Raw genomic sequence first — 56878 nt, 5'->3', positions numbered from 1 at the left:
GCTGGTCACCTGCTCCAGGTCGAAACCCGGCGGCAGTCCCACGCCATCGTCGCCGATCGTCAGCAGCAACCGCTCGCCCGCCCTGCACAAGGTGATCGTGATCAGCCCGCCGGGGCGGTCGGCAAAGCCATGTTCGATCGCATTGGCCACCGCCTCCGCCATGATCAACGCGAGCGGAATGGCCGCCTGTGGCGCGAGGAACAGTTCGGACTCGACCGCCATGACATGGCGAAGGCCCGGCTTGCCGCTTGCCTCGATCAGGCCGGCGGTCAGATCGGTCAGGAAGGAGTCGAGCGGCACCTGTTCGCCACTCGTCGCGTAGAGCTTTCGCTGGATGCGGCCGATCGTCTGCACGCGCGTACCTGCATCGGCCAGCGCCTGGCGCGCCGCCGGGTCGGCGACCTTGGACTGTTGCAGCGATAGCATCGCCCCGACCATCTGCAGATTGTTCGATACCCGGTGCTGCAATTCATGGAACAGCATCTCGGTCCGTTCGGCGAGTTCGCTACATTCCCGCGCGATGCGGGCGGAGCGTTCGCGTTCATCGGCCAAGCGGATGTTGGCGCGCTTCATCGAATCGATCAGCATCACGTCGACCGTTACCACCACCCCGTAAAAGCCCATCGCCAGGGCGGTCGGGCCATTTAGGGTGAAGGTGTGGAACGGCGGCACGAATGCATACCAGGCCGTCACGCCGCAGATGATCGCGGCCAGTGTCCCCGGACCACGTCCGAACAGGAATGCGCTGACGATGATCGCAGGGAAGAAGGTCAGGAACGGATAGCCCGGCGGCAGCGCCCAGTTGAGGCCGGCCCGCATCCAGGCCGCGATCAGGCATAGCAGCAACGCCGCAGCGTAGCTCAGAACGGTACGCCATCCACTTGAGATCGCACCAAAGCTTTTATCGCCAATCACGGCATGCGTCATGGCGGAACGATCGAAAAAAAACTATACCAGTTTATCGCATCCGGCAGCGGGATCGTCCGGACCGCGCCTTCGCGACCAGTCGGGGGCGAATGGCGCGACCTGCCGGATCAGCGGTCAGGCGAAACGCCGGCGAACGTCCAAAAAAGGGAGGTTGTCCAGACTTGGGCTGCTGCGGACGCAGGAACCCTGGGCGGACGAGACCAACGCCTTCATGGTGTGCAGCCCCGCGCTCCCGCGCTGCCGCGCAGGCGGCAGCGGCTTTTCGCTGGAATGTCGTCAGGCCGGGGTCAGCAACTTCTCGCGCGCGATCTTCTCGCGCCATACCAGCGGGGCGAGATGGTGGACATTCTGCCCCTCGGCATCGACCGCGACGGTCACCGGGAAATCGCTGACCTCGAATTCGTAGATCGCCTCCATCCCCAGATCCTCGAAGCCGACGACCTTGCTGCCCTTGATCGCCCGCGCGACCAGATAGGCCGCGCCGCCGACCGCCATCAAATAGGCGCTCCGGTGATCGCGGATCGCTTCCACCGCCGCCGGACCGCGCTCGGCCTTGCCGACCATCGCGAGCAGGCCCTGCTCCAGCATCATCCGCGTGAACTTGTCCATGCGCGTCGCGGTGGTCGGGCCGGCGGGGCCGACCACTTCCTCGCCGACCGGATCGACCGGCCCGACATAATAGATCACCCGCCCCCGGAACTCGACCGGCAGTTCCTCGCCGCGCGCCAACATGTCGGCGATCCGCTTGTGCGCGGCGTCGCGACCGGTCAGCATCTTGCCGTTGAGCAGCAGCCGATCGCCATGCTTCCAGCTCTGCACCACCTCCGGCGTCAGCGTGTCGAGATCGACGCGCTTGGCGGCGGCGTCGGGCTTCCAGTCGACCTGCGGCCAGTCGGCGAGGTTCGGCGTCTCCAGATAGGCCGGGCCGCTGCCATCGAGCGTGAAATGCGCATGGCGGGTCGCGGCGCAATTGGGGATCATCGCCACCGGCTTGGACGCGGCATGGGTCGGCCAGTCGAGGATCTTCACGTCGAGGATGGTCGACAGGCCGCCCAGCCCCTGCGCGCCGATGCCCAGCGCGTTGACCTTGTCCATGATCTCGATGCGCAGCGCCTCGATATCGTTGCGGGGACCGCGCGCGCGCAGCTGGCCCATGTCGATCGCGCCCATCAGCGATTCCTTGGCGAGCAGCATCGCCTTCTCCGCGGTGCCGCCGATGCCGATGCCCAGCATCCCCGGCGGGCACCAGCCGGCACCCATTTGCGGGATCATCTCCAGCACCCAGTCGACGATCGAGTCGCTGGGGTTCATCATCTTGAACTTGGACTTGTTCTCCGACCCGCCGCCCTTGGCCGCGACATCGACCGAGACCGTGTTGCCCGGCACCATCTCGACATGCAGGACGCTGGGCGTGTTGTCGCGCGTGTTGCGGCGCGTGAAGGCCGGGTCGGCCAGGATCGAGGCGCGCAGCTTGTTCTCGGGATGGAGATAGGCGCGGCGGACACCCTCGTCGACGACCTCCTGCAGGCTGCGGTCGCCGGACAGGCGGCAGTCCTGCCCCCATTTGACGAAGACGGTGACGATCCCGGTATCCTGGCAGATCGGACGATGGCCCTCCGCGCACATGCGGCTGTTGGTCAGGATTTGCGCGATCGCATCCTTGGCGGCGGGCGACTGCTCGGCCTCATAGGCTTCGCCCAGCGCGCGGATATAATCCATCGGGTGATAATAGCTGATGAACTGGAGCGCGTCGGCCACGCTCTCGATCAGGTCGGTGTCGCGGATGATGGTCGTCATGGCCGCGCTTGTGCGACAAGGCGCGGCATAACGCAACGCGCCGCCGTCCTATCCCACGTGTTCGGAACGACAGTGGAATAATTTCCCGTCAACCATCCCCGTTGCGCGGGTGATAACCAGCATCGGCCTAGCGCCGGTCCATGCGGAATCGCGCCAATGCCATCGTCCCCGATGACGACCGTCCGTCATTGGCGGTCCTGCTCGGGCTGGCCGAGGACGAGATGGAACATGGCGGCCGTCAGGTCCGGCGGCTGGCGCAGGTCGCCGCGCTCTGGCCGCTGGCGATGGCGTTCCAGGGGCTGTCGGCCGTCATGGCCAGCGTCGCGCTGATGGGATCGCTGGCGGTGCTCGGCCTGTCGGCGCTGCTGATCGTCACTTCGCTATACGCCTTCGCCATCGTCCAGATGCCTGCCTCCGCCTGGCGCTCGCATCTGCGGGCGCGCGGCGCGACGCTGCTGGCGGCGGTGATCGGCGCGGCGCTGGTGACGCTGCAATGGATGGTGGTGCACGACAGCGACGGCACGATTTCGCAGACTGCGATCGTGATGGTCACCGGCGCGCTCGCCCTGTCGGCGCTGGCCCTCTACCCGATCCGGCCGGCGATGATCGGCTATGCGGGCGGCATGGTGCTGGCGATGGCCCCGCATATGGGGCTGATGAGCACGCTGGCTGGCGTCGCGACCGTGCTGCTGATCCTGTTCACCGGCACGCTGCGCCTCGTCCGGCTCGACCGGGCGACGACGCGGGCGGACACGGTGCGCGCGATGGAGGGGGCCTTCGCCGCCAAGATGATCGCCGAGTTCGAGGACCAGGGCACCGGCTGGTTCTGGGAAGTCGATCGTGACGGGCGGATCGTCTATATCTCGGCGCGGGTGGCGGAGGCGATCGCCGGCTTCGGCCCCGCACCGCTTGGCCGGCCGCTGACCGAGGTTTTCCAGATGGACAGCGCCACGCCCGCGACCGAGCGGACCCTGGCCTTCCACCTGTCGTCGCGCACCTCCTTTTCCGACTATTCGGTCCGCGCGGCGGAGGATGACGCGGGCGAGCGCTGGTGGTCGATGTCCGGCCGGCCGGTGATCGACGAACTGGGCCGGTTCCAGGGGTTCATCGGCTCGGGCACCGACCTGACCGAGCGGCGGCGATCGGAGGCGGAGATCACCCGGCTCGCGCTGTTCGACGGGCTGACCGGCCTCGCCAACCGCCAGCGGATGCGGCTGTCGATCGACAAGACGCTGGCGCAGGCGCAGGGCGGCGGCCGTCCCAACGCGCTGTTCCTGATGGATCTCGACCGGTTCAAGGCGGTCAACGACACGCTCGGCCATCAGGCCGGCGACGATTTGTTGAAGCAGGTGGCGCAACGCCTGTCGCGCGGCGTCGGCGATGCCGGGCTGGTCGGGCGACTGGGCGGCGACGAGTTCCAGGTGCTGCTGCCCGGCACGCAATGCCGCGACACGCTGGCGACGCTGGCGACCGAACTGATCGACGCCCTGTCCATGCCCTATCGCCTAGGCGGCACCTCGATCACCATCGGCTGTTCGATCGGCATCGCCATCGCCCCCTATGACGGTGGCGATTCGGAGACGCTGATCCGCAATGCCGATCTCGCCCTCTATGCCGCCAAGGCGGACGGCCGCGGCGTCCACCGCTTCTATGCCGAACAGATGCTCGAAGGCGCGCGCAACCGCCAGGCGCTGGAGGAGGATCTGCGCCAGGCCCTGGCCAGCGGCGCGTTCCACCTCTGCTACCAGCCGGTGGTCTCGACGGTGGACGAGCGGATCGTCGGCTATGAAGCGCTGGTCCGTTGGGACCATCCGACGCGCGGGGCGGTCTCGCCGGCCGACTTCATCCCGGTCGCCGAGGAATGCGGACTGATCGAGGCGCTGGGCGAATGGGTGCTGCGGACCGCCTGCCTGGAGGCGGCGACCTGGCCCGAGGATGTCTGTGTCGCGGTCAACGTCTCGCCGGTGCAGTTCGCCAATCCGCAGCTGCCGACCATCGTCACCAGCGCGCTGGCCCGATCCGGGCTCATCCCCGGCCGGCTGGAGCTGGAGATCACCGAGGGCGTGTTCCTGGACGACAGCCGATCGTCGGACGCGATGTTCCGTTCGCTCAAGGCGCTGGGCGTGCGGCTGTCGCTCGACGATTTCGGCACCGGCTATTCGTCGCTCGGCTATCTGCGCAACGCGCCGTTCGACAAGATCAAGATCGATCAGAGCTTCGTGCGCGGCGCGGCGCAGCCCGGCAGTCGCAACATCGCGATCATCCGCGCCATCGTCACGCTGGCGGAGACGCTGGGGATGGAGACCACGGCCGAGGGGGTGGAGGCGCAGGACGAGGTGCTGATGATCCGCGACCTGGGATGCAGCCATATCCAGGGCTATGTCTATGGCCGGCCGATGCGCTGCGCCGAGGCGGTGGCGATGATGACCGCCCGCGCCGGTCAGGCGGTGGCGACCGGCGTGCGCATCACCCGGGCGGAGCGGACCAAGGTGTTCCGTCCGTCGCGAGTCGCGCTGAACGGGATCGAGCGCGACGTCCGCATCCGCGACATCTCCTCCGGCGGCGCGATGATCGACGGGCTGACGATCGACCAGGCCGCGGTCGGCGTCGAGTTGCTGATCGAGCTGGTCGAGAACCAGATGTTCGCGGCGCGCATCCGCTGGGCGGCGGACGGCCGCGCCGGGCTCCAGTTCGCGCAGCCGCTCGACCTGCAACGCCTGTTGTCGACGCCGGCCCGCCCGCTGCGCCGCGCGATCTGACTGAGCCGCGACAGGTCACGGCCGTCATCGCGGACCGTGGTCGACGCGACCCCGCCGGTCCGATGGCGCAGTCGTCGATAGGCGCGCCGCGTGCGGGCCGGACCGCATCACCGATCGACGTCCGCCCCGCCGCGATCACTTCGTAATCGGCTGACGAGTCGGAGGTCATGCCCGTCGGCAGCCGGCATCCCGACCGCCCCGCTGACGAAAAATATTTCCTTTTGCGACTTCTCCCCTTGCACTTGAGGGAAGTGGCGGAGAAGCACGCGTCGCGGGGGATTGGGCCGTTTGGAGGGTTTCCGGGCGGCCGCTGTCAAGACGATTATACGCTTGCCTCCCACGCGGCTTTGCCACAATCAGTGGGGGCGCAGACGATGGACGGACCCTAGAGATGGTGTCCGCGTTGTCCACGCAAACCGGATCAGCAGGTAGCTTCGCTACCTATGGACTTCTTTTGTTCTCCCCGCGACTTAGCGGTGGTGGTAGACGAATGGCGTGCGCCGATTCGAACGGACCGGGAACAGGAAGCGGAAGAGGCGTGCGATGGATTATAGGGATGGCCGGGACAGCGATATGACCACCGACACCATGGATTTGCTCGAAGCCGTCGCCCTGGCGACGGCCAAGGACGCCGCCGCTTCCGCTCCCGCCACGGCCGAGCCGGCGACCGAAGCCAAGGTCCCGACCGCGCTCGACAGCAAGTCGATCGCGCCCCAGCCCTATGCGCTGGACGTCGACCATAGCCGCGACTCGCTCCTGACCGATTTCGGCAAGGAGACGCTGAACGACCGCTATCTGCTGCCGGGCGAAAGCTATCAGGACCTGTTCGTCCGCGTCGCCTCCGCCTATGCCGATGATGCGGCGCATGCGCAGCGCATCTACGACTATATCTCGCGCCTGTGGTTCATGCCGGCGACGCCGGTGCTCTCCAATGGCGGCACCGGGCGCGGCCTGCCCATCTCCTGCTATCTCAACTCGGTGCCCGACAGCCTCAACGGCATCGTCGACACCTGGAACGAGAATGTCTGGCTCGCCTCGCGCGGCGGCGGCATCGGCACCTATTGGGGCCAGGTACGCGGCATCGGCGAGCCGGTCGGCCTGAACGGCAAGACCAGCGGCATCATCCCCTTCGTCCGCGTGATGGATTCGCTGACGCTGGCGATCAGCCAGGGCTCGCTGCGGCGCGGCTCGGCCGCCTGCTATCTCGACGTCTCGCACCCGGAGATCGAGGAGTTCCTGGAAATCCGGAAGCCCTCGGGCGACTTCAACCGCAAGGCGTTGAACCTGCACCACGGCGTGCTGATCCCGGACGCCTTCATGGAAGCCGTGCGCGACGGGAGCGAATGGCATCTGAAGAGCCCCAAGACCGGCGAGGTCCGCGCCACCGTCGATGCGCGTTCGCTGTTCCAGAAGCTGGTCGAGACCCGGCTCCAGACCGGCGAGCCCTATATCGTCTTCGCCGACCATGTGAACTCGACGATGCCCAAGCATCATCGTGACCTGGGCCTGAAGGTGTCGACCTCGAACCTCTGTTCGGAAATTACGCTGCCCACCGGGCGCGACCATCTGGGCAATGACCGGACGGCGGTCTGCTGCCTGTCGTCGCTCAACCTGGAAACCTGGGACCAGTGGAAGGACGACAAGCAGTTCATCGAGGACGTGATGCGCTTCCTCGACAATGTCCTGCAGGACTATATCGACCGGCACGAGCCGGGCATGGAGCGCGCCGCCTATTCCGCGGGCCGCGAGCGGTCGGTGGGCCTGGGCGTGATGGGCTTCCACTCCTTCCTACAGGCACGCGGCCTGCCCTTTGAAGGGGCGATGGCCAAGTCGTGGAACCTGAAGATCTTCAAGCATATCAACGCACAAGTGAACCAGGCGTCGATGACGCTGGCGGCCGAGCGCGGGCCCTGCCCCGATGCGGCGGACATGGGCGTGATGGAGCGCTTCTCGTGCAAGATGGCGATCGCGCCGACCGCGTCGATCTCGATCATCTGTGGGGGCACGAGCGCCTGCATTGAGCCGATCCCGGCCAATATCTATACGCACAAGACGCTGTCGGGCAGCTTCTCGATCAAGAATCCCTATCTGGAGAAGCTGTTCAACGAGAAGTCGAAGAACACCGACGCGGTATGGAACTCGATCCTGGAACATGGTGGCTCGGTCCAGCATCTCGACTTCCTCTCGCCGGAGGAGAAGGACTGCTACAAGACCAGCTTCGAGATCGATCAGCGCTGGCTGCTCGAACTGGCCGGTGACCGCACCCCCTATATCGACCAGGCGCAGTCGCTGAACCTGTTCATCCCGGCGGATGTCGAGAAGTGGGACCTGCTGATGCTCCACTTCCGCGCCTGGGAGCTGGGCATCAAGTCGCTCTACTATCTCCGTTCCAAGTCGGTGCAGCGCGCCGGGTTCGCCGGGTCGGAGGGCCAGGGCGGCGTCGAGGCGGACAATACCATCGCCACGCCGAAATTCTCGCTCGGCGAGACGACGGATTATGACGAGTGCCTCGCCTGCCAGTAATGGCGGGGGCAGAGACACTTTGGTCGGAGCGCGGAGGGAAGCCCCGCGCTCCGGTCTCGGGCGACGGACAGGGCAGCAACATGGGCTATGACCAGCAGCATGATGATCGCGCCGTCCCTGCCGCGCCGGGTGGGACGGGCCATATACGCTCCGATCGGGCAATGCCCATGCGGAAAGGGCGACACCGGTTCCCCGGTATCGCCCCAGTTGCGTCCGTCGCTCGCCCCGACGCCCTGCGCCGGGACGGCGCCACCTCACTCGGCGGTTTCGAACATGTCCTGCGCGTTCTGCGCGGTGGCCGACAAGCGGACCGTGTCGCCCTCCACTTCGGCGACCAGGCCGATGGGCAGGTAATGGTGCTTCGCGCCCTGCCCGTCCTCGGTCGAGGGCGAGTCGTTCTTGGTCAGCTTGATCCGGTCGCCCTCGACATGGTCGACCGTGCCGATATGCACGCCGTCCGCGCCGATGACTTCGGCATGTTCCTTGATCTGGGTGGCATCGACCATCTGCAATCTCCTGTGTGGGGTTCGGTGGCCAAACGCACTGAAGGCGAGATGGTGGCATGAGCGGTGATATTCCTGGTGCCGCGGTGCCCGGCTCGACCCTGGACGTGCTGAATCCCGCCCGCGCGGCTGCGGGCAATCCGGAAGCGCGCAAAGTCGATCAATATCCGGCATTCGACTGGCTGCGCTTCCTGCTGGCGTCGATCGTGCTGCTCGATCATTCGGGCGTCCACTTCCCCGGCCCCCTGGGCGGCGGGCTGGCCGTCGACGTGTTCCTGGCGCTGTCGGGATGGCTGATCGGTGGCATCCTGCTCAAGACGCAGCGCTCCGACCTGCCCCGCTTCTTCTACAACCGGTCCACGCGGATCTGGGCCCCCTATTTCGCCTGCGTGGCGCTGCTCTACGGGCTTGCGCTGGCGAAGCACGGCCTGTCCCTCGACTGGCTGAAATATCTTTTCTACGACACCACCTTCACCCATTATACCTTCACGCGCTTCCCGCAGGCGCTGACCGAAATGCCGCTGGGCGGCACCGGCAACCATTTCTGGAGCATCTCCGTCGAGGAGCAGTTCTATCTGGTCGCGCCGCTGCTGATGATCCTGCTGCCGTTCGGGCGGAAGATCTGGCCCTGGGTGGTCGTCGCCGCCGTGCTGATGGCCCTGCCGTCCCGCTTTGCGCCGATCGCGCTGGGCGTATTGGCGGCCGTGATCCACCAACGCCAGCCACTCGTGACCGGCACCTGGCCACGGCATCTGGCGCTCGGCCTCGGCGCCTGCATCACCGTGGCCCTGATGTGGCGGTGGGACGTCACGGCCCTGCATGCGATCTTCGCCGTGCTGGTCGTCCTGGCCCTCGCCATGCCCGGCCGGCGGATGCGGTTGGCGGTGTTCGCCGGCGCCATCTCCTATCCGCTCTATCTCAACCAATGGGTGGGCGGATTTGCGGTGAGTCTCCTCCTGCATCACATGGCGGACCCGGGGCCGGGGCCGACCGTCCTGCTCACCTTCCTCGCCTCGCTCGCGGTCGCGATCGCCAGCTGGTACGTCATCGACCGGCAGGTGATGGCGCGGCGCAACGATTGGTACACGCCCGCCCGGGGCCGGACGGCGATGATCGTCGCCTATTCGCTGCTGATCATCGGCCTGATCGGTGGTGGGACGATCCGGGTGATGGGCGGATGACGTGGCCCGTCGCCATCATGTACCTGGTCGCCACCCTGTTGGGCCTGCTCGGCGCGGGGCTGTTGCTGCGGCTGCGCACGCCGCTGTCCCAGCCGAAACTCTACGCCTTCCGGATGACCGGCATCATGGCGGTTGCCGCTGCGATCACGCTCGGCGCGTCCGCCACCGCCATGTGGCGGTGGACGGTCGTGCCATGACCTATGCGCGGGCCTGGGCGACGAAGTCGCGGATATATGTGCTCCACCGCGAGCGGTCGTACAGCGTCGCCGCCTCGGCATGGTCGATCGCCGCGGCCGCGCGCGCCGCGTCGGGATCGGCGATGACGGTGCGGATCGCCTCCACCCACCCCTCGACCGAGCCGGCGGGCACCAGCGTCGTGCCGGCGAAGTCTTGCGTATATTCGTCGGTGCCGCGCGAGCGGGTGGTGACGATCGGCAGGCCCAGCATCCGCGCGCTGACCAGCGTGATATGTCCGCAGCACGTCTCGGCATCGCGCAGCGGCACCAGCAATGCCGCGGCCCGCGCGGCGATGCCCCAGCAGGTCGCATATGGCAGGTTGAAGTGCACCGTCATGTTCGCGGGCGGGTCCATCAGCAGTGGCGTCTGCCGCGCGATCACGACGAACGGCACCTGGGGCAGCGCCCGCGCCGCCGCGATCAGCATCGCGAAGTCCCGGCCCTCGCCGCCCACCGCCGCCACGAACGGACCGGACGGCAGCAGCATCGGGTGCACCGCGCCCGGCACCGGCGCCTCCTGCGTCCAGCATAGCGGCCGGAACCGGTCGCGCGGGATCGCGAACACTTCGGCATACAGATCGGCTTCGAATCCGGTATATGTGCAGAATTGGTCGACGCTCGCCAGGCTGCGGCGGAAGCGCGTCCGTGCCGCCGGCGCCGGCAGCTGGGTGAAGTTGAAGGAGAAGGCCAAATGTGGGGTGTCGATCCCGCGCAGCCGGGCGGCATCGGCCACGGCGGCGGTCATCCGGGGCAGGTGCGACACCAGCGCCGTCGCGCCGCGTGCCGCATTCGCCGCCTGCCAGGCGGCGCGGTATCGCGACACGCGCGGACGGGGCACCGCCCGCTCCAGCGCGTTCGCGGGCAGCCCAGAATATCGCGCCCATTCCAACGGGCGGTCGTCGATCGACAACAGCTCGACGAACGGCTCCCCCACCGGCGACAGATCCGCGACGTTGACGACGCGGAGGCCCGGCTTCTCCCCCCAATACATGTCCATGAAGCAACTCTATAAGCTACGTCCGGTTTTCAGCAAGAGCACCTGGCGTAGCGCCTCCATTTCCATTTCATACATCTGATTTCATTAAGGAACTCTCCATGTCCCTTCTCGCCGCGTCAAAGCAGTACAAGCCGTTCGAATACCCTTGGGCGTTCGATTTCTGGAAGCGCCAGCAGCAGCTCCACTGGCTGCCCGAAGAGGTGCCGCTGGGCGAGGATTGCCGCGATTGGGCACAGAAGCTGTCCGATCACGAGCGCAACCTGCTGACCCAGATCTTCCGATTCTTCACCCAGGCGGATGTCGAGGTGCAGGACTGCTATCACGAGAAATATGGCCGGGTGTTCAAGCCGACCGAGATCAAGATGATGCTGACCGCCTTCAGCAACATGGAGACGGTGCACATCGCCGCCTACAGCCATCTGCTCGACACGATCGGCATGCCCGAGAGCGAATATGGCGCCTTCCTCGAATATGCGGAGATGAAGGACAAGCACGACTATCTCCAGCGCTTCGGCGTCGACAATGACGAGGATATCGCCCGCACGCTGGCGATGTTCGGCGGCTTCACCGAGGGCGTGCAGCTCTTCGCCTCCTTTGCGATGCTGATGAACTTCCCGCGCTTCAACAAGATGAAGGGCATGGGCCAGATCGTCACCTGGTCGGTGCGCGACGAGAGCCTCCATTGCGAGGGGATCATCCAGCTCTTCCATGCCTTCACCAAGGAGCGCCAGTGCCTGACGCGCGCGGTGAAGGACGACATCGCCGATGTCTGCCAGACGACGATCCGGCTGGAGGATAACTTCATCGACCTGGCGTTCGAGATGGGCCCGGTGAACGGCATGACGCCCAAGGAGATCAAGAAGTATATCCGCTACATCGCCGACTGGCGTCTGGGCCAGCTCGGCCTGAAGCCGATCTACATGATCGACGAGCATCCCCTGCCCTGGCTGACGCCGCTGCTGAACGGCGTCGAGCACGCCAATTTCTTCGAGACGCGGGCGACCGAATATTCCAAGGCGGCGACGCGCGGCCAGTGGAACGACGTGTGGGATGCCTTCGACACGCGCCAGAAGGCCAAGAGCAGCAAGCCCGCCAATGAGGATGCCTCGGCCGGCGAGATGACTGACATGTTCGGCTCGTCCGGCGTCGCGGCGGAGTAATATCCGGCGGATTAAGCGCGTGGCGAGGTGATCGCCGCGCGCCCGTTCCCGGCTTCGTCAAGACCTTGGCAAGGATCGCCGGCGCATAGCGGGGGTCATGCTCCCCTCGCCCCGCATCTTCCGCAGCCGCTGGTTCGCCTTGCTATGGGCGGCGGGGATCATCTGGATGGCGGTGGATGTCGCCGGCTTCGCCTCCGGTGACGGGGCGACGCCGGCCCATGCGGGCGTGACGGACGCGGTGGGGCAGCCGGTCAACGCCGCCGACCTGGCGGCGCTGGCCAATGCCTTGCCGTAACATGGGCTGAAGCCGACCGAACGCGCCAGCTAGAGCGGGTCGCCCCAAGCCGTCATTGCGAGCGCAGCGATGCAATCCATGCCCGCGCGCGTGACGCCCTGGATTGCTTCGCTGCGCTCGCAATGACGATCCTACATCAAGGTCGTGTCATCGGGCTCCAGAAGCCTACCGCCCCGGCAGGCGGTCCAGCGCGATACCCGCCAGGTTCTGCGCACGCTTGACCTGCCGCAGCGCCGGCCTCGGTCCATCCGCCACCAGCGCCCGCCATTCCGCCAGATGCGCCGCGTGATCGCCTCGCGCCGGCACCCGGCCACGCGCCTGGGCGATCACCGCCGCCGAGTCGCCGACCAACACCGCCGGCTCGCCAAGCGCCAGCGCCCAGTGCGTGGCGGCGAGCAGGGCCAGCCATTCGGCGGTCATGCTGGTGCCCGGCCCCAGGCCCTGCCGCACGCGACGCTCGCCGCGACAGACCAACGCATATTCCATGCCCTCCGGGCGCAGGCCGCCGTCGAAGAAGATCTTCACCCGCTCGCCCGGTCGCGTCACTCGGATCGGCCGAGCGCCGCCACAAAGGCGCGCGCAGCCGCCCCGACCTCGGCCGCCGTCATGCCGGGTTTGTACAGGGCCGATCCCAGTCCGAAGCCGTCCGCCCCCACCGCGCGCCACGGCGCCATGGTGTCGGGCGCGACGCCGCCGACCACCAGCACCGGCACGGATCGCGGCAGCACCGCGCGCTGCGCCTTCAGCACGGCCGGCGAGGCGGCCTCGGCGGGGAAGAGCTTGAGCGCGCTAGCCCCCGCCTTGAGCGCGGCAAAGGCCTCGGACGGGGTGAAATAGCCGGGCAGCGACGCCATGCCCGCCGCCGCCGTCGCCGCGATCACATCGACATCGGTATTGGGCGAGATGATCATCCGGCCCCCCGCATCACGCACCTGGGTGACCGTCTCGACATCCAGCACGGTGCCCGCGCCGATCATCGCCCCATCACCAAAACGCCGGGCCAGGCGTGCGACGCTGTCGAGCGGCTCGGGCGAGTTCATCGGCACCTCGATCAGCGTGAAGCCGGCGGCGACCAGTTCCTCGCCGATCGGCTCGACCTCATCGGGGCGGACGCCGCGCAGGATCGCCACCAGGGGGCAACGCGCGAAAGCGGAGGCGAAGTCGGTCATGGCAGGAAACTCCCGAGGCGGGTGATCCCCGCGATGAAGGCGGCATGGCTGTCGACCACCACCGCCGTGCCGCCGCATATCCGGATCGCGGAGGCATAGAGGCCGCCCATTACCGGGTCGGCCAGAACATGGACGATCGCGCCCGGCGTCTCGGCCAGGTGCGCGGCGACATCCGCGCCGATCAGCAGCCCGCTGGCATAGGAGGGTGCATCGTGATCGTCGCGCAGGCCGAGCAGCTTGGCCGTGCGGATGCCGAACAGGGCGGCGGGCAGGTCGCGCCTGCGTCCCTCCGCCACGCCCGCCTCGAACGCCGCGCCGGCCACCACCTCGCCCGTCAGCTGCGCGGCGAGGATGCCACCGCCGCGCAACAGGGCGAACAGCTCGCCGGTCATCGCGGTGACGAAGCCATCGACCCGGCCGTCCCGCATCGTCGCCCATTTGCAATGCGTACCCGGCTGGCAAAGCACAGCGTCGCCCGGCGTCAGCCCGGCCGCGACCGCGCCCAGCAATTGCACCTCCTCGCCGCGCATCACATCGCCACGGCCGCCGGCCACCGTCGACAGGCCCGGCACGATCACCGTGCGGGCGTCGACCGCCAGCCAATGGGTGGCGAGGTCCTCCAGTCCGGCGGGAGCAGGCACATAGGCCGCCTCGCGCCAGCCGATGGTCGAGCCAACCATGCCCGCCAGCAGCATCGGATGATCGCCCAGCCGCGCACGCAGTCCCGCCACTTCCGCGTCCCAGCCATCGGCCGGCACCGAGGTGACGCCCCTCCCGTCGCGCTCCCGCGCGGTGACGACGCCGTCCTCGATCCGCCAGGCACGCCGGTTGGTCGTCCCCCAATCGACGGCGATGAACGGTCCGCTGGCCATGGTCCGGGTGCTTTCCTCTCTTACCTAGAGGCCGTCTAGACCGCGACGACGGCGAGCGCCATGGCCAGCGGACAGATTTATACGATCAATGGCCGCATGCCAGCGGCTAGCCGTCTTGCGCGATCAGGGCCGCATCCTGGCCGGGCGCGTGTCGAGATGACGCCATCGGCACCTTCCCGGGAAGGTGTCCGTCGGAACATGTTAACCCAACGCATTCACCTGCTATAGGATAATTCAATACTATAGACGATCGTCCGATGGCGGAGAGATGGAAGTGCGCGCAATCCTGCGGTTGGACGAACCCGAGCCGGTCTATCGGGAGCTTGTCGAGGGGCTGTCGGCCAACCTCACGCCGATGATTATCCTGTGTGGGCTGATCCTGTCGACGGGCTCCTATATCCTGTCGCTCGTCCCCGACCCGTTCATGCTGGCCGCCACCGTCACCGGCGTGAGCGCGTCCCTCATCAGGATCGCGACGATCCTGCATCACCAGCGCCATCATAAAGCCTATCGCAATGCATCCCTCCGCATCGTGCGCCGGGTCGAAGCACTTCATGCGGTGACGGCGGTCGCCGTGGGCCTTTCGCTAGGTTTCTATTCGGCGGTCATCTTCGGCCTACCGAAGGTCGCGCTCGACTTGGTGCCGGTCTGCATCGCCTATGGTTATGCGGCGGGCGTGATCTCCCGCGTGTCGATCCGGCCCTTCATCGCGGTCGCCACCATCATGAGCGCCGGCATTCCGAGCGCCGCGGCCTTGGCGCTTCTGGACACGGAGCACCGTATCGTCGCAGCGGTCTATATCATCTTTCTTTTCGCAGGGCTTCAGAGCATCGCCTACGTCTATGAAACGGCGCGTCGGGCGGTCACCTTGCGGCTCGAGATGGAAACGCTCGCCCGCAGGGACCCACTGACCGGCCTGTTCAACCGCTTCGGCCTGCGCGAGGCGTTCGAAACGATGCTCGCGCTAGAGGACGCTCAGGGGCATCGCACGATCACTGTCCATGCCTTCGATCTCGATGGGTTCAAGGCGGTCAACGACGCGTTCGGGCATCTGGCGGGCGACCGACTGCTCGCGCTCCTGGCGAAGCGCATCCAGGCCACTGTCCCGGCGGGCACGGTCGCCGCCCGCATCGGCGGCGACGAGTTCGTCCTGCTTCAACCGGCAGGCGGCGACGCGACCACGCACCTGGCCCAGGCCATCCATCATGCCCTGACCCGGCCCTGCGACATCGATTGCGGCGCCCCGGTCAGCGTCGGCCTCAGTCTCGGCTATGCGACCGGCCGTCTGACGGCTACCGCGCTCGACGAACTGAGCCAGCGCGCCGATACCCAGTCCTATGGGGTCAAGCGGGCGGGTGGTGGCATCCGCGCCCATGTCGCGCGTACCGAACCGACACCGCCCCAGCCCATCAGTGACATGGCAGCGATAGCCCGCCCTTCCCCGATCGCCGCCAAAGCCGAACTGGTCCCGCCGTCCGGCCTGACGGAGGCGATTTGACCCGATCACCGGCGGGCGCATGAGCTTAGGAAGACTTGAGCTCTCGCGCATGCAAGAGCCAAGGGCCAAACGCGACAACGACTTATGAAGCACATAACCCTGGGCTCCTGCCTCCGCAGGAGCACCGCCAACGCGGGAGGGGCGGTTCGCAATCGCGATTGACGACACCGCCCCCTGGATCAGCCCTCGATCCTAGCAAGCGGCAGGACGCGGCCCGGCACGTCCACGTCGAAGGCGAACAGGCTGCCGGCCTCGGGCTGGGCGGCGCGATCCTCGTCGGACAGGCCCTTGCTCGCGCTGGTCGCGAAACCGGTGCGCAGGTCGTCGCCGCCGAACGCCACCTTGGTGATGTTGGCGACCGGGAAACGCACGATCCGGTCCAGCGTCCCATCCGGCGCATAGCGGCGCGCCGACCAGCCACCCCATAGGCCGACCCAGACGCCCCCCTCCGCATCGACGGTCACGCCATCGGGATAGCCGTCCGCCGCATCGATCGTCGCGAACGGGCGCGGCGTGCCGGTGGTCGCGCCATCGACCGGGACCGCATGGATCGTGTGGCCGAGCGTATCGACATGATAGAGCGTGCCGCCATCCGGCGACACCGCCGGACCGTTGGTGATGACCACCGGCGGGATGGTGCTGGTCGTCAGCGTGCCGGCATGGAAGCGATAGACCTGCCCGGTCACGTCGGTCTCGCCATCGTCCATCGAGCCGAACCACACCGCGCCGTCCGCCGCGACGGTGGCGTCGTTCAGGCGGTTGCCCGGCCGGTCCGGCTCAACCGCCGTCAGCAGCGTGAACGCACCGCTCTTAGGATCGAAGCGGTGCAGGCCGGTCTGCAAACCCGCCAGGAAGCCGCCATCCGCCGCCGGCAACACCCAGCCGACCTGGCCCGGCGCGTCGAAGCTGCGCGTCTCGCCGCCGGCGGGATCGAAGCGATGGACCCGGTGCTGCTTGATATCGACGAACCATAGCGCGGCGTCGCGCGCATCCCAGACCGGCCCCTCGCCCAGCGTCGCACCCAGCGACCAGACATTGCGCACCGTCATCCTGCCCTCATCCTCTCGACCGCCTTGCATGTCGCGGCCTGTACAGCTTCTTCCGTGATCCCGCGAGAGACGGAGCCCCGGATTGCGGACGGCGGCGCTCGCGATGCGAGCCGCCACCGTCCGTTTGCGCCTTAATGGTTGTCGCGGGGCAGACCCATGGTCTGGGCGATGCGCTGGTACTTCTCCGCACCCTCCAGGATCGCGCCGGTGTTCATCTGGCCGACCACCGATCGCTGGATCTCCTGCCACGGGGTCTGGGAGGCCGGATAGGCATAGCCGCCCGCCGCCTCCAGCGCCGCCCGGCGCTCGGCCAGCTCCGCGTCGGGGATCAGGACGTTGGCGGTGCCGGCGCGCAGGTCGATGCGCACCCGGTCGCCGGTCTTGAGCAGCGCCAGGCCACCCATCGCCGCCGCTTCCGGGCTCGCGTTCAGGATCGACGGCGAGCCGCTGGTGCCCGACTGGCGGCCGTCGCCGATGCAGGGCAGCGCATGGATGCCCTCGGTGATGAGGTACGCCGGCGGCCGCATGTTCACGACCTCCGCCGCCCCCGGATAACCGATCGGTCCGGCGCCGCGCATGAACAGCAGCGTCTCCGGCGTGATGCCGACCGACGGATCGTCGATCCGCGCATGATAGTCCTCCGGCCCGTCGAACACGACCGCCGGCCCCTCGAACGCTTCGGGGTCGTTGGGGTCGCTCAGATAGCGGTCGCGGAACTCGGGACCGATCACGCTGGTCTTCATCACCGCCGCGTCGAACAGATTGCCCGACAGCACGATGAAGCCGGCATCCTCCTTCAGCGGCGTGTCATAGGGACGGATGACCTTCTCGTCCTCGATGTCGACGTCGCGACAATTGTCGCCCATGGTGCGGCCGTTGACGGTCAGCGCATCCTCATGGATCAGGCCATGCTGCATCAACTGGCTGACCACCGCCGGCACGCCGCCCGCACGGTAGAAATCCTCGCCCAGATATTCGCCGGCCGGCTGCAGGTTGACGAGCAGCGGCACCTTGTGCCCCTCGGTCTCCCAATCCTTGATCGGCAGGTCGACGCCGATATGGCGCGCGATCGCCGCGAGGTGGATCGGCGCGTTGGTCGAACCGCCGATCGCGGAGTTGACGCGGATCGCGTTGTGGAAGGCCGGCTTGGTCAGGATGTCGGACGGCTTCAGATCCTCCGCCACCATCTCGACGATGCGCTTGCCGGTCAGGTAGGAAATCTCCTGGCGGTCTCGATAGGGTGCCGGGATCGCCGCCGAACCGGGCAACTGCATCCCCAGCGCCTCGGCCAGCGAGTTCATCGTCGTCGCCGTGCCCATGGTGTTGCAATAGCCGGTCGACGGCGCGGAGCTGGCGACCAGGCGGATGAACTCCGCATCGTCGATCTCGCCCGCCGCCAGCATCTGGCGCGCCTTCCACACGATGGTGCCCGAGCCGGTCCGCTCGCCCTTGTGCCAGCCGTTCAGCATCGGCCCGACCGACAGGGCGATCGTCGGGATATTGACCGTCGCCGCCGCCATCAGACAGGCCGGGGTCGTCTTGTCGCAACCGATCGTCAGCACCACGCCGTCGAGCGGATAGCCGTAAAGCGTCTCGACCAGGCCCAGATAGGCCAGGTTGCGGTCCAGGCCGGCGGTCGGGCGCTTGCCGGTCTCCTGGATCGGATGGACCGGGAATTCCAGCACGATGCCGCCCGCTTCACGCACGCCCTCGCGCACCCGCTCGGCCAGCACCAGATGGTGGCGGTTGCAGGGGCTGAGGTCGCTGCCGGTCTGGGCGATGCCGATGATCGGCTTGCCCGACCGCAGCTCGTCCAGCGACAGGCCGAAGTTCAGGTACCGCTCCAGGTACAGCGCCGTCATGTCGATATTGGCGGGATTGTCGAACCACGCACGGGAACGAAGCCGGGGAGCGGGCGTGTCGGTCATAAGCCTGTCAGGTCCAATAAGCGCCGAGGGCGTGGAAGATGGTGTAATCTATAGTCCGACAATTATATGACAGACAAGCCGGTTTACGGTCGTATCCCGGTTTCGTAGAGCCAGCCGGTTCCGAGACGACATGCCTGTCGCCCCGGCCCCGGACGCCCGGCATCAGTCGGAGTTATTGGAGATTCCCATGAGCGATTCCGCCACCCCCTTCCATTCGATCGATGCCGTCAGCGGCGCGACCATCGGCGATCCGATCGCGGTCCATGGCCTGGCCGATGTTGAATCGGCCGCCGCCGCCGCCGAAGCGGCGTTCGACGCCTATCGCGCCACCAGCCGCGAGGCGCGCGCCGCCTTCCTCGACCGGATCGGCGAGGAGATCGTCGCGATCGGCGACACGCTGATCGAGACGGCGATGCGCGAGAGCGGCCTGCCCCGCGCCCGGCTGGAGGGCGAGCGGGGCCGCACGGTCGGCCAGCTCAAGCTGTTCGCGACCGTGTTGCGCGACGGCGCCTATCTCGACCTGCGCGTCGATCCGGCGCTGCCCGATCGCCAGCCCCTGCCGCGCCCCGACCTGCGCCTGCGCAAGGTGCCGGTCGGTCCGGTCGCGGTGTTCGGCGCGTCCAACTTCCCGCTCGCCTTCTCGACCGCCGGCGGCGACACGGCATCGGCGCTCGCCGCCGGCTGCCCGGTGGTGGTGAAGGGCCATCCCGCGCATCCGCAGACCGGCGCCCTGGTCGCCGGTGCGATCGCCCGCGCGGTCGAGGCGTCCGGCCTGCCGGCCGGCGTGTTCGGCCATCTGGTCGGTCCCGGCAACGATCTGGGCGCGGCGCTGGTCCGCGATCCGCGCATCCAGGCGGTCGGCTTCACCGGCTCGCGCGCCGGGGGCCTCGCGCTCGTCACCCTGGCGCAGGCGCGCGAGGTGCCGATCCCCGTCTATGCCGAGATGTCGAGTATCAACCCGGTCGTGCTGCTGCCCCATGCGCTGGCGGCCCGCGGCGCCGCATTGGGCACCGCATTCGTCGGCTCGCTGACCATGGGCGCGGGCCAGTTCTGCACCAATCCCGGCCTGCTCCTCGCGATCGAGGGCGAAGGGCTCGATGCGTTCGTCGAGGCGGCGCGCACCGCGCTGACCGACGCACCGGCCGCGACCATGCTGACCCAGGGCATCCACGCCGCCTATTCGCGCGGCGCCGAGGCGCTGGCCGGCCATAATGCGGTCGAGACGATCGCGCGCGGCAAGGTCGGCGAAGGCGTGGCCCAGGGCCAGGCCAGTTTCTTCGCCACCACGGCCGAGGCGTTCCTGGCCGATGCGGCGCTGGGTCACGAGGTGTTTGGTGCATCCTCGCTGCTGGTCCGCTGCCGCGACGAGGACGAGGTGATGGCGGTGCTGCGGGCAGCCGAGGGCCAGTTGACCGCCACGCTCCACATGGACGAGGCGGATATGGACCTCGCCGCCAAGCTGGTGCCGCTGCTGGAGCGCAAGGCCGGCCGCATCCTGGCCAATGGTTGGCCGACCGGTGTCGAGGTCGCGCATGCGATGGTGCATGGCGGTCCCTTCCCCGCCACGTCGGACGGTCGCACCACTTCGGTCGGCAGCATGGCCATCGACCGCTTCGTGCGGCCGGTCAGCTACCAGAACCTCGCGCCGGCCCTGCTGCCCGAGGATCTGCGCGACGGTGCGACCGGCGCCCCGCGCCTGCTCGACGGCAAGCGCGCCTGATCGAAGCACGCCGCCCCGGTCGCCCGGCATTCCCGCCGTGGCGATCGGGGTGGTCATACAGCCCGATGCCTGTTCAGCCGCGCGGTTGCAGCGGCGGCTGGCCTCCCGATGCGGGCGTCTGCTGCGAAGGAATGGCATGTTCCTTCAGCTTGGTGCGGCCACTGATCACCTCGGCCGTGATGGCCACCACCCAGGCGAAAGCGAACACCGCCGCGGCGATGAGGAAGACGCGCAACAAGCGGCGCTGGCGGTCGGGCGGGACATTCTCGGTCATCCCACCCATACGCATGGGCGGTGGCTTATGTGCCTCGACCGGTAGCCGTATTCATCCAGATCAGTGAACCGCCAGATCAGCTAACCGATCGAGTTCAGACCGTGAAACTCTCGCCGCACCCGCACGCGCCCTTGGCGTTGGGATTGTTGAACACGAAGCCGGCGGTGAAATCATCCTCCACCCAGTCCATGGTCGATCCGATCAGATAGAGGATCGATCCGCCATCGACGAACAGCGTGCCGCCCGGCGTATCGATGCGCTCGTCGAACGGCTTGGCCTCGGTGACATAGTCGACCGAATAGGCCAGGCCCGAACAGCCGCGACGCGGGGTCGACAGCTTGACGCCGACCGCGCCCTCCGGCGCCTTGGCCATCAGCGCGGCGATGCGCGCCTCGGCGGTGGCAGTCAGGAGGAGCGCGGCGGGGCGCGGACGCAGGGTGGTGGCCATCACAGCATCCCCAGTTCGAGCTTGGCATCGTCCGACATCTTCTGCGGGTCCCAGGGCGGGTCCCAGACCAGATTGACATCGGCCGTAGCGATCCCCGGCACGGCGGAGACGCGAAGCTCCACCTCGGCCGGCATCGACTCCGCGACCGGACAATGCGGCGTGGTCAGCGTCATCGTGACCACGGCATGGCCGCCATCCGTCACCTCGACGCCGTAGATCAGGCCCAGGTCATAGATGTTGACGGGGATTTCCGGGTCGAAAATCTCCTTCAACGCCGTGATCACGCCCTCATAGAGCGCGCCGCCCGGTTCGCCCAGGGCGTCGCCCTGCGGCTTCTGCGCCAGGAACCCGGCGAGATAATCGCGCTCGCGCGGCGCATCCTCGACCCGCGCCCTGGGCGGGGAAGCCACGCCCTCCACCTCTTCGACCGAAAAGTCGCTCATGCTCATATCCTAGCCAAAAATCCGCGCGACGCGGGCGATGCCGGCGACCAACGCCTCGACATCGCGCGGACCGTTATACACTCCGAAGCTGGCCCGCGCCGTCGCCTCCACGCCCAGCACCTCCATCAGCGGCTGCGCGCAGTGATGGCCGGCGCGGATCGCCACCTGTGCCTCGTCCAAGATGGTGCCAATGTCGTGCGGATGCACCCCCTGCATCGCGAAGCTGACGATTCCGGCGCTGTCCTCCGGCCCGAACAAGCGGATGCCGGGGATCGCCGCCAGGGCCGTGCGCGCCTGGGTCACCAGCGCCGTCTCATGCGCGTGGATGCGCATCAGGCCGATCGACTCGACATAGTCGATCGCGGCGTGCAGCCCCAGCGCGCCGACGATATGCGGCGTCCCCGCCTCGAACCGTCCGGGCGGGGCGGCATAGGTGGTGCGCTGGAAGCTGACCTTGTCGATCATCGACCCGCCGCCCTGCCAGGGCGGCATGGCATCCAGCAACTCCGGCTTGCCCCACAACACGCCGATCCCGGTCGGGCCATAGAGCTTGTGACCGGAAAAGACATAGAAGTCGCAGCCGAGCGCGGTCACGTCGACCGGCAGGCGCGGCACCGCCTGGCAACCGTCGACCAGGATCTTCGCACCGACGCCGTGCGCCAGCGCGACCGCCCGCTTCACGTCCGTCACCGAGCCGAGCACGTTCGAGACATGGGCGAACGCGACCAGCTTGTGCGCGGGGGTCAGCATCGCCGCCGCCGCGTCCAGATCGATGCGACCGTCCGCCGTCAGCGGCACCACGTCGATGGCCGCGCCGATCCGCTCCGCGACCATCTGCCACGGCACGATGTTGCTGTGATGCTCCAGCATCGACAGGAGGATGCGGTCGCCGGCCTTGAGCTGCGTTCCCGCCCAGCATTGCGCGACCAGGTTGATCCCCTCGGTCGCGCCGCGCACGAACACGCATTCGTCCGCCGAACCCGCACCGATAAAGTCGGCCACGCGTCGCCGCGCCGCCTCATAGGCCAGTGTCATGTCCGCCGAGCGCTGATAGACGCCGCGATGCACGGTGGCATAGGTCTCGCCATAGGCGGCGGTGATCGCATCGACCACGGCTTGCGGCTTCTGCGCCGTGGCGGCGGTGTCGAGATAGGCCCAGCCGTCTGGGATCGCCGGGAAGTCGGCGACCGTGTCGAGCGGCGCACTAGACGCGGGGGCGGTCAGAACCCTCACAGCGCCGCCGCCAGCCAGGCATCGGCATCAGACGCGAATGCCTCGCGCACCACCGCATTGCCGATCCGGTCGAGCGCGTCGGCGACGAAGGCGCGGGTCAGCAACGCCTGCGCGCGTGCACGCGGGATGCCCCGGCTCTGCATGTAGAACAGCGCGCGCGCGTCCAGCTCGCCGACCGTCGCGCCGTGCGCGCATTTCACGTCGTCGGCGAAGATCTCCAGCTCGGGCTTGAGGTTGACGGTGGCGGTACGCTTGAGCAGCAGGCCGCGCAGCGATTGCTCGCCATCGGTCTTCTGCGCATGACGCGCCACCTCGACCCGCGCCGCCAGGCTGGCGGTCGAGCGATCGGCCGCGACCGCGCGCCACAACTGGTGCGACTGGCCGTTCGGCTCGGCATGGCGAACGGCGACGGCGCATTCCTGCCGCTGCTCGCCGGCGGTCAGCAACGCGCCGCCATATTCGGCGAACGCCCCCTCCCCGGCCACGATCGTCGCGTCGATGCGGGTGCCCGCCGCGCCCGCGCCCAGGAAGCTGGTGACGAGGCTCGCGCCCTGGCCCAGCGTCGCATCCTCGCGCAACGAGGTGAAGCCGCCCGCTTGGAGCAGGCGCACCGCGCGCATCAGCCGCGCCGCCTTGCCCAGCGTCACCGACAGGCCGCGATTGGCCCAGCCGGCGCCGACATAGGTTTCCACCACCTGCGCGGTGGCGTCATCGGCCAGCCGGATCGCGCCGGCAAAATGGTTGCTGCCACCGGTCGAGACATGGACGATCTGCACCGGATGCGCGGCGCCATCCTCGGCCAGGTCCAGCACCCAGCCGGGGCCGGCGGTGCGGCGGCCGAGCGCATGTTCCGCCGCCTCGACATGACCCAGCGTCACGCGGTGCAGGTCGCTCGCCGCCTGGTCGACCACGCCGTCGCGCACCACGATGCGCGCGCCGGGCAGGTCGAGGAAATAGACGGCCGCATCGACCGGCGCATCGGACCAGGGCATCGCGGCCGCCGCCGCGATCGCCTCAGGATCCGACCAGCGCCACGATTCCTCGCGGACCGAAGGCAGTTCGAGCACGCTCACGCCGCCACCTGACCATAGCCCTCGCGCTCCAGCTCATGCGCGAGTTCGGGGCCGCCGGTGCGGACGATGCGTCCGTCGGCCAGCACATGCACCACGTCGGGCCGGACATAGTCGAGCAGCCGCTGGTAATGGGTGATCAGCAGCACCGCCTTGGTCGGCTGGCGCATGATGCGGTTGATGCCGTCGCCGACGATGCGCAGCGCATCGATGTCGAGGCCGCTGTCCGTCTCGTCGAGGATCGCGAACTTGGGGTCGATGATGCCCATCTGCACCATCTCGTTGCGCTTCTTCTCGCCGCCCGAAAAGCCGACATTGACCGGACGCTTGAGCATGTCGTGGTCGAGGCCGAGCGCATCGGCCTGCGCCCGCGCGACCTTCAGGAACTCCGCGCCCGACAAGGGCGCCTCGCCCCGCGTCGCGCGCTGCGCGTTCAGGCTTTCGCGCAGGAACTGCACGTTCGACACGCCGGGGATCTCGACCGGATATTGGAAGCCCAGGAACACGCCGGCGGCGGCGCGCTCATGCGGCTCCATGTCCAGCAGGTTCTCGCCGTCGAAGCTGATCGAGCCCTGGGTCACCTCGTAACCGGGCCGGCCGCCCAGCACATAGCCGAGTGTCGACTTGCCCGCGCCGTTCGGTCCCATGATCGCATGGACTTCGCCCGCGTTCACCGACAGCGTCAGGCCCTTGAGGATCGGCTTGCCGTCGATTTCGGCGTGGAGGTTTTCAATCTTCAGCATCATTCATCCTTCAGGCACCTCCCCGCCGGGGAGGTGCGAATATCAACCGACCGAACCTTCGAGCGAAATCCCGAGCAGCTTCTGCGCCTCGACCGCGAACTCCATCGGCAGCTGCTTCAGCACCTCGCGGGCGAAGCCGTTGACGATCAGCGCGACCGCCGCCTCTTGGTCCAGCCCGCGCGACATGGCGTAGAAGAGCTGGTCCTCGCTGATCTTGCTGGTCGTCGCCTCATGCTCGATCTGCGCGCTGGGGTTCTTCACCTCGATATAGGGCACGGTATGCGCGCCGCACTGGTCCGACAGCAACAGGCTGTCGCACTGGGTGAAGTTGCGGACATTCTCGGCGGTCGGCCCGACCCGGACCAGCCCGCGATAGGTATTGTCGGAACGCCCCGCGCTGATCCCCTTCGACACGATGGTCGAGCGGGTGTTCTTGCCCAGATGGATCATCTTGGTGCCGGTATCGGCCTGCTGGCGATTGTTGGTCACCGCCACCGAGTAGAACTCGCCGACCGAACCGTCGCCCGCCAGCACGCAGGACGGATATTTCCAGGTGATCGCCGAACCGGTCTCCACCTGAGTCCACGACACCTTGCTGTTCCGGCCCTGGCACAGAGCGCGCTTGGTCACGAAATTATAGATGCCGCCGACGCCGTTCTCGTCGCCCGGATACCAGTTCTGCACGGTCGAATATTTGATCTCGGCATCGTCCAGCGCGACCAGCTCGACGACCGCCGCGTGCAGCTGGTTCTCGTCGCGCATCGGTGCGGTGCAGCCCTCCAGATAGGAGACGTACGAGCCCTTGTCGGCGACGATCAGCGTGCGCTCGAACTGCCCCGTATTCTCCGCATTGATGCGGAAATAGGTCGACAGCTCCATCGGACAGCGCACGCCCTCCGGCACATAGACGAAGGTGCCGTCGGAGAAGACCGCGCTGTTCAGCGTCGCGAAGTAGTTGTCGCGCTGCGGCACGACCTTGCCCAGCCACTTGCGGACCAGATCGGGATATTCGCGGATCGCCTCGCTGATCGAGCGGAAGATGACGCCGGCCGCCTCCAGCTCCTTGCGGAAGGTGGTCGCGACCGAGACGCTGTCGAACACCGCATCGACGGCGACGCGACGCGGCGGCTCCGCACCCTCGACATTGGCGAGCAGCTTCTGCTCCTCGATCGGGATGCCCAGCTTCTCATAGGTCCGCCGGATCTCGGGATCGAGTTCGTCGAGCGACTTGATCGTCGCCTTGGCCTTGGGCTCGGCGTAGTAATAGGCGTCCTGATAGTCGATCGGCGGCACGTTCAGCTTCGACCAGTCCGGGGCTTCCATCGTCTGCCACAGACGGAATGCCTTCAGCCGCCAGTCAAGCATCCATTGCGGCTCGTTCTTCTTGGCGGAGATATAGCGGACGGTGTCCTCGCTCAGCCCCTTGGGCGCGAAGTCCTGCTCGATATCGGTGGCGAAGCCCCACTCATACTTCTTCGATACGGCCGCATGGGCCTCTGCGTTCTTGGTCGCCATGATTACTCCTGAGCCCCGGCCAAGGCCGGCGCGCGGCTTGCAACAGTCCTGGGGGCGGTATGGGTTACGGGTTCGACGGAAAGCTGGGCGAGCGACACGCCGGCCAGTGCGCCGCGAACGGCGGTATTGACCACCGACCAGTGCGGACGAACGCGGCAACTGCCCTCGATCGCGCAATCATGCCGGCTTTCCTCGACGCAGGCGGTGAGCGCGATAGGCCCCTCGACCGCCTCGATCACGTCCGCCAGGCTGATCGCCGCCGGCGGCCGCGCGAGGCGGAAGCCGCCACCGGTGCCGCGCGTGCTTTCCAACAGCCCGGCCGACGACAATCGGCTGACCAGCTTCTGCGCGGTCGGCAGCGGCACGCCCGTCTCCTCGGCGAGCAGCGTCGCGTTCAGTCGAGCGCCGCCGCAGTGGCGTGCGGCGGCCGACATCATCACGACGGCATAATCGGAGAGAGAGGACAGGCGCATAAAGAGCTAATCAGACCATCTTGTTCCGATTAGGCAAATGGTGCAGCGCACCGCCGGAATCAACCGCTATCTTTGCGAACGACTCGCGCATTTCCGGGCGCAAGTCGTTCGCAGGATCAGCGGGCCGTGGCGGGCGCCTTGGCCTTCGGCAGCACTTCCATCGTCCAGTCGGTATCCGGCCGCAGATAGCGGGCGGCGAGCGCCTGCAACTCGGCGGGCGTGGTCGTCATCAGGTCCGAGCCGAGCGAGCGCACCGCCGCCAGACGGCGCGGGTCATAGGTGCCGCCGCCCATCTGCGCGAGCCAGAACTGGCTGGAGGTGGAGGCGCGCAACAACTGCTGTCCCATCGGCTTGATCGTCCGCTCCAGCTCGTCCACGCCGACCGGGTTCTTCGCCAAATCCGCCGCGATCTCGCGCGACAGGCGGAAGAAGAGCGGCACATTCTCCGGCGACACCTGACCGATCGCGACGATCTTGCCGCCGCTGGTGCTGCCGACCGGCCATTGGCTGGAAACGGAGGGGCTGTAGCTCGCCCCCGATTCCTGGCGCAGTCGCTCGAACAGCCGGTCGGAGAAGATCTGCGCCAGGATGTCGAGCTGGCGGCTGGTGCGGATCTCGGCGATGCCGCCGCCGGTCGGCCAGGCGATCACCGCCGCCGCCTGGCTGTCCGGGCCGTCATGGATGCGGACGACCGGCGTCGCGACATGCGCGGGGAAGCGGACGGTCAGCGGCGGGCCGGCCTCGTTGCCGCGCGGCGCCATCGCGCCGAACGTGTCGGTGACGGCGGCGATCGCCTCGTCGGTCTTCACGTCGCCGAACACCATCACCTCGACCGGGCCGGAGGCGAGCACCGGCTCCCAGGTCTTGCGGAAACGCCTGGGCGTCAGCGCCGCGATCTCCTGGCTGGTCGGGGCGGCCCAGCGCGGATCGCCATCGCGCAACAGCCCCTCCAGGTCGCGGCTCAGCACCGCGGTCGGCGAGGCGCGCATCCCCGACTGCGCCGCCTGCGCCGCCGCCTTCGCACGACCGATCGGCGCCGGATCCCAGCCGGGCACGGCCAGCTTCGCCGCCATCAGCCGCAACTGGTCGTGATAATCGGCCGGCGAGGTCATCGCCGCCAGCACGAACGCATCCTCGTCTATGCCGAAGTCCAGCCCGATCCGCCGCCCGGCCGACAAGGCCTCCAGGTCGCCCTGGTCCAGCTTGCCGATGCCGCTGGCGACCAGCGCGGTGTCCGCCGCCCAGGTCGCGGTGCTCGTCTTCGCCGGCAGTTCGCCATAGCCGCCGCCGAACCGCGCCCGGACATAGACGCGGCCCGTCTCCGCCGGATTGGAGAAGACCAGCAGCCGCACGCCATTGGCGAACGTCACCTTCTCCAGCCCGATATCGGGCATCGCCTGGCGCTGCACGACCTTGCCCGGTGCGCCCAGCGACGGCAGCTTGGAGAAGTCGACCGCCGCCTGCACGCGCCGTTCGCCCGCCAAGCCGCTGACATCCGCCTTCAGCGCCGCCGCCAGCCGTGCCGGCACGTTCGCCTCCTGGGTCGGCGTGTTGACCAGGGCACGGGTGGCGTCACCCTGAAAGATCTTGCGCGTCGAGGCCAGCACCGTCTCCGGCGTGAACATGGTCTTGGCGCGTGCGTCCTTGAAGATCTGATAGGAGGTTTCGGGCGAGGTCGTCGTCTCGCGGATGTCGAGCGCCCCGGCCATGTCGTCGGCCTGCTTGGCGCCCGCCTCGACGCGCGAGGTCTCGACCATGGTCCGCATAACGGTATCGTAATCGGCCAGCTCGCGGTCGATCTCCGCCTGGGTCGGCGGCGTCTTCATCGCATCGGCGACGACGGCGCGCACGTCCTTCAGCGCCGCTTCCCACTGGTTGCCGACCGGCAGGATGGTGGTGAAGGTGCCATTGGTCGAACGCGACTCGTCGTCGACCGCGACCTGCGCCTGGAGATAGCTGCCGCCGCCCCGCGCCCGCTGCTCCAGCCGGCGGCTGACCAGCCGCGCGGCGACGGTATCGACCATCCGCTTCTGGTTGAACAGGATCGTGTCGGCATTGAACTGCCACGGCCGCAGCACGGCGGTGGCGACGATCGCGGGCAGGCCGGACTCGCTCAGCGTCGCGGTCGCCGGCTTGCTCGGATCGGGCTTGCCGAAATCGGGCGCGGGCACGTCCGGGCCATTGGCCTTCCAGTCGGCGAAGTTCTTGACGATCAGGCGCGAGAAGACCGCCGGGTCCATGTCGCCCGAGATGATGACGACGGCGCGCGAGGGGCGATACCAGCGGTCGTGGAATGCCTTGACGCTCGCGCCGTCCGCCGCGAGCAGCGTCTTCTCCGTGCCGATCGGCGATCGGTCGGCGAGCGGCTGGCCCGCGAAGAAGGTCTCGCGCAGCGCGTCCTGGAACTTCACCTGCGGCCCGGGCTGCTCGCGCCGTTCGGCCAGCACGATCGGCCGTTCGGCGTTGACCGACGCATCCGACAGGATCGGCTTGGCCATCATGCCCGACAGGATGTGCAGGCTTTCGTCCAGCCCCGCCTCGGAAGCGGAGGGCAGATCGAGCTTGTAGAGCGTCTGGGTCGGCGTGGTCTGCGCATTCGAATCCGACCCGAAGGTCGCACCCAGCCGCTGCCACACCCGCTTGGCCTCGCCATCGGGGACATAGGCGCTGGAGCGGAAGGACAGATGCTCGATGAAATGCGCGAAGCCGCGCTCAGTGTCGCGTTCGTAGAGCGAGCCCACGTCCATCGCGACGCGCACCGACACCTGCCCCGGCGGCACGCCGTTCTTGCGCACCGCATAGCGCAGGCCGTTGGGCAGGGTGCCGAACCGCCAGGCCGGATCGGGCGCGATGTCGCTGCCCTTGTACAGCCAGGCCGCGGTGTCGACCGGCACCGCCGGCGTCGCGGGCGCAGCGGCCGGCGGGCGGGTCTTGGTCGCCTGGGTGCGGGGCGCCTGGGCGACCAGCGGCGCCGTGGTGACGAGGAGGGAAAGAACGGAGACGCGGAACGCGCGTGACAAGGACGCCATGGCCGACTCCCTTACCCGGTTGCGCGCCGCGGGGCCAATGCTTTCCTGCCCGTTTGGGGAGGGCCGCCGTCCGACACGAGGCTTTGACCGCGACGGCATGGAATGCGAAAGGGCCGGCATGGCCTGGTATCACCCTGCTCTTTTCGCCATCGACGCCGAGCGCGCGCACGCCCTCACCGTCCGGTCGCTCGCCGCCTGGGGCAAGGCCGGGACGCCGTTGGCGACCGCGCCGGACCGGTTCCTCCGGCTGCGCAGCGTCGTCGCGGGGCTGGATTTCGCCAATCCGATCGGCCTCGCCGCCGGGGTCGACAAGGATGGCGAGGCGATCGCCGGTTTCCTGGGCCTGGGCTTCGGCGCGGTCGAGATCGGCACGCTGACCCCGCGTCCGCAACCCGGCAATCCCAAGCCGCGCCTGTTCCGCCTGCGCGAGGACCGGGCGGTGGTGAACCGCTACGGCTTCAACAACAAGGGGCTGGACGCGGGACTGGCGCGGGTCGCCGGGACGACCGGCCGGCGGCGCGGACTGCTGGGCATCAATGTCGGCGCGAACAAGGATTCCACCGACCGCATCGCCGACTACGCGCATGGCGTCGCCGCCGCCGCGCCGCTGGCCGATTATCTGACCATCAACATCAGCTCGCCTAACACGCCGGGCCTGCGCGACCTGCAGGCGCAGCCGCTGCTCGGCGAGCTGCTCGCCGCCACGCGCGCCGCGGCGGGGACGCGGCCGCTGTTCCTCAAGATCGCGCCCGATCTCGACCGCCCCGACCTCGACGCGATCGTCCGCGCGGCGATCGACGCGCGGATCGATGCGCTGATCGTGTCCAACACCACCGTCTCGCGACCGGCGAACTTGCGCTCGCCCCAGGCTGCGGAGACCGGCGGCCTGTCCGGCGCCCCGCTCGCCCCGCTCGCCCGCGCCAAGCTGGCGGAGGCGCGATCGGCGAGCGGCGGGGCGATCCCGCTCGTCTCGGTCGGGGGCATCGACAGCGGCGCGGCGGCCTATGCCCGCATCCGCGCCGGCGCCAGCCTGGTGCAGCTCTATTCGGCGATGGTCTATGAAGGCCCCGGCCTGCCTGGCCGCATCGCGCGCGATCTCGATGCGCTGCTCGCCCGCGACGGCTTCGAGACGCTGGCCCAGGCGATTGCCGCGGCCTGACGGGTTGCGCGGCACGGCGCGGACGCTACGGTCCGGAGCGATGAAGACCCTGTTGCTCGCCGCCGCGCTGACCGCGCCGCTTGCCGTCCAGGCCGCGCCCGCCGCCCAGAAGGCCGCGATCTCGCGCGGCGTCGTCACCTCCGCCGATCCGCGCGCGACCGAGGCGGGGCAGGACATCCTGCGCCAGGGCGGCACCGCCACCGATGCCGCCATGGCGATGATGTTGGCGCTGACCGTGGTCGAGCCGCAATCCTCCGGCATCGGCGGCGGCGGCTTCCTGGTCCATAATGACGGGCGGACCGGCAAGGTCGAGACGATCGACGGCCGCGAAACCGCCCCCGCCGCCGACACGTCGAGCCTGTGGCTGGGGCCGGACGGCCAGCCCCTGCCCTTCGCCCAGGCCTTTCCCGGCGGCCGGTCGGTCGGTGTGCCCGGCAATGTCCGCCTGCTGGCGCAGGCGCACAAGCGCTGGGGCAAGCTGCCGTGGAAGGCGCTGTTCCAGCCCGCGATCCGGCTGGCGGAGCAGGGCTATGCCGCGACGCCGCCGCTGGTGAACGGCGTCCGCATCGTCTCGCCGCTCTGGGCCGATACCAATTTCGACGATGCCCGCGCGCTCTATGGCGACGCCAAGGTCGGCGAGACCATCAGGAACCCGCGCCTCGCCACGCTGCTCCGCACGCTGTCCGAACAGGGACCGGACGCCTTCTACACCGGCGACAATGCCGCCGAGCTGCTCCGCGTCGCCACGCAGAGCCGCGTCGCGCCCAGCGCGATGACCGCCGCCGACCTGGCCGGCTACCGCGCGATCGAACGCGCTCCGGTCTGCGGCACCTACCGCCGCTATCGCATCTGCAGCATGGCCCCGCCCTCCTCGGGCGGCGTCACCGTGCTCCAGATCCTGGGGATGCTGGAGCGGTTCGACCTGCGCAAGCTCGGCAAGGACTCGCCCGTCGCCTGGCACCTGATCGCCGAGGCCATGCAGCTCGCCTATGCCGATCGCGACACCTATCTGGGCGACCCGGCCTTTGTGCGGAACCCGGTCGCCGGGCTGATCGCCCCCGCCTATCTGCGCCAGCGCTCCGCCCTGATCGCCCCGGACCATAGCCTCGGCACCTACTTGCCCGGCCACCCGGCGGGGGCCGGACGGATGACGGCGGCGGTATCGTCGGAGGTGCCGGCCACCACCCATTTCATCGCGGTCGACAAGAGCGGCGACATCGCCACCATGACCTCGACGGTAGAGGGGCCGTTCGGCAGCCAGCTGATCGCCAATGGCTATGTCCTCAACAACGAGCTGACCGACTTCACCTTCGCACCCAAAAAGGACGGCGCGCCGGTCGCCAACCGGCCGGAGGGCGGCAAGCGGCCGCTGTCGTCCATGGCCCCGACCATCGTCTATGACCGTGACGACAAGGCGATCTTCTCGGTCGGCGCGGCCGGCGGGCGCACGATCATCATGCAGGTCGCCAAGGCGCTGATCGCACATCTCGACTGGGGGATGCCGGCGCGCGAGGCCCTGGGTACGCCTCTGGTCTTCTTCAACAGCGACGGGCTGGTGCTGGAACAGGGCACCTGGCTGACCGCGATGAAGCCGGCGCTCGAAACGCTGGGCCACCGGGTTACGATCGGCAAGCTCGGGCTCAAGGCGAACGCGGTCGAGCGGACGCCGCGCGGCTGGGTCGGCGCGGCCGATCCGCGCAGCGTCGGCACCGCGCTTTCCGAATAGGCTGAACACAGAAAACGGCACCCGCGACGTTTGATCATGGACGCGCGAAAGGAGAGACGATGCGGACGCTGGAGCATTTCCCCAATCTGGTCGCGATGTTCTTTGCCCGCGCCACGGAGAAGGGCGACGCCCCCTTCCTCTGGCGCAAGGCCGATGGCGCATGGCAGCCGACAAGCTGGGCGCAGGCGGCGCGTCAGGTCGCCAGCCTCGCCACCGCGCTCCAGTCGCTGGGATTGAAGCGCGGCGACCGGGTGATGCTGGTGGCGGAGAACCGGCCCGAATGGTGCCTGTCCGACCTGGCGATCATGGCCGCCGGCTGCGTCACGGTGCCGACCTATGTCACCAATACCGAGCGCGACCATCTCCACATCCTGGAGAATAGCGGCGCCTGCGCGATCATCGTCTCGACCGCCAAGCTCGCCAAGGTGCTGATGCCGGCGGTGCTCAAATCCAATCAGGGCCAGATCGTGATCGGCATCGACGAAATGCGCGCGCCCGCCGCCGGGCTCGACTTCCACGACTGGAACCGGCTGATCGCGGATCATCCGACCGAACCCGCCACCGCCGCCGCGCGCGCCGACTTCGGCCGGGACGACCTGGCGTGCGTCATTTACACCAGCGGCACCGGCGGCGCGCCGCGCGGCGTGATGCAGCATCATGGCGCGATCCTGCACAATGTCGCCGGATGCAGCGCCGTCGTCGCCGAGGATTTCGGCTGGGGGGACGAGGTGTTCCTGTCCTTCCTGCCGCTCAGCCACGCCTATGAGCATACCGGCGGGCAGCATTTCCCGATCGGCATGGGCGGGCAGATCTACTATGCGGAAGGGCTCGACAAGCTCGCCGCCAATATCGAGGAGGTGCGGCCGACGATCATGTTCGTCGTCCCCCGCCTGTTCGAGGTGCTGCGGACCCGCATCACCAAGGCGATCGAGCGGCAGGGCGGCCTGTCGGCGAAGCTGTTCGCGGCGGCGCTCGACATCGGGGCGCAACGCGCGGCGGGTCGGGTGCGGCTGATCGACCGGCCCAAGGCGCTCCTCGTCGACACGCTGTTCAAGCCCAAGATCGCCAAGAAGTTCGGCGGCCGGATCAAGGCGATGATCTCCGGCGGCGCGCCGCTGACCCCGGAGGTGGGCGAGTTCTTCCAGTCGCTGGGCGTCACCTTCCTGCAAGGCTATGGCCAGACCGAGGCCGCGCCGGTCATCTCGTGCAACCGGCCCTCGGTCGGCGTGACGATGGACTCGGTCGGCCCGCCGCTCCTGAACACCGAGGTGCGGATCGCCGCCGATGGCGAGATCCTGGTCCGCGGCGAGCTGGTGATGCATGGCTATTGGCGCAACGATGCCGAGACGGCGCGCGTGCTGAAGGACGGCTGGCTGCACACCGGCGATATCGGCGAGTTCGACGCCGCCGGCCGCATCCGCATCACCGACCGCAAGAAGGACCTGATCATCAACGACAAGGGCGAGAATGTCGCGCCCCAGAAGGTCGAGGGGATGCTGACCCTGCAACCCGAGATCGCCCAGGCGATGATCCATGGCGACCGCCGCCCCTATATGGTCGCGGTGATCGCGCCCGATCCCGAATGGACGCAGGAATGGTGCGCGCGGAACGGCGACAGCTGCCGCTTCGACCGGCTGGCGGAGAATAGCGAATATCGCACCGCGCTCGGCCAGGCGGTGGAGCGGGTGAACCGGGACCTGTCCGTCACCGAGCGCATCCGCCGCTTCATCCTGGCCGACGAACCGTTCGCGATCGAGAACGAGCAGCTGACCCCCAGCCTCAAGATCCGCCGCCATGTCCTGCGCCAGGTCTATGGCGAGCGGCTGGACGCGCTCTACAAGGGTTGACGGCTCATCCCCGCATCGCCGCGACCAGGTCGCGGTGGCTCGGCAGGTCGGCGGCGGCATGGTCGCCGAACTGGCGCAGCTTGCGGAACAGCTGCGCCCCGCCCTCCTGCGGCACCGGTTCGGCATCGCCGGCCCAGTCCATGCCGTAGAGGATATATTGGTAGTTGAAGAAGGCGAAGCTCTCCACGTCCAGCGTGAAGTCGAAGCGGTTGGGCGGCCGGTAGCGCCACTGGTCGAGCAGTCCCGCCAGGCGCTCGGAGCGGGACCCGGCCGCCCGATTGTCCTGCCAGAAGGGCTCGGTCCGGCGGCTGAGGGCGTAATGGAGCTTCAGGAAATCGGCGATGGCTTCGTAGCGCGCGGTCATCAGCGCGTTGAACCGCGCGGCCGGGGCCGCGACAGGTCCGCGACGGGGGAAGAGTTCGGCGATCATCGCCACCGCCGCCTCGATCAGCAGGATGCCGGTCGACTCCAGCGGCTCCAGGAACCCGCCCGACAGGCCGACCGCAATACAATTGCCGACCCAGGGTCGCCGGCGATATCCCGGCTCGAAACCGAGCGCGCGCACCTCCAACCGATCCGCCGCGACGCCCGTATAGTCCGCCAGCCCCTGCATGGCCTGGTCAGCAGTCAGATGATCGTCCGAATAGACCGTGCCGATCCCGCGCGCCTCGGCCGTGCCGATGTCCCAGGTCCAGCCGGCATGATGCGCGGTGGCGATCGTCATGGTGGGCAGCGGGGTGTCATCCCGCTCATAGGGCAGGCGACAGACCAGCGCGCGGTTGGTGAACAGCCGGTCGCGCACCGACACGAAAGGTTCGCCCAGCGCCTCGCCGATCAACGCGGCATGTTGCCCGGTGCAATCGATATAGAGGTCGGCCGACAGGGTGCCATGCGGCTCCGTCTCCAGATGCGTGATCGAACCGTCCGTCCCCCGCACCGCGCGCACCAGCCGCCCGTCGAGCCGCCGCACGCCCAGCGCCTCGGCGCGATCCGCGAGCAGCCGGCCGAGCCGAATCGCGTCGAAATGATAGGCGTAGCTGAGCGGTCCCTCATAGCCCGCCTCGCCCGCCTGCTTCGGCCCCCGCCCCGCCGCCGCGACCCGGTGCTGGATCGTCACCGCCTCGGCGAAGGGCGCGCGTGTCGCCGCGTCCTGCGCCAGCCAGTGCGCGACCAGGTCGACCTCGTCGGATCGATAGGGCGGCTCGAACGGGTGGAGGTAGCGATGCCGCCGACCCGCATCCGGCGCATGGAGCCAGTCGTCGAAGCGGATGCCCTGTTTGAAGCTGGCGCTGGTCCCGCGCAGGAACCCGCCCTCGTCGATCCCGAGATAGCGCAGCGTCGACCGGATCGTCGGAAAGGCCCCCTCGCCCACGCCGATCGGGCCGATCTCGGGCGCGTCGAGCAGGGTGATCGCCACGCCCGGGCGTACCATCGCCAGGTGCCGGGCGAGATAGGCGGCGGTCAGCCAGCCGGCCGTGCCGCCGCCGACGATCAGGATCGAGCGCCCGTCCGTCATCCCCTCACATCCTCACGAACAGGTTGCGGAACCACTGCGATCCGCCCCGCGCAGCCTCGCGCCAATCCTCCTCCGGCTCCTGCGGCGTATAGCCGAGCGGGCAGAACAGCTTGGGCCGCCCGACCTTATAGGCGCCCGGATCGGCGGTGACGAGGGTCAGGCCATGGACCAGCGCGGTCGCGACCAGCAGGGCGTCGCGCATCTCCGCATAGGCCAGACCGCCCGCCCGCCGCGCCACCGGCAGGTCCACGGGCAGGATGCGCCCCTCGAACGCCGGCACCACCCGGTCGCCGATCCAGGCTTCCAAGCTCATGCCGTCCGCTCCACCGCGCTTCCGGCCGGGCAGGCCGGCGGCGGCTTCCTGCAATTCGAGCAGCGTCACCACCGACAGGAACAGCTCTTGGCGCGGCACCCCGCCCGCCCAGAGCGCAAGCCCCGGATCACCCTCGCCACTGCGCGCCTGTTTGAGCGCGCCGACGATCGCGGTGTCGAGCAGGTACATCAGCGCCCGCCGCCGCCGCGCGTCCAACGCGCGACCGGCGGCCGCTCGGGCAGCGCCTCGCCCCCGGCGGCCAGCAGGTCGACGATGCTCTCGCCCGGCCCGGCCATGTGCCGGAACGCCTCGATGCCGATCAGCACATGGGTCGGGCGACCGCGATCGGTGATGAACACCGGCTCGACCTTGGCGAGTCGCTTGGCGAGGCTGACGTCCTGGTTGAACGCACGGCTGCTCAACGTCTTCATCGCGCACCTGTTTTGCTCGTTTACCTGTAGGTACGTACCTACGTTGTTTCCGCCAAGCCACAATCCCGGTAGCGCTCCCGAAAATCGTCGCAGCGGCACCGGAACCGGTCTTGCGCTGGCCAGCGGCTTGGCTTTCAACCCGATCAAACACCGGACATCGGGGGACCAGGGAGAGCGATGAACGACATGATCGACAGTTTCCGGCATGTGGCCGGCGGGATGCTGTCCGCGCACGGCCCTGCCGTGCCGGCAAGCGCCACCAGCTATGTGCCGGGCGACTACAGCATCCATTTCTTCCTCCAGCTCGCGATCATCATCCTGGCCTGCCGGCTGGTCAGCTGGTTCGCGCAGCGCGTGCTGGCGCAGCCGCCGGTGGTGGGCGAGATGATCGCCGGCGTGCTGCTCGGCCCCTCGCTGCTCGGCCTGTTCGCACCCGACCTGCAGGCGGCGATCTTCCCCAAGGAGACCAAGAACATCCTCTATGCCGGCGCGCAGCTCGGCGTGGCGATCTACATGTTCCTGGTCGGGCTGACGCTGCGGCTGGACCATTTCCAGTCCAAGGCGAAGAGCGCGATGGCGGTGTCCGCCTCCGGCATCGCCGCACCCTTCCTGATCGCGGCGCTGATCACGCCGATGCTGCTGACCGTGCCCGGCCTGTTCGCGCCGAACATCGGCACCGGCAGCGCGACGCTGTTCCTGGGCGCCTGCATCGCGCTCACCGCCTTTCCGATGCTGGCGCGGATCATCAACGAACGCGGCCTGTCGGACAGCCCGCTCGGCACGCTGTCGCTGACCGCGGGCGCGTTCGACGATGCCGCGTCATGGTGCGTGCTGGCGGTGGTGCTGGCGACCTTCGGCGGTGGCAGCGGCGTGGCGATCCTCGCGATCGGCGGGGCGATCCTCTATATCGGGTTCCTGTTCGCCTTCGGCCGGCGGCTGCTCGCCCCCCTCGGCCGCGCGGTCGAGGCGCGGGGCGAGATGAGCATGAACGTGCTGGCGATCACGCTGATGCTGTTCTGCCTCTCCGCCTTCATCATGGATGCGATCGGCGTGCACGGCATCTTCGGCGGCTTCATCCTGGGCGTGTTCATGCCGCGCGGCCTGTTCGTCACCGAGCTGAAGAAGAAGGTCGAGCCGCTGGCGGTCGTGCTGCTGCTGCCGATGTTCTTCACCTATTCGGGGCTGAACACGCGGATGGACATGGTCAATTCCGGCGCGCTGCTGCTGATCGCGCTCGGCATCCTGGCCGCATCGATCGCCGCCAAGTTCGGCGCCTGCTACCTGGCGGCGCGGGCGTGCGGCGAGGACAATCGCACCGCGCTCGGCATCGGTGCGCTGATGAACTCGCGTGGGCTGATGGAGCTGATCATCATCAATATCGGCCTGAGCAAGGGGATCATCGGCCCGACGCTCTTCTCGATGCTGGTGCTGATGGCGATCGTCACGACGATGATGGCCAGTCCGTTGTTCGAATGGGTCTATGGCCGCAAGGCGCGGGCGAGCGGGGAATTGGGGGCAGCGACCGCCTGAGCGTCACTCAGCGGCGCGGGTCGGGGAAGCGCAATGTCACGCGCATCCCCGGCCCGGCATCCGCGAAGTCCAGTTGGCCGCGAAGCTGGCGCGCGAGGCTGGCGATCATCCGCATCCCCAGGCTTTCCCGCGACATCGCCTTCAGGTCGAAGTCCGTTGGCAGCCCCGGTCCCCGATCGGTGACGGTCAGCACGAACTCCGCCCCCGTCTGCGCCAGCCGCACCGTGATCGGACCGGCATCGGCGGCATATTTGATGGCGTTGGTGACCAGTTCGGTCACCATCAGGCCGACCGGGATGGCGATATCGGCGTTCAGCTCCGCCGCGCAGATGTCGCAATCCACATTGTCGAGACAGGCCTGGTCCGCCAGGTTGGAGACGATGCCGCAGACCAGTTCGTCGAGCGCCACGATGCCGACCTGCTGCCCGCGCCATAGCCGGTCGTGCGCCTGGGCGATGGCGGTGATCCGCGCCTGCGCATCGCCGAGCATCCGGGCGATGCGCGGGTCCTCATCCTCCTGCATCTGGAGGTTCAGCATCGCGGACACCAGCGCCAGGCTGTTCTTGACCCGGTGGCTCGCCTCGCGTGTCAGCAGTTCCTGATGCTCGATCGCGGCGGCGAGGCGCTGTTCGGCATGTTGCCGCTCGATCGCGACGCCGATCAGATTGGCGAAGCCCTGCATGAAGGCGAGGTCGGCGGCCTCGAACTGGCCTTCTTCGGCGCTGTCGACCTCCAGCACGCCGAACTTCCGGCCACCCGCCTCGACCACCACGTTGATCGCGCGACAAATGCCGTGGTCGGCCATGAACGCGGGGGTGCGGAAGCGTTCCTCGTTGTCGAGATGGTTGGAGATCACCGCCTCGCCCGAATGGAAGGCAAAACCGGCGGGGGATCGGGCGTCGCTATCCATCTCCACCGCGCCGACCACGCCGGCGCGCCAGCCGACCCCTTCGCGGACCAGCAACTTGCCGCTTTCGTCGTCATACTCCAGCAGCTTGGCATAGGGCGAACGCATCCCCGCCGCGCACAGCTCGACCGCACGACGCAGCATCGGTGCGAGTTCCCGCGCCCGCAGCGCCTCGATCCCGAAATCGGCCAGGACGGATTGCTGGTGCAGGCGATATTGCAGTTCACCGGGCGATGGTACAGCGTTGCCATCCTCGCCGGGGGATTGTTCGATAACCGCCACGCCCTACTCCACTCGCCTGCCCCCTGTGCCGGGAAGGTCGTCGGCTTCTTAGCAGCGTGCCGAAACAGGTAAAGTCCGGCCCTTTCCCGCTGCGGGATTGGCGGGTCAAGGAACCCGTCCGCCTTGATGTCGTTTAATCTCCAACCGGTCCGCACCCGACCGGCTTGATAAAGGATAGAGATATGGGCGAGATGTCCGACAAGATGGCAGCGGCTGGCAACAAGATCGCCGGGTCGGTCAAGGAAGCCGTCGGCAAGGCCACCGACAATGAGAGCCTGCGCGCCGAAGGTGAGGCCCAGCAGCTCAAGGGCACGGGCCAGGACGTCAAGGGTTCGGTCAAGGGTGCGCTCGGCGACAAGATCTGATCTTCCGGCTTGATTGACGAAGATGTGGGGCGTTCGCACGATGCGAGCGCCCCTTTTCTCATGCCCCTCTTCTCATGAATGCGCCGTATCGCTCGGTACATCGAACAGCTGCTTGAAGCGGGATGGCTGCGAGCGGCGATACTGATCCGGGGCGCGTACCCGCCCGCCCAGATGGGCAGCGGCATGCCAGGGCCAGCGCGGATCATAGAGGATCGTCCGCGCCAACCCGATCAAGTCCGCATCGCCCGTCGCGACGATCGCCTCCGCCTGTTCATATCCGGTGATCTGGCCCACCGCGACGACCGGAATGCCGACCGCTTGCTTTACCGCGCGAGCGAGCGGCACCTGATAGTTGGGGCCGACCGGGATATGCTGGCGCGCGTCGAGGCCGCCGCTCGAGACGTGCATCGCCGCGCACCCGCGAGCCTCCAGCGCCTGGGCGAACGCGACGGTCTGGTCGATGTCCCAGCCGCCCTCGACCCAATCGGTGCCTGAAACGCGCATCGTGACCGGTATGCGGTCCGGCACCGCCGCCCGCACCGCGTCGAAGATTTCGAGCGGCAGCCGCATCCGGTTCTCCAGCGATCCGCCATAATCGTCGTCGCGTCGGTTGGAGAGCGGCGACAGGAACTGATGGAGCAGATAACCATGGGCGCCGTGGAGCTGGATCGCATCGATACCGATCCGCGCCGCGCGCTTCGCGGCCTCGACGAAGCCGTCACGCACGCGGGCGATGCCGTCCTGGTCGAGCGGGGCGGGTACAGTCTCCCCGTCCGCAAAGGCCATGGCGGACGGAGCGACCGTCGGCCAGCCATTCGCCGCGTCCGGCGCGATCTGGCGGCCGCCGCGCCAGGGCAGGTCGGTCGAGGCCTTGCGACCGGCATGGGCGAGCTGGATCGCGATCGGCATCGCCGAATGCCGCCGCACCGCCGCCACCACCCGGGCCATCGCCGCCTCGGTCGCATCGTCCCACAGGCCGACATCGGCATAGGTGATCCGCCCCTCCGGCACGACGGCCGTCGCCTCGATGGTCAGCAAAGCCGCGCCGGACAGGGCGAGATGCCCCAGATGGATCAGGTGCCAGTCGGTCATGCAGCCATTCTCGGCCGAATATTGGCACATGGGCGCGATGACGATGCGATTGTCCAGCCGCAGCGGACCCACATCAAGATTTTGGAATAGTTGCGGATAGTTCAAATCACGCCTCCTGTTTCGGTGCGTGGCACTTACGCTTGGCGGCGGGTTCGGGGCCCGGTGTGCGGGCGGTCAGCCGATCAGGCTTTTCAACGGACGCGATGGATCGGCCAGATGCTCGGGCGGGATGATCGCCCCGGCCGCCACCAGGGCGCGACCCTGCACGAAATCCTTCATCGCGTTGACGCAGTCGAGCGCGACGACGCGGCCTTCCCGCAGATAGATGATGGCGAAGCTGCGCATGGCCGGATCGCCGCGCAGGACGGCCCGGTCATGGCCCGTCGACAGCCCGACCGTCTGGAGCTTGAGGTCATATTGGTCGGACCAGAACCAGGGCACGGCGTGATAGGCGACGTCGCGGCCGACGATCGCCCGCGCCGCCACCGCCGCCTGGTCGGTGGCGTTCTGCACCGACTCCAGCCGGATCACCGCGCCATCGGCAAAGGCGTTGCGATGCGCGGCGCAATCGCCGATCGCCCGGATAGCCGCGACATTGGTCCGGCATTGTTCATCGACCAGCACCCCGCCCGCCGCGGTCGGGGCCACGCCGGCCGCGAGCAGCGGCGCGACCGCCGGCATGATGCCGATGCCGACGATCACCATCTGCGCAGGGACCAGCGTGCCGTCGCCGAGCCGCACGCCGCTGACCCAGACCTCGCCCTCCAGGCAGGACACGCTCTCGTCCAACCGCAACGTGACGCCGTGCGCCCGGTGCTCCGCCTCGTAGAAGCGGGACAGGTCGACCCCCGCGACGCGCGCCAGCACGCGGCCCTGCGCCTCGACCAGGGTCACCGCCTTGCCGGCCTTGGTCAGCACGGCCGCCGCCTCCAGCCCGATATAGCCACCGCCGATCACCACCACTTCGCGCACCGCCGGCAGTTCGGCGACCAGCCGATCGACATCGGCGCGGCTGCGCACCGAATGGACGCCCGCCAGGTCGTGGCCCGGACAGGCGATCCGGCGCGCATCGCCGCCCGCCGCCCAGATCAGCTCGCCATAGCCGATCTCCTCGCCCGTCGCGGTGGTCACCCGCCGGGCCGCCGGGTCGACCGCGACGACGCGAGTATCGGTGCGGAGCGCGATCGCCCGGTCGCGCCAGAAGGACTCGGGGCGGATCAGGATGCGATCGAACGGCCGGTTGCCGGAGAGGTAATCCTTCGACAAAGGCGGCCGTTCATAGGGGGCGTCGGCCTCCGCGGTCAGCAACGCGATGGAGCCGCCGAACTTCTCCTGCCGCAGGGCGATCGCCGCCTGTGCGCCGGCATGGCCGCCGCCGACGATCACCACGTCATAGTCTTCCATCAGCCCTCGGCCCCCTCTTCCGCTGTCGCCTCGCTCCTTAGCGGAAGGCGGCGCGGGGTTCACGCCCCTGCGGCGACATAGATCCGGTCGAGCGCCTCCGCCGCCGCGACGAAGTGCCGCGCCGCAGGATCGAAGCCTTCACCCGACGCCAGTCGCCGCGCCCAGTCGACCGCCGCCCGGCCGCCCCATTCCTCCGGCGGGCCGGCCAGACGCTCGCGCGCCGTGCCGCGATGCCGTTCGGCGACGAAATCATAGAAGGAGCCATCGACATTGCGCAGCGTCGCGCCGCCCTCGCTGCCGTAGAAGCTCGCTTCGATCACCGCATCGCGCCCGGCATGGACGCGCCACGAACAGGCCAGCCGCACCACGGTCCCGTCCGCCAGGTCGAGCGTCGCGACCGCATAATCCTCGACCGCATCGCGCCCGTGCAGCGGCGCACCGCCCGCGAACAGGCTGGCCTGGGTCCGGGCGATGCCCGGGAAACCCGTCGCCCAGAGCGCCAGGTCGACCAGATGGATGCCGAGATCCATCACGCAGCCGCCACCCGACTGCGCCCGGTCGTAGAACCACGGCTTGTCCGGGCCATAGGCGTTGTGGAACACCAGGTCGATCGCGAACACCCGGCCCAACGCGCCGCGCCGGACCAGATCGGCGATCGCGGCCATGCCGTCGGTGAAGCGATAGGACAAGTCGACGCCGAGCAGCCGGTCGGCCGCCCCGGCGGCCGCGACCACCCGCGCCGTCTCCGCCGCGTCGCGGCCCAGCGGCTTCTGGCAGAAGACCGCGACGCCCGCCTCCAGCGCACGGATAGCCTGTTCGGCATGGAGTGCGCTCGGGGTGGCGATGACCAGTCCGTCCAGCCCCCGCGCCAGCAGTGCGTCGAGATCCGGAACGACCATGGCGCCCGGTGCGGCCTCGGCCGCGGCGGCGGCCATCTCGGGCGCGGGATCGGCGACCGCGACGATCGTCGCGCAACCGGCGGAGTGAATCGCGCTCATGCGGTGGCGACCGATCCAGCCGGTGCCCAGGAAACCGAGGCGCGGCCTATGCATAGGTCACCAGCGCCTTGATGAACCCTTCCGGCTTGTCGCGCGTGGCGGTGATCGCCTCGTCCAGCCGGTCGAGCGGATAGACATGGGTGAGCAGCGCTTCCAGGTCGATCCGCCCGTCGGCCACCGCCGCCACCGCCTCGCGCAGGCCCTGGCGATGGACTGCCGGATCGCGCTCGTGCGCGTTGACCACGTCGATCCCCTTCCAGTTCCAATCCTGCATATTGACCTGGCGCGGGCCGTCCTGGTGATACCCCGCGATGACCAGCCGCCCGCCCATGCCGACCAGCGCGGATGCGAGGTCGAGCGGCCATTGCTTGCCGACCGCCTCGATTACCCGCTCGCAGAAACGCGCCCCCGTCAGCTGCTTCACCTGTTCGATGATCGCCCAGTGATCGTCCATCGCGATCGTCTCCGCCGCGCCGAAATCGCGGGCCAGCGCCAGCGACTCCGCCCGGCGCGAAATGGCGATGACTCGCGCGCCGGCGTCCGTCGCCAGCCGGGTCAGGATCGCCCCCAGGAAACCGATCCCGACGATCGCCACCGTCTGTCCGGCACGGATGTCGCTGCGGCGGAAGATGTTCATGGCACAGGCGATCGGCTCGCCGGGAAAGGCTCGGCCCGCCAGCGCCTCGGGCAACACGACCAGCGCGTCGGCGGGCGCGACGTCATATTCGGCGAAGGCCCGTTCGGACAACAGGGCGACCCGCGCGCCGATCGACGGCGACGCGACCCCTTCGCCCAGCGCATCCACCACGCCCCAGCCTTCATGCCCCAGGCCACCGGGTGCGCCCGGAAAGCTCGACCAGGGCTGCCCCTCGAACGGCTCGACATTGGAGGCGCAGACGCCCGTCCCCTCCAGCCGCACCCGGACCTCGCCGGGACCGGGCTCGGGGCGGTCGACCTCGGCGATCTCGAACCGCTCCGGGCCGACCAGTATCGCTGCTTTCATGCGTGCTCCTTGCGATCCGGACGAAGGCCGCCGGATGATGTCGTGATCAGGCCAGCATGCCGACCGGCTGCGGCACCACCGCCTGCGCGGGCGCATAGCGGTCGATCATCCAGGCGCAGAAATCGGCGAATCGCTGCGGATCGCGCGCCGGGCTGGTATGGTGCGGCGCGACGCCCAGATGCTCGGGCGTGAAGCAGAAGGTGACGGTCAGGTCGAAATCCTGCAGCGCCTCCATCTGCCGGTCGAACCAGTCGATCGCGTCGGGGCGGAAGCTGTCGGCCCAGGACAGGCCGGTCCGCAGTTTCTTCGTGCCCAGCCGCTTCATCCAGGCGACGGCATCGTCCAGGCGCGGGTCCTGATAATGGAACCACTGCATCAGCCCCATCTCGGCCGCGACCTTGGCATATTCGTCCAGCGCCGGCTTGGGCGTGCCGTCCGGACGGATCAGCCCCATGTAGAAATGCCGGTAATAGCTCGACCCCTCCGCCTCGCGGTGACGGGTGGTGGCGCCCCATTCTATCGGCAGGTCGAACAGCGAATACCAGAAGATGCGAGGCACGCGGCCGATCAGCAGTTCGGCGGTGCGCTGCACGCCGAACACCTGCACCTCCTCCGCGCCGAACGAGCCGACGCCGACTTCGGTCACCCAGACCGGCTTGTCGGTCACCGCCTCGATCTCGGCCACTTTGGCGGGCCAATCGTGGATCGACCACAGGTTCCAGTCGAGCGGGAAGCCGTGCACCGCGATCACGTCCACCGCGTCCAGCCCGCCCTGCGCCTCCATGCGGCGTACCCATTGCGGGTCGATCGGCGACATGCCGCCCAGCACGCGCGTGACCGCCGGATTGATCGCCGCCACCGCCCGGCCCGCCCGCGTCACCGTGTCGGCGAAGATCGACCAGTCGGGGTCCAGTTCCGGGTCCCAATGCGACTTGTTGTTGGGCTCGTTCCAGAACATCGCGGCTTCGATCATCGTGCAACCTCTCGGGAATTGGGTCTCTTCCGACGGCGGATCAGCCGGCCGTCTCGTTCAGCGTCAGCAGCCGCGCACCCCAGTCGCCCATCACCACCCGCGTGACCGAGGCGGGATCGATGTCGAAGCGCAACACATGGTCCAGCGACAGGCCGAGTATGTCCGCCACCGCCCCCCGGATCATGTCGCTATGCGTCACCAGCGCACCGATGGTGCCGGTCCGCTCGCGGGCGATTCGGCGAAGATGCGCCATGATCCGCGCCTGCGCCTCCGCCATCGTCTCGCCGCCGGGGATACGGGCGATGCCACGCTCCTGGTTCCAGCGGGTCCAGTCCGGATCGTCGGTCAACGTGTCGAAGGCGCGGCCGGTCCAGTCGCCCATGTCGATCTCGACCAGGTCGGGCGCATCTTCGGGCGTCAGCCCATGCGGCCCGGCGATCGCCGCCGCCGTCTCGCGCGTGCGATCGAGCGGGGATGCGTCGATCCAGTCGATCCGCTCGCCCGCCAGTCGCCGGGCCAGCGTCAATGCCTGATCGCGGCCGGCCTCGCTCAGCGGCACGCCCGGCATTCGTCCGGACAGGCAGCGGTCGAGATGACCATGCGCGGCATGGCGGATCAGCAGCAGCGTCGCCGTCAAAATCCAGGGCTTCCCTCAATGGTCACCGGCTCGGCAGGACCAAACCGGCTTGATGCGGATCATGAGGTTTGTGCCTCAAGTCATTAGGAACAAAGAAGAAGTTGCTTTGTTTCATTCGCGTAGCGATTTTTTGCGTACCCGGGAGGAAACGCCGATGCGAGCATGTTCCACAAGGGCGGATCGTGTGTCGTTGACATCGATCAACGGGGTGGGTCGATGAGCGAGAGGGTCCTGATCACCGGCGGCGCCGGCTTTATCGGGCGCTTCGTCGCGGACGAACTGCTCCGCCGGGGCGATGAGGTCCGCGTGCTCGACAGCTTGATCGAGCAGGTGCATGGCGATGTCGATCGCCCCCCGCTTCTGAACGACGCGGTGGATCTGATCCGTGGCGACGTGCGCAACCGGGATGTCGTCGCCAAGGCGTTGCAAGGGGTCGACAGCGTCATCCACCTCGCGGCCGAGGTCGGCGTCGGCCAGTCGATGTACGAGGTGGAGCGCTACACCTCAACCAACGATGTCGGCACCGCCGTGCTGTTCGAGACACTGATCGATCGCCCGGTGCGACGGGTCGTCACCGCCTCCTCCATGTCCATCTATGGCGAGGGACTGTACCTCGATGCGGACGGCGCACTGGTGCAGGATGCCGAGCGCCACAATCTCCGCGACGGCCTGTCCAACTGGGAGCCGGTCGATAGGCAGGGCCGACCGCTGACCCCGGTGGCGACGCCCGAATGGAAGCGGCCGGCGCTGTCGTCGATCTACGCGCTCAACAAATATGTGCAGGAGCGCACCACCCATATCATGGCCGCGCCCTATGGCATGGAGGGCGTATGCCTGCGCCTGTTCAACGTCTATGGGCCAGGCCAGGCGCTGTCCAACCCCTATACCGGCGTCCTCGCCATCTTCGCCTCGCGCCTGCTCAACGGGCAGCAGCCGATGATCTTCGAGGATGGCGAGCAGCGGCGCGACTTCGTCCATGTCTCCGACGTGGCGCGGGCCTTTGCCGATGCGCTGGTGCTGCCGCAGGCGGCGGGCGGCACGTTCAACATCGGCTCCGGCCATGACCGTTCGGTGACCGAGGTGGCGACCGAACTGGCGCGCGCCATGGGCAAGAACGAGATCGCGCCCGAGATCGTCGGCAAGGCGCGGATCGGCGACATCCGCCACTGCTTCTGCGACGCGACGCTGGCGCGCGAGACGCTGGACTTCGAGGCGCGGCAGGATTTCGGCGACGGCCTGGCCGAACTCGCCGAATGGGTCGCCGAGCAGACCGCCGAGGACCGGGTGGCGACGGCGCGGGCCGAGCTCGAGAAACGCGGGCTGGTGGCATGAACCCGCCGGTCCTGATCACCGGCGGCGCCGGCTTCATCGGCGCCAATCTCGCCGATCGTCTGGCGAGCGAAGGACGGACGGTTCGCGTCTACGACTCGCTCGCCCGGCCGGGGACCGAGCGCAACCTTGCCTGGCTGCGCGACCGGCATGGCGAGCGCATCCGCTTCGAACAGGCGGATATCCGCGACGGCGAGCGGCTGGCGGACGCGGTGGCGGGATCGGCTGCGGTGTTCCACTTCGCCGCGCAGGTTGCGGTGACAACCAGCCTGGTCGATCCGGTCGCCGACTTCGGCATCAACATCCAGGGCACTATGCATCTGCTGGAGGCGCTGCGCACCCGCGCGCCGCATGTGCCGCTGGTCTTCGCCTCGACCAACAAGGTGTATGGCGACCTCGCCGATCTCGACTTCGTGCTGGAGGACGGCGCCTACCGCCCGGTCGATGCGCAGGTCCGCGCGCACGGCATTGGCGAGGCGCGGCCGCTCGACTTCCACACCCCCTATGGCTGTTCCAAGGGTGCGGCGGACCAATATGTGCTGGACTATGCCCGCAGCTTCGGCCTGCGCACCGCCGTGATGCGGATGAGCTGCATCTATGGCCAGCGCCAGATGGGCACCGAGGACCAGGGCTGGGTCGCGCATTTCCTGATCCGGGCGCTGCGCGGCGAGCCGATCACCCTCTATGGCGACGGGCACCAAGTGCGCGATATTCTGGACGTGCGCGATGCCGTCGATGCCTATCGGACGGCGTGGCGCGATATCGACCGGATCGCCGGCCGCGCCTTCAACCTGGGCGGCGGGCCGGACAATGCGGTCAGCCTGCGCCAGTTGCTGGATCATATCGGCGACCTGATCGGCCGGCCGGTCGCGGTGCGCCATGCCGAATGGCGGGCAGGCGACCAGCGCTATTTCGTCGCCGACACCCGCGCCGCAACCCAGGCCCTGGCATTGGGCGATCGGATCGGCTGGCGGGCGGGCGTCGCCGATCTGGCGGAATGGCTGAGCCGCGAGGGCGGCATGGCGCAGCCGCCCGTCGAGGTCGCGGCATGACGGCACGGCTGCTGATGACCGTCGATACCGTTGGCGGCGTCTGGCAATATGCAACGGAACTGACCGCCGCGCTGGCCGGGAGCGGCTATCAGGTCGAACTGGCGGTGATCGGGCCGCCGGCCGATGCCGCGCAGCGAATGCATGCGCGGGCGGTCGGGGCCACCCTGATCGATACCGGTCTGGCGCTCGACTGGCTGTCGGCCGACGAACCGATGGTCGTCGCGACCGCGACCGCCATCGCGCGACTGGCGCAGCAGCGCGGCGCCGATCTGGTCCAGCTCAACCAGCCCGCCTTTGCCGTCGTCCCCTTCGCCATGCCGGTGGTGGCGGTGGCGCATAGCTGTGTCGCGACATGGTGGGCGGCGAACAGCGAGGCTCCCCTGCCCGCCGACCTCGCCTGGCAGGCGCTGCTGACCGCACGCGGACTGGCGCGCGCCAATGCGGTGGTCAGCCCCAGCGCCGCCTTCGCCGCCGCGACGGCCTCCGCGCACGCGCTGGCACGCGATCGCGTGACCGTGGTCCATAACGGCCGCAGCCTGCGCCCGCGCCACGCCCCGCCCCAGGATTTCGCCTTCACCGCCGGCCGGCTCTGGGACCGGGGAAAGAATGCCGCGACGCTCGATCGGGCGGCCGCACGGCTGGCGGTGCCGTTCCAGGCCGCCGGCCCCTGCAGCGGTCCGCATGGAGAGACGATGGCGTTCGAACACCTGGTGCCGCTGGGCCAGCTGGGCGAGCGCGGCATCGCCGATATCCTGGCGACCCGCCCGGTCTTCGCCTCCGCCGCGCGCTACGAGCCATTCGGGCTGGCGGTGCTGGAGGCGGCGCTCGCCGGGTGCGCGCTGGTGCTGTCCGACATCCCGACCTTTCGCGAACTCTGGGACGGCGCGGCCGTGTTCATCGATCCCGACGACGCCGACGGCTTCGCCGAGGCGATCGGCATATTGACCGCCGACGGATCACTGCGGCTGGGCAATGGCGCACGGGCACGGGAACGCGCCGCCGCCTATGGCCCGACGGCGATGGCGGCGGGGATGATCACCGTCTACGACCGGCTGCTCGACCGCCCCGCCCTGCCGATGACGCCGACCGGGCAGGTGGCGGCATGAAGATCGTCTATTTCACGCACAGCCTGGAATCCTGCTGGAACCACGGCAACGCCCATTTCGTGCGCGGCGTGCTGAGCGAATTGGTCGCGCGGGGTCATGACGTCACCGCGATCGCCCCGCCCGCTCCCTGGAGCCTGACCAACCTCCTCGCCGATCATGGCGAGGCGGCGCTTGCGGCGTACCGCACCGCCTATCCGGAACTGGCCAGTCGCAGCGTCACCCTTGCCGACGATGTCGCGTCGCAGGTGGACGACGCCGATCTCGTGATCGTGCATGAGTGGAACGACCATGACCTGGTCGCGATGCTCGGCACGATGCGCAAGCGGGGCGCACGCTTCACCCTGTTCTTCCACGACACGCATCACCGCGCGGTCAGCGCGCCCGAGGAGATGCGCGCCTATGACCTGTCCGGCTATGACGGCATACTGGCGTTCGGCGAGACGCTCGCCCATGTTTATCGCGGCTGGGGCTGGGGCGACCGGGTATGGACCTGGCACGAGGCCGCCGATCCGCGCCGCTTCCATCCGCCGGCGGAGGACGGCGAACGCGCCGGGCTGGTCTGGATCGGCAATTGGGGCGATGGCGAGCGGACGCGCGAGATCGCCGACTATCTGCTCGAACCCGCCCGCGCCGCCGGACTGCCGCTCGACATCTACGGCGTCCGCTACCCGGATGACGCCAGGGCGATGCTGGCCCGGGCCGGCGCGACCTATCATGGCTGGGCCCCCAATGCCGCCGCCCCGGCGATCTTCGCACGCGCGCTGGCGACCGTGCATGTGCCGCGTCGTTACTATACCAGCCTCTTGCCCGGCATTCCCACGATCCGCGTGTTCGAGGCGCTGGCCTGCGGCATCCCGCTCGCCTCGGCACCGTGGGACGATGCCGAGCAGCTGTTCCGCCCCGGCACCGACTTCCTCTTCGCCGCCGATGGCGATGCGATGACCCGGACGCTCCGTGATTTGCGCGAGGATGCCGAGCTGCGCCGGTCGCTCGCCACGGCCGGGCTGGAGACGATCCGCGCCCGCCACACCTGTGTCCACCGCGTCGACGAGTTGATGGCGATCCTCACCACGCTCGACGTCCTGCCGAACCGAAGGAACGCCGCGTGAAGATCGCCTTTTACGGTTCCAGCCTGCTCTCCTCCTATTGGAACGGGGCGGCGACCTATTATCGCGGCATCCTGCGTGCACTGGCGGAACGCGGGCACCGGATCACCTTCTACGAACCCGACGCCTTCGACCGGCAGCAGCATCGCGACATCGACCCGCCCGCATGGGCACGCTCGGTCGTCTATCCAGCGACCATCGAGGCGGTGCGCGACGTGCTCGCCGAGGCGGGCGACGCCGATATCGTCGTCAAGGCGAACGGCGTCGGCGTGTTCGACCGCGAACTGCTGGCGGGGATCACCACCCATGCCCGCAAAAATGCGCTCAAGATCTTCTGGGATGTCGATGCCGCCGCGACGTTGGACGAGATGCGCGCCGATCCGGACCATCCGGTCCGCGCCGCGCTGCCCGATCTCGACCTGGTGCTGACCTATGGCGGCGGCGACCCGGTGGTGGACGCCTATCGCCACTTCGGCGCGGCGGAATGCGTGCCGGTCTACAACGCGCTCGATCCCAGCACCCATCATCCGGTGCCGCCCGATCCCCGCTTCGCCTGCGACCTGGCGTTCCTCGGCAACCGACTCCCCGACCGCGAGGCGCGGGTCGAGGAATTCTTCCTCCGCCCCGCCGCCTCGATGGCCCACCGTGCCTTCCTGATCGGCGGCAATGGCTGGGAGGGCAAGGCGATGCCCGCCAATGTCCGCCATCGCGGCCATGTCTTCACCGCCGAGCACAATGCGTTCAACTGCACGCCGCGCGCGGTGCTGAACGTCGCGCGCGACTCGATGGCGCATATCGGCTTCTCCCCCGCCACCCGCGTGTTCGAGGCGGCGGGCGCCGCCGCCTGCCTGATCACCGACGCATGGGAGGGGATCGAGCTGTTCCTGAAACCCGGCGCGGAAGTGCTGGTCGCGCGCGACGGGCAGGACGTGGCCGAGCATCTCGCCACGCTGGAGGCCGACCGCGCCCGGACGATCGGCCGCGCGGCGCTGGCGCGGGTGCTGGCGGAACATACCTATGACCGGCGCGGCGACCTGCTCGACAGGTTGCTCCGCGCCCAAGTCTCGGCGCTGCGGGTGGCGGCATGAAGCTTGTCGTCCTCGGCCTGACGCTTTCCTCCTCCTGGGGAAATGGTCATGCCACGACCTTCCGCGCGCTGCTCGCCGCCTTCGCGGCACGTGGGCACGACATACTGTTCCTGGAGCGCGACAAGCCCTGGTATGCCGATCATCGCGACGAACCCTCGCCCGGCTATTGCCGCCTGGAATTCTACGACAGCCTCGACGACCTGAACCGCTGGCGGCACGAGATCGCCGCCGCCGATGCGGTGATCGTCGGCTCCTATGTGCCCGAGGGGATCGCGGTCGGCCATCTCGCGCAAAGCTGGGCGAGCGGGCCGGTCGGCTTCTACGACATCGACACGCCGGTGACGCTCGCGGCGCTGGAACGCGGCGCCTGCGACTATCTGTCGGCCGAGCTGATCCCGGGCTATGCGGTCTATCTGTCCTTCACCGGCGGACCGACGCTGGACCGACTGGAGCGGCAATATGGATCGCCGGCGGCACGCCCGCTCTACTGCTCGGTCGATGCCGAACGCTACCGACCGCTGGACAGCCCCGCACGCTGGGATCTCTCCTATCTCGGCACCTACAGCCACGATCGGCAGCCGACGCTGGAGCGGTTGCTGATCGAGCCGGCGCGTCGCGCCCCCGATCGCCGGTTCGTCGTCGCCGGACCGCAATATCCCGCCGGCATCGACTGGCCCGCCAATGTCGAGCGGATCGAGCATCTGCCGCCTGCCGACCATCCCGGTTTCTATTCCGCCAGCCGTGCGACGCTGAACGTCACGCGCGCCGACATGATCGCGGCGGGCTGGTCGCCCTCGGTCCGGCTGTTCGAGGCGGCGGCGTGCGGCACCGCGATCATCTCCGATCGCTGGGCCGGGCTGGACCAGCTCCTCACCCCGGACGCCGAGATCCTGCTGGCCGATGGTGCGGACGATGTCGCCACGATGCTGGAAGAGGCCGATCTGGTTGCGATCGGTCATGCCGGCCGCGCCCGCATCCTCGCGGAACATACCGCCGCGCATCGGGCCGAGGAGCTGGAGCGTCACCTGACCGCCGCCCTCCGCGTCGCCGCGCCGGTCGGATCCTTCGTCTAAGGAGAGAATGGCATGACCACGGACATCGCCCTCGTCGCCGGTGGCGCCGGTTTCATCGGATCGCATCTGTGCCGGGCGCTGAGCGAACGCGGGTTCGAGGTCATCTGCCTCGACAATCTCCAGACCGCGCGAGTCTCCAACCTCGACACGCTGGCCGACCTGCCTCGCTACAGCTTCGTCGAGGCGGATATCGTCGCCCCCCTGCCCCAGGCGGTGCTCGACCAGGCGGATCGGATCACGCGCATCTACAATTGCGCCTGCGCCGCCTCGCCGCCGCAATATCAGGTCGATCCCGAACATACGATGCTGACCAACGTCGTCGGCACGCATCACCTGCTGCGCCTTGCCGAACAAAGCGGCGCGCGCTTCCTGCTGACCTCGACCAGCGAGGTCTATGGCGATCCGGAAGTCCACCCGCAGGTCGAAGGCTATCGTGGCTGGGTGAGCTGCACCGGCCCGCGCGCCTGTTACGACGAGGGCAAGCGGGCGGCCGAGGCGATGACCTTCGACTACGCGCGGATGCGGCGGGCCGAGGTGCGGGTGGCGCGCATCTTCAACACCTATGGCCCGCACATGCACCCGGACGACGGACGCGTCGTCTCCAATCTGGTGTGCCAGGCGCTGCGCGGCGAGCCGATCACCATCTATGGCGATGGCAGTCAGACGCGCAGCTTCTGCTATGTCAGCGACATGGTGGAGGGACTGATCCGCCTGATGGAAAGCGACATCGACGGCACCGAGCCGGTCAATCTCGGCAATCCGGAGGAATTCACCATCGGCGAACTGCTGACCAAGGTGCTGGCGATCGTGCCCAGCGCGGCGGCGGTGACGCATCACGACCTGCCCCAGGACGACCCGCGCCGCCGCCGCCCGGACATCGCCCGCGCCCGCGACCTGCTCGGTTGGGAACCGCATGTCGCGCTCGACGACGGCCTGCCGCAGACCGCGCGCTGGTTCGCCCGCGAATTGGGCGCCAGCCTGCCCATGGCGGTCGCGGCGGAGTAGAGCGTCGCGTTATCGAATATCTGGTATGTTTTGCATTTGCCACGATCCGAACCCGTGCTAAGCCCTGAGCTGGTGGCATGGGAGAGGATTGATGGACCTGCGCTTCACTTTGGGGGAAGAGGCTTTCCGTGACGAGGTACGGCAATTCCTGTCCGAGAAGCTTCCCGCCCGCCTGTCCGACAAGGTGCGGCGCGGCCTCCACCTGACCAAGGCGGACATGGAGGAATGGCACGCCGTCCTCCATGCGCGCGGCTGGCTCGCCAATCACTGGCCCGAGCAATATGGCGGCCCCGGCTGGTCGGTGGTCCAGCGCGCGATCTTCGACGACGAGACCGCACGCGCCCACGCGCCGCGCATCGTCCCCTTCGGCCTGTCGATGCTCGCCCCCGTGCTGATCAAATACGGCACCGAGGAACAGCGCCGCCACTATCTGCCCCGCATCCTCGACGGCACCGACTGGTGGTGCCAGGGCTATTCGGAGCCGGGCGCCGGTTCCGACCTCGCCAGCCTGAAGACCAGCGCGGTGCGCGACGGCGACCATTATGTCGTCAACGGGCAGAAGACCTGGACGACGCTCGGCCAATATGCCGACTGGATCTTCTGCCTGGTCCGCACCGATCCCACCGCCAAGGCGCAGGAGGGCATCTCCTTCCTCCTGATCGACATGAAGAGCCCCGGCGTCGAGGTGCGACCGATCGTGCTGCTCGATGGCGATGCCGAGGTGAACGAGGTGTTCTTCACCGACGTGCGCGTGCCGGTCGCCAATCTGGTCGGCGAAGAGAATAAGGGCTGGACCTACGCCAAATACCTGCTGACCTATGAGCGAACCAATATCGCCGGGGTCGGCGCATCGGCCGCGGCCTTCGACCGGCTGCGGGCGACCGCGGCGACGCTGACCCGTGGGGGCCGACCACTCGCCGACGATCCGCTGTTCGCGGCCCGGCTGGCGCGGATCGAGATCGACCTCGCCAACATGGCCACCACCAATCTCCGCGTCGTCGCGGCGGCGGCGCATGGCGGCGCGCCGGGCGCGGAAAGCTCGATGCTCAAGATCAAGGGCACCGAAATCCGCCAGGCGATCACCGCGTTGCAACGCCGGGCCTTCGGCATCTATGCCCAGCCCTTCGTGCCCGAGGCGCTGGAGGAGGGCTATAATGGCCAACCCATCGGGCCGGAGGACGCGAACACCGCCGCCTCGACCTATTTCAACATGCGCAAGCTGTCGATCTTCGGCGGATCGAACGAAGTGCAGAAGAACATCATTTCCAAGATGATCGTGGGGCTCTGATGGATTTCCAGCATAGCGAGGACCGGCGGATGCTGGCGGACACGCTCCGCCGTTTCTTGGCGGAGCGGGCACCGGTCGACCGGCGCAATACCGCCGCCTATGGCGATACCGGCTATGATCCGGCGGTGTGGCAGGGACTGGCGGAACTGGGCGTGATCGGCGCGCTGTTTCCGGAGGCGGCGGGCGGCTTCGGCGGTTCGGGCTTCGACATCATGGTGGTGTTCGAGGAGATCGGGCGCGCCCTGGCGGTCGAGCCGTTCCTGGGCGCGCTGACGGTCGGCCATGCCCTGGCCACCGCCGGTCGCCCCGATCTGCTGGAGCCGATCGTCGCCGGCACCTCCATCGTGGCGCTGGCGGACGCGGAGCCGCAGGACCGTGGCCAGGACGCCCCCTATGCCACGTGCGCGACGCGCGACGGCGAGGGATGGCGAATCGATGGCGCCAAGGCGGTGGTCGCGCAGGCGGAGGCGGCGGCGCTGCTGCTGGTGTCTGCACAGACCGAGGATGGCGCCTCGCTGTTCCTCGTCCCGACCGACGCGCCGGGCCTCACCGTCCAGGGCTATGCCAACGTCGATGGCGGTCGCTCCGGCGAGGTCCGGCTGTCGGGCGTGATGGTGGCAGATGAGGCCCGGGTCGCGGCGGACGGGCGCGCCGCCCTGGCCGCGGCCGAGGCAGCCGCGCTCCTTGCGCTCTCGGCGGAGGCGCTGGGGGCGATGGAGGTCGCGAAGGCGATGACGATCGACTATCTGCGCACCCGCAAGCAGTTCGGCGTACCGATCGGCAAGTTCCAGGCGCTGCAGCACCGCATCGCCACCGTGCTGCTGGAGGTGGAGCAGGCCCGCTCCGCCGTCATCAATGCCGCCGACGCCTTCGATCACGACCAGGGCGCGGACCGGGACCGGCGTCTGTCGGCGGCGAAATACACGGTCGGCGCGACCGGCCAGCTCGTCGCCGAGGAAGCGATCCAGCTTCATGGCGGCATCGGCATGACCTGGGAATTGCCGCTGTCGCATTATGCCAAGCGGATCACGATGATCGATCATCATCTCGGCGATCAGGACCAGCATCTGCAACGCTATATCGCACTCGGTCGCGTCGCCTGACCGGAACGATGTGATCCTGCCTCCGGTCGGTCGCCAATCCCCATCTCGCAACCGACCGATCCGACGCGTCGTGTCGCCATCATATCGACGGGGTGACTGGCACCCTTGCGCCCGCGCTCTGGCCAACGGCAAGGCCAGATAGGTCAAAGGCCAGATTTTCGCGCCGTTTTAACAACTTATGACGATCGCCAAATATTTCGCGCGAAGGCGACCGGGTCGGTACGACTTCACCGTTCCATGATCGATAATTCATGGAACTATTTATTCGTGATATCATAATGGGTTTTTAGCGCATTTCCTGTCATGGGACATAACAGGTAAAAAGCCGTGTGTAGCGCTCGTCCCTTATCAAGCTTAGCCGAAGCCACAAGCCAATCGATCGACATTTTAAAAATCGGGTTGGTCAGCTTAACTTGCCAATGCCAATTTATTACATAGTGGACATATCGTCAAGGATTCAAAGTTTGCCTTTGCCGCCGCGATCACTGCGATCGTTACCGCTTTTGCAGTCACCGCGCCCGCAGAAGCCGGCATGATCGTCGATTACGATAACGCTATGACAAACGGTCGCGACTTCTAGAGCAGATTCCGATCAGTACGCATCATATCCTGCAGCGGCGAAGTAGTTGGCGCACTCGGCAGGCGTGAAGGTGTCGATGGCGGCACCGATGGCGCGGTACAGGTCGTCGCGGGTGCGAGCGGC

Annotated in this window: 50 protein-coding genes and 1 pseudogene (1 of these 51 cut by a window edge); 22 read left to right on the top strand and 29 right to left on the bottom strand. The window is 68.2% G+C overall.

Translation table 11 applies throughout. From position 1 onward, the window contains the following. Window positions 1-927, bottom strand: partial view of a histidine kinase dimerization/phosphoacceptor domain -containing protein gene (locus tag BRX43_RS12070; RefSeq protein ID WP_125995182.1) — the 5' portion only. Its footprint begins 108 nt before the window's first position; the window shows 927 of its 1035 coding nt (coding positions 1-927); its start codon is at window positions 925-927; the stop codon falls past the left edge of the window. 276 nt (window positions 928-1203) lie between these two features. Then, window positions 1204-2724, bottom strand: a complete 1521-nt coding sequence (locus tag BRX43_RS12065) for a fumarate hydratase (protein WP_125995180.1) — start codon at window positions 2722-2724, stop codon at window positions 1204-1206. A gap of 140 nt (window positions 2725-2864) precedes the next feature. Here BRX43_RS12065 and BRX43_RS12060 point away from each other — a divergent pair, with 140 nt between their 5' ends. Both BRX43_RS12060 and BRX43_RS12055 read left to right on the top strand, forming a co-directional pair. Then, the gene (locus BRX43_RS12060) at window positions 2865-5483 is read left to right on the top strand and encodes an EAL domain-containing protein (RefSeq protein WP_125995178.1); all 2619 of its coding nucleotides are present in this window, start codon (window positions 2865-2867) and stop codon (window positions 5481-5483) included. A 543-nt stretch (window positions 5484-6026) separates the two neighbouring features. Then, window positions 6027-8006 carry a ribonucleoside-diphosphate reductase subunit alpha gene (locus tag BRX43_RS12055; RefSeq protein ID WP_125995177.1) on the top strand — a complete coding sequence of 660 codons (1980 nt, stop codon included), beginning with the start codon at window positions 6027-6029 and terminating at the stop codon, window positions 8004-8006. A gap of 254 nt (window positions 8007-8260) precedes the next feature. On the opposite strand, the gene BRX43_RS12050 is transcribed toward BRX43_RS12055, so the two are convergent. Further along, complete coding sequence (locus BRX43_RS12050) at window positions 8261-8512, bottom strand: DUF2171 domain-containing protein (protein WP_125995175.1); 252 nt, start codon at window positions 8510-8512, stop codon at window positions 8261-8263. Between the two features lie 56 nt (window positions 8513-8568). Here BRX43_RS12050 and BRX43_RS12045 point away from each other — a divergent pair, with 56 nt between their 5' ends. Both BRX43_RS12045 and BRX43_RS12040 read left to right on the top strand, forming a co-directional pair. After that, window positions 8569-9690: an acyltransferase gene (locus BRX43_RS12045; protein WP_125995173.1), complete on the top strand. Its 1122-nt coding sequence runs from the start codon at window positions 8569-8571 to the stop codon at window positions 9688-9690. Continuing rightward, window positions 9687-9887, top strand: a complete 201-nt coding sequence (locus BRX43_RS12040; protein WP_125995171.1) for a hypothetical protein — start codon at window positions 9687-9689, stop codon at window positions 9885-9887. Before BRX43_RS12045 ends, BRX43_RS12040 begins: the two co-directional genes overlap by 4 nt. Before the next feature lies 1 nt (window position 9888). Here the strand turns inward: BRX43_RS12040 and BRX43_RS12035 are convergent, their stop codons facing one another. Continuing rightward, window positions 9889-10923 (bottom strand): glycosyltransferase, encoded by a 1035-nt coding sequence (locus BRX43_RS12035; RefSeq protein WP_125995169.1) that lies wholly within the window; start codon window positions 10921-10923, stop codon window positions 9889-9891. 98 nt (window positions 10924-11021) lie between these two features. Between BRX43_RS12035 and BRX43_RS12030 the strand changes: the two genes are divergently transcribed. Both BRX43_RS12030 and BRX43_RS12025 read left to right on the top strand, forming a co-directional pair. After that, window positions 11022-12083, top strand: a complete 1062-nt coding sequence (locus BRX43_RS12030) for a ribonucleotide-diphosphate reductase subunit beta (protein ID WP_125995167.1) — start codon at window positions 11022-11024, stop codon at window positions 12081-12083. 97 nt (window positions 12084-12180) lie between these two features. Further along, complete coding sequence (locus tag BRX43_RS12025; protein WP_125995165.1) at window positions 12181-12378, top strand: hypothetical protein; 198 nt, start codon at window positions 12181-12183, stop codon at window positions 12376-12378. A gap of 165 nt (window positions 12379-12543) precedes the next feature. On the opposite strand, the gene BRX43_RS12020 is transcribed toward BRX43_RS12025, so the two are convergent. From BRX43_RS12020 to BRX43_RS12010, 3 genes are read right to left on the bottom strand one after another with little or no spacing between them, the layout of a single operon-like run. Further along, window positions 12544-12924: a hypothetical protein gene (locus BRX43_RS12020; RefSeq protein ID WP_241214923.1), complete on the bottom strand. Its 381-nt coding sequence runs from the start codon at window positions 12922-12924 to the stop codon at window positions 12544-12546. Next, entirely contained in the window at window positions 12921-13547 is a 627-nt protein-coding gene (locus BRX43_RS12015; RefSeq protein WP_125995163.1) for a 2-dehydro-3-deoxy-6-phosphogalactonate aldolase, read from the bottom strand. The genes BRX43_RS12020 and BRX43_RS12015 overlap by 4 nt, the downstream gene beginning before the upstream one ends. Then, on the bottom strand, window positions 13544-14419 hold the full coding sequence (locus BRX43_RS12010; RefSeq protein WP_125995161.1) for a 2-dehydro-3-deoxygalactonokinase: 876 nt from the start codon (window positions 14417-14419) through the stop codon (window positions 13544-13546). Before BRX43_RS12010 ends, BRX43_RS12015 begins: the two co-directional genes overlap by 4 nt. Before the next feature lie 268 nt (window positions 14420-14687). On the opposite strand from BRX43_RS12010, the gene BRX43_RS12005 reads away from it, so the two are divergent. Next, window positions 14688-15917: a GGDEF domain-containing protein gene (locus BRX43_RS12005; protein WP_125995159.1), complete on the top strand. Its 1230-nt coding sequence runs from the start codon at window positions 14688-14690 to the stop codon at window positions 15915-15917. A gap of 179 nt (window positions 15918-16096) precedes the next feature. On the opposite strand, the gene BRX43_RS12000 is transcribed toward BRX43_RS12005, so the two are convergent. Further along, window positions 16097-16966, bottom strand: a complete 870-nt coding sequence (locus BRX43_RS12000) for an SMP-30/gluconolactonase/LRE family protein (RefSeq protein ID WP_125995157.1) — start codon at window positions 16964-16966, stop codon at window positions 16097-16099. A gap of 131 nt (window positions 16967-17097) precedes the next feature. Beyond that, on the bottom strand, window positions 17098-18894 hold the full coding sequence (locus BRX43_RS11995) for an IlvD/Edd family dehydratase (protein ID WP_125995155.1): 1797 nt from the start codon (window positions 18892-18894) through the stop codon (window positions 17098-17100). 187 nt (window positions 18895-19081) lie between these two features. Between BRX43_RS11995 and BRX43_RS11990 the strand changes: the two genes are divergently transcribed. Continuing rightward, window positions 19082-20614, top strand: coding sequence for an aldehyde dehydrogenase (NADP(+)) (locus BRX43_RS11990; RefSeq protein ID WP_125995153.1), 1533 nt, complete (start codon window positions 19082-19084; stop codon window positions 20612-20614). A 73-nt stretch (window positions 20615-20687) separates the two neighbouring features. Here BRX43_RS11990 and BRX43_RS11985 read toward each other — a convergent pair whose 3' ends face one another. From BRX43_RS11985 to BRX43_RS11945, 9 genes are all read right to left on the bottom strand, one after another. Next, window positions 20688-20888, bottom strand: a complete 201-nt coding sequence (locus tag BRX43_RS11985) for a hypothetical protein (protein ID WP_125995151.1) — start codon at window positions 20886-20888, stop codon at window positions 20688-20690. Window positions 20889-20982: 94 nt separating this feature from the next. Continuing rightward, a complete protein-coding gene (locus BRX43_RS11980) occupies window positions 20983-21336 on the bottom strand; it encodes an iron-sulfur cluster assembly accessory protein (protein ID WP_125995150.1) in 354 nt (117 codons plus the stop codon). Further along, complete coding sequence (locus BRX43_RS11975) at window positions 21336-21779, bottom strand: SUF system Fe-S cluster assembly protein (RefSeq protein WP_125995149.1); 444 nt, start codon at window positions 21777-21779, stop codon at window positions 21336-21338. The genes BRX43_RS11980 and BRX43_RS11975 overlap by 1 nt, the downstream gene beginning before the upstream one ends. Before the next feature lie 9 nt (window positions 21780-21788). Next, entirely contained in the window at window positions 21789-23012 is a 1224-nt protein-coding gene (locus BRX43_RS11970) for a cysteine desulfurase (protein WP_125995147.1), read from the bottom strand. After that, the gene (locus tag BRX43_RS11965) at window positions 23009-24085 is read right to left on the bottom strand and encodes a SufD family Fe-S cluster assembly protein (protein WP_241214922.1); all 1077 of its coding nucleotides are present in this window, start codon (window positions 24083-24085) and stop codon (window positions 23009-23011) included. Before BRX43_RS11965 ends, BRX43_RS11970 begins: the two co-directional genes overlap by 4 nt. Beyond that, complete coding sequence (gene sufC / locus BRX43_RS11960) at window positions 24082-24825, bottom strand: Fe-S cluster assembly ATPase SufC (RefSeq protein ID WP_125995145.1); 744 nt, start codon at window positions 24823-24825, stop codon at window positions 24082-24084. Before sufC ends, BRX43_RS11965 begins: the two co-directional genes overlap by 4 nt. A gap of 42 nt (window positions 24826-24867) precedes the next feature. Beyond that, complete coding sequence (gene sufB / locus BRX43_RS11955; protein ID WP_125995143.1) at window positions 24868-26340, bottom strand: Fe-S cluster assembly protein SufB; 1473 nt, start codon at window positions 26338-26340, stop codon at window positions 24868-24870. Between the two features lie 2 nt (window positions 26341-26342). After that, the gene (locus tag BRX43_RS11950; RefSeq protein ID WP_125995141.1) at window positions 26343-26813 is read right to left on the bottom strand and encodes an SUF system Fe-S cluster assembly regulator; all 471 of its coding nucleotides are present in this window, start codon (window positions 26811-26813) and stop codon (window positions 26343-26345) included. A gap of 116 nt (window positions 26814-26929) precedes the next feature. Continuing rightward, window positions 26930-29842 carry an insulinase family protein gene (locus BRX43_RS11945; RefSeq protein WP_125995139.1) on the bottom strand — a complete coding sequence of 971 codons (2913 nt, stop codon included), beginning with the start codon at window positions 29840-29842 and terminating at the stop codon, window positions 26930-26932. A 97-nt stretch (window positions 29843-29939) separates the two neighbouring features. Between BRX43_RS11945 and BRX43_RS11940 the strand changes: the two genes are divergently transcribed. From BRX43_RS11940 to BRX43_RS11930, 3 genes are read left to right on the top strand one after another with little or no spacing between them, the layout of a single operon-like run. Further along, window positions 29940-31001 (top strand): quinone-dependent dihydroorotate dehydrogenase, encoded by a 1062-nt coding sequence (locus BRX43_RS11940; RefSeq protein WP_241214921.1) that lies wholly within the window; start codon window positions 29940-29942, stop codon window positions 30999-31001. A gap of 40 nt (window positions 31002-31041) precedes the next feature. Then, on the top strand, window positions 31042-32727 hold the full coding sequence (gene ggt, locus BRX43_RS11935; protein WP_125995137.1) for a gamma-glutamyltransferase: 1686 nt from the start codon (window positions 31042-31044) through the stop codon (window positions 32725-32727). 59 nt (window positions 32728-32786) lie between these two features. Then, entirely contained in the window at window positions 32787-34574 is a 1788-nt protein-coding gene (locus BRX43_RS11930; RefSeq protein WP_125995135.1) for an AMP-dependent synthetase/ligase, read from the top strand. 4 nt (window positions 34575-34578) lie between these two features. Here the strand turns inward: BRX43_RS11930 and BRX43_RS11925 are convergent, their stop codons facing one another. From BRX43_RS11925 to BRX43_RS11915, 3 genes are read right to left on the bottom strand one after another with little or no spacing between them, the layout of a single operon-like run. Next, window positions 34579-36090 carry a tryptophan halogenase family protein gene (locus BRX43_RS11925; RefSeq protein WP_125995134.1) on the bottom strand — a complete coding sequence of 504 codons (1512 nt, stop codon included), beginning with the start codon at window positions 36088-36090 and terminating at the stop codon, window positions 34579-34581. Window positions 36091-36094: 4 nt separating this feature from the next. Beyond that, window positions 36095-36592 (bottom strand): PIN domain-containing protein, encoded by a 498-nt coding sequence (locus BRX43_RS11920; RefSeq protein WP_125995133.1) that lies wholly within the window; start codon window positions 36590-36592, stop codon window positions 36095-36097. Then, entirely contained in the window at window positions 36592-36834 is a 243-nt protein-coding gene (locus tag BRX43_RS11915; protein ID WP_125995131.1) for a type II toxin-antitoxin system Phd/YefM family antitoxin, read from the bottom strand. Before BRX43_RS11915 ends, BRX43_RS11920 begins: the two co-directional genes overlap by 1 nt. A gap of 177 nt (window positions 36835-37011) precedes the next feature. On the opposite strand from BRX43_RS11915, the gene BRX43_RS11910 reads away from it, so the two are divergent. Next, window positions 37012-38364 carry a cation:proton antiporter gene (locus BRX43_RS11910; RefSeq protein WP_125995129.1) on the top strand — a complete coding sequence of 451 codons (1353 nt, stop codon included), beginning with the start codon at window positions 37012-37014 and terminating at the stop codon, window positions 38362-38364. A gap of 7 nt (window positions 38365-38371) precedes the next feature. Here the strand turns inward: BRX43_RS11910 and BRX43_RS11905 are convergent, their stop codons facing one another. After that, on the bottom strand, window positions 38372-39553 hold the full coding sequence (locus BRX43_RS11905; RefSeq protein WP_241214920.1) for a histidine kinase dimerization/phosphoacceptor domain -containing protein: 1182 nt from the start codon (window positions 39551-39553) through the stop codon (window positions 38372-38374). A gap of 182 nt (window positions 39554-39735) precedes the next feature. Here BRX43_RS11905 and BRX43_RS11900 point away from each other — a divergent pair, with 182 nt between their 5' ends. After that, complete coding sequence (locus tag BRX43_RS11900) at window positions 39736-39918, top strand: CsbD family protein (RefSeq protein WP_125995127.1); 183 nt, start codon at window positions 39736-39738, stop codon at window positions 39916-39918. Between the two features lie 72 nt (window positions 39919-39990). Here BRX43_RS11900 and BRX43_RS11895 read toward each other — a convergent pair whose 3' ends face one another. From BRX43_RS11895 to BRX43_RS11870, 6 genes are all read right to left on the bottom strand, one after another. After that, the gene (locus BRX43_RS11895) at window positions 39991-41115 is read right to left on the bottom strand and encodes an NADH:flavin oxidoreductase/NADH oxidase (RefSeq protein ID WP_125995125.1); all 1125 of its coding nucleotides are present in this window, start codon (window positions 41113-41115) and stop codon (window positions 39991-39993) included. A 69-nt stretch (window positions 41116-41184) separates the two neighbouring features. After that, entirely contained in the window at window positions 41185-42414 is a 1230-nt protein-coding gene (locus tag BRX43_RS11890) for an FAD-dependent oxidoreductase (RefSeq protein ID WP_125995123.1), read from the bottom strand. A 59-nt stretch (window positions 42415-42473) separates the two neighbouring features. Next, window positions 42474-43466 (bottom strand): Gfo/Idh/MocA family oxidoreductase, encoded by a 993-nt coding sequence (locus tag BRX43_RS11885; RefSeq protein WP_125995121.1) that lies wholly within the window; start codon window positions 43464-43466, stop codon window positions 42474-42476. Beyond that, window positions 43459-44415: a zinc-binding dehydrogenase gene (locus BRX43_RS11880; RefSeq protein ID WP_125995119.1), complete on the bottom strand. Its 957-nt coding sequence runs from the start codon at window positions 44413-44415 to the stop codon at window positions 43459-43461. The genes BRX43_RS11885 and BRX43_RS11880 overlap by 8 nt, the downstream gene beginning before the upstream one ends. A 46-nt stretch (window positions 44416-44461) precedes the next feature. Continuing rightward, entirely contained in the window at window positions 44462-45388 is a 927-nt protein-coding gene (locus BRX43_RS11875) for a glycosyl hydrolase (protein WP_125995117.1), read from the bottom strand. Between the two features lie 40 nt (window positions 45389-45428). Continuing rightward, window positions 45429-46025 carry a histidine phosphatase family protein gene (locus tag BRX43_RS11870; RefSeq protein ID WP_125995115.1) on the bottom strand — a complete coding sequence of 199 codons (597 nt, stop codon included), beginning with the start codon at window positions 46023-46025 and terminating at the stop codon, window positions 45429-45431. 216 nt (window positions 46026-46241) lie between these two features. Here BRX43_RS11870 and BRX43_RS11865 point away from each other — a divergent pair, with 216 nt between their 5' ends. From BRX43_RS11865 to BRX43_RS11825, 9 genes are all read left to right on the top strand, one after another. After that, window positions 46242-47357: an NAD-dependent epimerase/dehydratase family protein gene (locus BRX43_RS11865; protein ID WP_125995113.1), complete on the top strand. Its 1116-nt coding sequence runs from the start codon at window positions 46242-46244 to the stop codon at window positions 47355-47357. Then, entirely contained in the window at window positions 47354-48406 is a 1053-nt protein-coding gene (locus BRX43_RS11860) for an NAD-dependent epimerase/dehydratase family protein (protein WP_206433195.1), read from the top strand. The genes BRX43_RS11865 and BRX43_RS11860 overlap by 4 nt, the downstream gene beginning before the upstream one ends. Then, window positions 48403-49512 (top strand): glycosyltransferase family 4 protein, encoded by a 1110-nt coding sequence (locus BRX43_RS11855; protein WP_206433194.1) that lies wholly within the window; start codon window positions 48403-48405, stop codon window positions 49510-49512. Before BRX43_RS11860 ends, BRX43_RS11855 begins: the two co-directional genes overlap by 4 nt. Continuing rightward, on the top strand, window positions 49509-50621 hold the full coding sequence (locus tag BRX43_RS11850; protein WP_125995109.1) for a glycosyltransferase: 1113 nt from the start codon (window positions 49509-49511) through the stop codon (window positions 50619-50621). Before BRX43_RS11855 ends, BRX43_RS11850 begins: the two co-directional genes overlap by 4 nt. Next, the gene (locus tag BRX43_RS11845; RefSeq protein ID WP_125995107.1) at window positions 50618-51706 is read left to right on the top strand and encodes a glycosyltransferase; all 1089 of its coding nucleotides are present in this window, start codon (window positions 50618-50620) and stop codon (window positions 51704-51706) included. The genes BRX43_RS11850 and BRX43_RS11845 overlap by 4 nt, the downstream gene beginning before the upstream one ends. After that, the gene (locus BRX43_RS11840; protein ID WP_125995105.1) at window positions 51703-52779 is read left to right on the top strand and encodes a glycosyltransferase; all 1077 of its coding nucleotides are present in this window, start codon (window positions 51703-51705) and stop codon (window positions 52777-52779) included. The genes BRX43_RS11845 and BRX43_RS11840 overlap by 4 nt, the downstream gene beginning before the upstream one ends. Before the next feature lie 12 nt (window positions 52780-52791). After that, entirely contained in the window at window positions 52792-53784 is a 993-nt protein-coding gene (locus BRX43_RS11835) for a UDP-glucuronic acid decarboxylase family protein (protein WP_125995103.1), read from the top strand. A 91-nt stretch (window positions 53785-53875) separates the two neighbouring features. Beyond that, window positions 53876-55072 (top strand): acyl-CoA dehydrogenase family protein, encoded by a 1197-nt coding sequence (locus BRX43_RS11830; protein ID WP_125995101.1) that lies wholly within the window; start codon window positions 53876-53878, stop codon window positions 55070-55072. Continuing rightward, a complete protein-coding gene (locus tag BRX43_RS11825; protein WP_125995099.1) occupies window positions 55072-56175 on the top strand; it encodes an acyl-CoA dehydrogenase family protein in 1104 nt (367 codons plus the stop codon). The genes BRX43_RS11830 and BRX43_RS11825 overlap by 1 nt, the downstream gene beginning before the upstream one ends. A gap of 592 nt (window positions 56176-56767) precedes the next feature. Here BRX43_RS11825 and BRX43_RS20855 read toward each other — a convergent pair. Then, window positions 56768-56878: pseudogene (locus BRX43_RS20855) on the bottom strand (IS630 family transposase); the annotation flags it as partial.

The sequence above is a fragment of the Sphingomonas sp. S-NIH.Pt15_0812 genome (assembly GCF_003951315.1).
Taxonomy (GTDB): Bacteria; Pseudomonadota; Alphaproteobacteria; order Sphingomonadales; family Sphingomonadaceae; genus Sphingomonas.
Note: the sequence above shows the minus strand (reverse complement) of the source record. Positions and strands in the feature narration are given on the sequence as shown.

Excerpts from the sequence above, each read along its gene's own strand:
- BRX43_RS12035 (WP_125995169.1), bottom strand. The coding sequence starts at position 10,923 with ATGGACATGTATTGGGGGGAGAAGCCGGGCCTCCGCGTCGTCAACGTC.
- BRX43_RS11835 (WP_125995103.1), top strand. The coding sequence starts at position 52,792 with ATGACCACGGACATCGCCCTCGTCGCCGGTGGCGCCGGTTTCATCGGA.
- BRX43_RS11880 (WP_125995119.1), bottom strand. The coding sequence starts at position 44,415 with ATGAAAGCAGCGATACTGGTCGGCCCGGAGCGGTTCGAGATCGCCGAG.
- BRX43_RS11875 (WP_125995117.1), bottom strand. The coding sequence starts at position 45,388 with ATGATCGAAGCCGCGATGTTCTGGAACGAGCCCAACAACAAGTCGCAT.
- BRX43_RS12030 (WP_125995167.1), top strand. The coding sequence starts at position 11,022 with ATGTCCCTTCTCGCCGCGTCAAAGCAGTACAAGCCGTTCGAATACCCT.
- BRX43_RS12060 (WP_125995178.1), top strand. The coding sequence starts at position 2,865 with ATGCGGAATCGCGCCAATGCCATCGTCCCCGATGACGACCGTCCGTCA.
- BRX43_RS12055 (WP_125995177.1), top strand. The coding sequence starts at position 6,027 with ATGGATTATAGGGATGGCCGGGACAGCGATATGACCACCGACACCATG.
- BRX43_RS11930 (WP_125995135.1), top strand. The coding sequence starts at position 32,787 with ATGCGGACGCTGGAGCATTTCCCCAATCTGGTCGCGATGTTCTTTGCC.
- BRX43_RS11925 (WP_125995134.1), bottom strand. The coding sequence starts at position 36,090 with ATGACGGACGGGCGCTCGATCCTGATCGTCGGCGGCGGCACGGCCGGC.
- BRX43_RS12005 (WP_125995159.1), top strand. The coding sequence starts at position 14,688 with ATGGAAGTGCGCGCAATCCTGCGGTTGGACGAACCCGAGCCGGTCTAT.
- sufC (WP_125995145.1), bottom strand. The coding sequence starts at position 24,825 with ATGCTGAAGATTGAAAACCTCCACGCCGAAATCGACGGCAAGCCGATC.
- BRX43_RS12040 (WP_125995171.1), top strand. The coding sequence starts at position 9,687 with ATGACGTGGCCCGTCGCCATCATGTACCTGGTCGCCACCCTGTTGGGC.
- BRX43_RS11950 (WP_125995141.1), bottom strand. The coding sequence starts at position 26,813 with ATGCGCCTGTCCTCTCTCTCCGATTATGCCGTCGTGATGATGTCGGCC.
- BRX43_RS11995 (WP_125995155.1), bottom strand. The coding sequence starts at position 18,894 with ATGACCGACACGCCCGCTCCCCGGCTTCGTTCCCGTGCGTGGTTCGAC.
- BRX43_RS12015 (WP_125995163.1), bottom strand. The coding sequence starts at position 13,547 with ATGACCGACTTCGCCTCCGCTTTCGCGCGTTGCCCCCTGGTGGCGATC.
- BRX43_RS11855 (WP_206433194.1), top strand. The coding sequence starts at position 48,403 with ATGACGGCACGGCTGCTGATGACCGTCGATACCGTTGGCGGCGTCTGG.
- BRX43_RS11890 (WP_125995123.1), bottom strand. The coding sequence starts at position 42,414 with ATGGAAGACTATGACGTGGTGATCGTCGGCGGCGGCCATGCCGGCGCA.
- BRX43_RS11865 (WP_125995113.1), top strand. The coding sequence starts at position 46,242 with ATGAGCGAGAGGGTCCTGATCACCGGCGGCGCCGGCTTTATCGGGCGC.
- BRX43_RS12010 (WP_125995161.1), bottom strand. The coding sequence starts at position 14,419 with ATGGCCAGCGGACCGTTCATCGCCGTCGATTGGGGGACGACCAACCGG.
- BRX43_RS11830 (WP_125995101.1), top strand. The coding sequence starts at position 53,876 with ATGGACCTGCGCTTCACTTTGGGGGAAGAGGCTTTCCGTGACGAGGTA.
- BRX43_RS11860 (WP_206433195.1), top strand. The coding sequence starts at position 47,354 with ATGAACCCGCCGGTCCTGATCACCGGCGGCGCCGGCTTCATCGGCGCC.
- BRX43_RS12000 (WP_125995157.1), bottom strand. The coding sequence starts at position 16,966 with ATGACGGTGCGCAATGTCTGGTCGCTGGGTGCGACGCTGGGCGAGGGG.
- BRX43_RS12025 (WP_125995165.1), top strand. The coding sequence starts at position 12,181 with ATGCTCCCCTCGCCCCGCATCTTCCGCAGCCGCTGGTTCGCCTTGCTA.
- BRX43_RS12050 (WP_125995175.1), bottom strand. The coding sequence starts at position 8,512 with ATGGTCGATGCCACCCAGATCAAGGAACATGCCGAAGTCATCGGCGCG.
- BRX43_RS11910 (WP_125995129.1), top strand. The coding sequence starts at position 37,012 with ATGAACGACATGATCGACAGTTTCCGGCATGTGGCCGGCGGGATGCTG.
- BRX43_RS11825 (WP_125995099.1), top strand. The coding sequence starts at position 55,072 with ATGGATTTCCAGCATAGCGAGGACCGGCGGATGCTGGCGGACACGCTC.
- BRX43_RS11985 (WP_125995151.1), bottom strand. The coding sequence starts at position 20,888 with ATGACCGAGAATGTCCCGCCCGACCGCCAGCGCCGCTTGTTGCGCGTC.
- BRX43_RS11885 (WP_125995121.1), bottom strand. The coding sequence starts at position 43,466 with ATGCATAGGCCGCGCCTCGGTTTCCTGGGCACCGGCTGGATCGGTCGC.
- BRX43_RS11980 (WP_125995150.1), bottom strand. The coding sequence starts at position 21,336 with ATGGCCACCACCCTGCGTCCGCGCCCCGCCGCGCTCCTCCTGACTGCC.
- BRX43_RS11975 (WP_125995149.1), bottom strand. The coding sequence starts at position 21,779 with ATGAGCGACTTTTCGGTCGAAGAGGTGGAGGGCGTGGCTTCCCCGCCC.
- BRX43_RS11840 (WP_125995105.1), top strand. The coding sequence starts at position 51,703 with ATGAAGCTTGTCGTCCTCGGCCTGACGCTTTCCTCCTCCTGGGGAAAT.
- BRX43_RS12065 (WP_125995180.1), bottom strand. The coding sequence starts at position 2,724 with ATGACGACCATCATCCGCGACACCGACCTGATCGAGAGCGTGGCCGAC.
- BRX43_RS11850 (WP_125995109.1), top strand. The coding sequence starts at position 49,509 with ATGAAGATCGTCTATTTCACGCACAGCCTGGAATCCTGCTGGAACCAC.
- BRX43_RS11915 (WP_125995131.1), bottom strand. The coding sequence starts at position 36,834 with ATGAAGACGTTGAGCAGCCGTGCGTTCAACCAGGACGTCAGCCTCGCC.
- BRX43_RS12045 (WP_125995173.1), top strand. The coding sequence starts at position 8,569 with ATGAGCGGTGATATTCCTGGTGCCGCGGTGCCCGGCTCGACCCTGGAC.
- BRX43_RS11945 (WP_125995139.1), bottom strand. The coding sequence starts at position 29,842 with ATGGCGTCCTTGTCACGCGCGTTCCGCGTCTCCGTTCTTTCCCTCCTC.
- BRX43_RS11990 (WP_125995153.1), top strand. The coding sequence starts at position 19,082 with ATGAGCGATTCCGCCACCCCCTTCCATTCGATCGATGCCGTCAGCGGC.
- BRX43_RS11940 (WP_241214921.1), top strand. The coding sequence starts at position 29,940 with ATGGAATGCGAAAGGGCCGGCATGGCCTGGTATCACCCTGCTCTTTTC.
- BRX43_RS11920 (WP_125995133.1), bottom strand. The coding sequence starts at position 36,592 with ATGTACCTGCTCGACACCGCGATCGTCGGCGCGCTCAAACAGGCGCGC.
- ggt (WP_125995137.1), top strand. The coding sequence starts at position 31,042 with ATGAAGACCCTGTTGCTCGCCGCCGCGCTGACCGCGCCGCTTGCCGTC.
- sufB (WP_125995143.1), bottom strand. The coding sequence starts at position 26,340 with ATGGCGACCAAGAACGCAGAGGCCCATGCGGCCGTATCGAAGAAGTAT.
- BRX43_RS11900 (WP_125995127.1), top strand. The coding sequence starts at position 39,736 with ATGGGCGAGATGTCCGACAAGATGGCAGCGGCTGGCAACAAGATCGCC.